The organism is Winogradskyella schleiferi, assembly GCF_013394655.1.
Classification (GTDB): domain Bacteria; phylum Bacteroidota; class Bacteroidia; order Flavobacteriales; family Flavobacteriaceae; genus Winogradskyella; species Winogradskyella schleiferi.
This window is the reverse complement of record NZ_CP053351.1, coordinates 3,084,287-3,141,957: the sequence shown is the minus strand read 5'-3', so window position 1 is coordinate 3,141,957 and position 57,671 is coordinate 3,084,287. Positions and strand designations below refer to the sequence as shown.

Annotated in this window: 48 protein-coding genes (2 of these 48 running past the window's edge); 31 read left to right on the top strand and 17 right to left on the bottom strand. The window is 33.7% G+C overall.

Annotated elements, in window-relative coordinates:
- The 9 genes from HM990_RS13605 to HM990_RS13565 all read right to left on the bottom strand — a co-directional run.
- Positions 1-777, bottom strand: the 5' end (the start) of a protein-coding gene (locus tag HM990_RS13605) for a DEAD/DEAH box helicase (protein ID WP_178989466.1). The gene continues 1,893 nt to the left of window position 1, outside the view; 777 of the gene's 2,670 nt are visible here — the first part of the coding sequence; it begins with the start codon at positions 775-777; the stop codon falls past the left edge of the window.
- A 2-nt stretch (positions 778-779) separates the two neighbouring features.
- Positions 780-1,073 carry a hypothetical protein gene (locus HM990_RS13600; protein ID WP_178989465.1) on the bottom strand — a complete coding sequence of 98 codons (294 nt, stop codon included), beginning with the start codon at positions 1,071-1,073 and terminating at the stop codon, positions 780-782.
- Positions 1,074-1,221: 148 nt separating this feature from the next.
- Positions 1,222-2,364 (bottom strand): Wadjet anti-phage system protein JetD domain-containing protein, encoded by a 1,143-nt coding sequence (locus HM990_RS13595; protein ID WP_178989464.1) that lies wholly within the window; start codon positions 2,362-2,364, stop codon positions 1,222-1,224.
- Positions 2,361-5,708, bottom strand: coding sequence for an ATP-binding protein (locus HM990_RS13590; RefSeq protein ID WP_178989463.1), 3,348 nt, complete (start codon positions 5,706-5,708; stop codon positions 2,361-2,363). Before HM990_RS13590 ends, HM990_RS13595 begins: the two co-directional genes overlap by 4 nt.
- A gap of 37 nt (positions 5,709-5,745) precedes the next feature.
- The gene (locus HM990_RS13585; protein ID WP_178989462.1) at positions 5,746-6,327 is read right to left on the bottom strand and encodes a DUF4194 domain-containing protein; all 582 of its coding nucleotides are present in this window, start codon (positions 6,325-6,327) and stop codon (positions 5,746-5,748) included.
- The gene (locus HM990_RS13580) at positions 6,324-7,787 is read right to left on the bottom strand and encodes a DUF3375 domain-containing protein (protein WP_178989461.1); all 1,464 of its coding nucleotides are present in this window, start codon (positions 7,785-7,787) and stop codon (positions 6,324-6,326) included. The genes HM990_RS13585 and HM990_RS13580 overlap by 4 nt, the downstream gene beginning before the upstream one ends.
- 4 nt (positions 7,788-7,791) lie before the next feature.
- On the bottom strand, positions 7,792-9,711 hold the full coding sequence (locus HM990_RS13575; RefSeq protein ID WP_229719271.1) for a DUF2779 domain-containing protein: 1,920 nt from the start codon (positions 9,709-9,711) through the stop codon (positions 7,792-7,794).
- Positions 9,712-9,742: 31 nt separating this feature from the next.
- Entirely contained in the window at positions 9,743-10,729 is a 987-nt protein-coding gene (locus tag HM990_RS13570) for a PD-(D/E)XK nuclease family protein (RefSeq protein ID WP_178989459.1), read from the bottom strand.
- A complete protein-coding gene (locus HM990_RS13565; protein ID WP_178989458.1) occupies positions 10,722-11,633 on the bottom strand; it encodes a helix-turn-helix transcriptional regulator in 912 nt (303 codons plus the stop codon). Before HM990_RS13565 ends, HM990_RS13570 begins: the two co-directional genes overlap by 8 nt.
- A 140-nt stretch (positions 11,634-11,773) precedes the next feature.
- On the opposite strand from HM990_RS13565, the gene HM990_RS13560 reads away from it, so the two are divergent.
- From HM990_RS13560 to HM990_RS13485, 16 genes are all read left to right on the top strand, one after another.
- Positions 11,774-12,070, top strand: a complete 297-nt coding sequence (locus tag HM990_RS13560) for a hypothetical protein (RefSeq protein ID WP_042269890.1) — start codon at positions 11,774-11,776, stop codon at positions 12,068-12,070.
- Positions 12,070-14,013 (top strand): KAP family P-loop NTPase fold protein, encoded by a 1,944-nt coding sequence (locus tag HM990_RS13555; RefSeq protein ID WP_178989457.1) that lies wholly within the window; start codon positions 12,070-12,072, stop codon positions 14,011-14,013. Before HM990_RS13560 ends, HM990_RS13555 begins: the two co-directional genes overlap by 1 nt.
- A 491-nt stretch (positions 14,014-14,504) precedes the next feature.
- Positions 14,505-15,464, top strand: a complete 960-nt coding sequence (locus tag HM990_RS13550; RefSeq protein WP_178989456.1) for an NADH-quinone oxidoreductase subunit B family protein — start codon at positions 14,505-14,507, stop codon at positions 15,462-15,464.
- 19 nt (positions 15,465-15,483) lie between these two features.
- Positions 15,484-17,076, top strand: coding sequence for a nickel-dependent hydrogenase large subunit (locus HM990_RS13545; RefSeq protein WP_178989455.1), 1,593 nt, complete (start codon positions 15,484-15,486; stop codon positions 17,074-17,076).
- Between the two features lie 83 nt (positions 17,077-17,159).
- The gene (locus HM990_RS13540; protein ID WP_178989454.1) at positions 17,160-17,636 is read left to right on the top strand and encodes a hydrogenase maturation protease; all 477 of its coding nucleotides are present in this window, start codon (positions 17,160-17,162) and stop codon (positions 17,634-17,636) included.
- Positions 17,636-17,956 (top strand): hypothetical protein, encoded by a 321-nt coding sequence (locus HM990_RS13535; protein WP_178989453.1) that lies wholly within the window; start codon positions 17,636-17,638, stop codon positions 17,954-17,956. The genes HM990_RS13540 and HM990_RS13535 overlap by 1 nt, the downstream gene beginning before the upstream one ends.
- A complete protein-coding gene (locus HM990_RS13530; protein WP_178989452.1) occupies positions 17,956-18,222 on the top strand; it encodes a hypothetical protein in 267 nt (88 codons plus the stop codon). Before HM990_RS13535 ends, HM990_RS13530 begins: the two co-directional genes overlap by 1 nt.
- A complete protein-coding gene (locus HM990_RS13525) occupies positions 18,197-19,684 on the top strand; it encodes a hypothetical protein (protein WP_178989451.1) in 1,488 nt (495 codons plus the stop codon). Before HM990_RS13530 ends, HM990_RS13525 begins: the two co-directional genes overlap by 26 nt.
- Before the next feature lie 2 nt (positions 19,685-19,686).
- Positions 19,687-20,034: a hydrogenase maturation nickel metallochaperone HypA/HybF gene (locus HM990_RS13520; RefSeq protein ID WP_178989450.1), complete on the top strand. Its 348-nt coding sequence runs from the start codon at positions 19,687-19,689 to the stop codon at positions 20,032-20,034.
- A 6-nt stretch (positions 20,035-20,040) separates the two neighbouring features.
- Positions 20,041-20,913, top strand: a complete 873-nt coding sequence (locus tag HM990_RS13515; RefSeq protein ID WP_178989449.1) for a hypothetical protein — start codon at positions 20,041-20,043, stop codon at positions 20,911-20,913.
- Positions 20,910-21,611, top strand: coding sequence for a hydrogenase nickel incorporation protein HypB (gene hypB / locus HM990_RS13510; RefSeq protein ID WP_178989448.1), 702 nt, complete (start codon positions 20,910-20,912; stop codon positions 21,609-21,611). The genes HM990_RS13515 and hypB overlap by 4 nt, the downstream gene beginning before the upstream one ends.
- A 3-nt stretch (positions 21,612-21,614) precedes the next feature.
- Entirely contained in the window at positions 21,615-23,867 is a 2,253-nt protein-coding gene (hypF, locus tag HM990_RS13505; RefSeq protein ID WP_178989447.1) for a carbamoyltransferase HypF, read from the top strand.
- 4 nt (positions 23,868-23,871) lie between these two features.
- Complete coding sequence (locus HM990_RS13500; RefSeq protein WP_178989446.1) at positions 23,872-24,186, top strand: HypC/HybG/HupF family hydrogenase formation chaperone; 315 nt, start codon at positions 23,872-23,874, stop codon at positions 24,184-24,186.
- Positions 24,187-24,214: 28 nt separating this feature from the next.
- A complete protein-coding gene (hypD, locus tag HM990_RS13495) occupies positions 24,215-25,309 on the top strand; it encodes a hydrogenase formation protein HypD (RefSeq protein WP_178989445.1) in 1,095 nt (364 codons plus the stop codon).
- A gap of 22 nt (positions 25,310-25,331) precedes the next feature.
- Positions 25,332-26,393, top strand: a complete 1,062-nt coding sequence (gene hypE / locus HM990_RS13490; RefSeq protein WP_229719270.1) for a hydrogenase expression/formation protein HypE — start codon at positions 25,332-25,334, stop codon at positions 26,391-26,393.
- Positions 26,394-26,396: 3 nt separating this feature from the next.
- On the top strand, positions 26,397-27,497 hold the full coding sequence (locus HM990_RS13485; protein WP_178989444.1) for an NHL repeat-containing protein: 1,101 nt from the start codon (positions 26,397-26,399) through the stop codon (positions 27,495-27,497).
- Here HM990_RS13485 and HM990_RS13480 read toward each other — a convergent pair.
- A complete protein-coding gene (locus tag HM990_RS13480; RefSeq protein ID WP_178989443.1) occupies positions 27,480-28,166 on the bottom strand; it encodes an urease accessory protein UreH domain-containing protein in 687 nt (228 codons plus the stop codon). The genes HM990_RS13485 and HM990_RS13480 overlap by 18 nt on opposite strands.
- A gap of 857 nt (positions 28,167-29,023) precedes the next feature.
- Between HM990_RS13480 and HM990_RS13475 the strand changes: the two genes are divergently transcribed.
- The 9 genes from HM990_RS13475 (at position 29,024) to HM990_RS13435 (ending at position 39,545) form a co-directional block, all read left to right on the top strand.
- A complete protein-coding gene (locus HM990_RS13475; RefSeq protein ID WP_178989442.1) occupies positions 29,024-29,422 on the top strand; it encodes a hypothetical protein in 399 nt (132 codons plus the stop codon).
- Positions 29,423-29,498: 76 nt separating this feature from the next.
- Complete coding sequence (locus HM990_RS13470; protein ID WP_178989441.1) at positions 29,499-33,833, top strand: CusA/CzcA family heavy metal efflux RND transporter; 4,335 nt, start codon at positions 29,499-29,501, stop codon at positions 33,831-33,833.
- 10 nt (positions 33,834-33,843) lie between these two features.
- Entirely contained in the window at positions 33,844-35,001 is a 1,158-nt protein-coding gene (locus HM990_RS13465; protein WP_178989440.1) for an efflux RND transporter periplasmic adaptor subunit, read from the top strand.
- A gap of 2 nt (positions 35,002-35,003) precedes the next feature.
- Entirely contained in the window at positions 35,004-35,696 is a 693-nt protein-coding gene (locus HM990_RS13460; protein WP_178989439.1) for a VIT1/CCC1 transporter family protein, read from the top strand.
- A gap of 22 nt (positions 35,697-35,718) precedes the next feature.
- Positions 35,719-36,417 (top strand): Crp/Fnr family transcriptional regulator, encoded by a 699-nt coding sequence (locus HM990_RS13455; RefSeq protein WP_178989438.1) that lies wholly within the window; start codon positions 35,719-35,721, stop codon positions 36,415-36,417.
- Positions 36,418-36,507: 90 nt separating this feature from the next.
- Positions 36,508-36,948 (top strand): thioredoxin family protein, encoded by a 441-nt coding sequence (locus HM990_RS13450; RefSeq protein WP_178989437.1) that lies wholly within the window; start codon positions 36,508-36,510, stop codon positions 36,946-36,948.
- Between the two features lies 1 nt (position 36,949).
- Positions 36,950-37,930, top strand: coding sequence for an FAD:protein FMN transferase (locus HM990_RS13445; protein ID WP_229719269.1), 981 nt, complete (start codon positions 36,950-36,952; stop codon positions 37,928-37,930).
- Positions 37,927-38,139, top strand: coding sequence for a DUF4266 domain-containing protein (locus HM990_RS13440; RefSeq protein WP_178989436.1), 213 nt, complete (start codon positions 37,927-37,929; stop codon positions 38,137-38,139). The genes HM990_RS13445 and HM990_RS13440 overlap by 4 nt, the downstream gene beginning before the upstream one ends.
- Before the next feature lie 14 nt (positions 38,140-38,153).
- A complete protein-coding gene (locus HM990_RS13435; protein WP_394351723.1) occupies positions 38,154-39,545 on the top strand; it encodes a DUF3570 domain-containing protein in 1,392 nt (463 codons plus the stop codon).
- Between the two features lie 268 nt (positions 39,546-39,813).
- On the opposite strand, the gene HM990_RS13430 is transcribed toward HM990_RS13435, so the two are convergent.
- The 7 genes from HM990_RS13430 to HM990_RS13400 form a co-directional block, all read right to left on the bottom strand.
- Entirely contained in the window at positions 39,814-40,548 is a 735-nt protein-coding gene (locus HM990_RS13430) for a 4'-phosphopantetheinyl transferase family protein (protein WP_178989435.1), read from the bottom strand.
- A gap of 33 nt (positions 40,549-40,581) precedes the next feature.
- Entirely contained in the window at positions 40,582-41,931 is a 1,350-nt protein-coding gene (locus tag HM990_RS13425) for a thioesterase domain-containing protein (RefSeq protein WP_178989434.1), read from the bottom strand.
- On the bottom strand, positions 41,928-42,728 hold the full coding sequence (locus HM990_RS13420; RefSeq protein ID WP_178989433.1) for a class I SAM-dependent methyltransferase: 801 nt from the start codon (positions 42,726-42,728) through the stop codon (positions 41,928-41,930). Before HM990_RS13420 ends, HM990_RS13425 begins: the two co-directional genes overlap by 4 nt.
- 11 nt (positions 42,729-42,739) lie before the next feature.
- A complete protein-coding gene (locus HM990_RS13415) occupies positions 42,740-45,664 on the bottom strand; it encodes a non-ribosomal peptide synthetase (protein WP_178989432.1) in 2,925 nt (974 codons plus the stop codon).
- Between the two features lie 21 nt (positions 45,665-45,685).
- Positions 45,686-46,942: a HupE/UreJ family protein gene (locus HM990_RS13410; protein WP_178989431.1), complete on the bottom strand. Its 1,257-nt coding sequence runs from the start codon at positions 46,940-46,942 to the stop codon at positions 45,686-45,688.
- Positions 46,943-46,995: 53 nt separating this feature from the next.
- Positions 46,996-48,057, bottom strand: coding sequence for an ornithine cyclodeaminase family protein (locus HM990_RS13405; protein ID WP_178989430.1), 1,062 nt, complete (start codon positions 48,055-48,057; stop codon positions 46,996-46,998).
- 171 nt (positions 48,058-48,228) lie between these two features.
- Complete coding sequence (locus tag HM990_RS13400; RefSeq protein ID WP_178989429.1) at positions 48,229-49,839, bottom strand: hypothetical protein; 1,611 nt, start codon at positions 49,837-49,839, stop codon at positions 48,229-48,231.
- A 479-nt stretch (positions 49,840-50,318) separates the two neighbouring features.
- Here HM990_RS13400 and HM990_RS13395 point away from each other — a divergent pair, with 479 nt between their 5' ends.
- The 6 genes from HM990_RS13395 to HM990_RS13370 form a co-directional block, all read left to right on the top strand.
- Positions 50,319-51,473 (top strand): acyl-CoA dehydrogenase family protein, encoded by a 1,155-nt coding sequence (locus tag HM990_RS13395; protein WP_178989428.1) that lies wholly within the window; start codon positions 50,319-50,321, stop codon positions 51,471-51,473.
- Positions 51,474-51,484: 11 nt separating this feature from the next.
- Positions 51,485-53,065, top strand: coding sequence for an amino acid adenylation domain-containing protein (locus HM990_RS13390; RefSeq protein WP_178989427.1), 1,581 nt, complete (start codon positions 51,485-51,487; stop codon positions 53,063-53,065).
- The gene (locus HM990_RS13385; protein ID WP_178989426.1) at positions 53,058-53,294 is read left to right on the top strand and encodes an acyl carrier protein; all 237 of its coding nucleotides are present in this window, start codon (positions 53,058-53,060) and stop codon (positions 53,292-53,294) included. Before HM990_RS13390 ends, HM990_RS13385 begins: the two co-directional genes overlap by 8 nt.
- Positions 53,295-53,318: 24 nt before the next feature.
- Complete coding sequence (locus HM990_RS13380; RefSeq protein ID WP_178989425.1) at positions 53,319-56,462, top strand: non-ribosomal peptide synthetase; 3,144 nt, start codon at positions 53,319-53,321, stop codon at positions 56,460-56,462.
- 3 nt (positions 56,463-56,465) lie between these two features.
- Positions 56,466-56,939: a hypothetical protein gene (locus HM990_RS13375; protein ID WP_178989424.1), complete on the top strand. Its 474-nt coding sequence runs from the start codon at positions 56,466-56,468 to the stop codon at positions 56,937-56,939.
- Between the two features lie 160 nt (positions 56,940-57,099).
- Positions 57,100-57,671, top strand: partial view of a TonB-dependent receptor gene (locus HM990_RS13370; protein ID WP_178989423.1) — the 5' portion only. Its footprint extends 1,663 nt past the window's final position; only the first 572 of its 2,235 coding nucleotides appear in the window; it begins with the start codon at positions 57,100-57,102; its stop codon lies off the right edge, out of view.

Genomic DNA, 57,671 nt, shown 5'->3' with positions numbered 1-57,671 from the left:
AACACATTGAATGATTAATTCTATAATAGCTGTGGTCTTGCCAGAACCTGGTGGTCCTTCTAAAAGTGCAAAGTCTCTAGATGCTAAAGCTTTTTTAACAAATTCTTGTTGTTCTGTTGCTCCATCAATATTGGTGTTATTAAGGATTTTAAAATCAATGTTCTCCGCTAAGTTTAAGTCGTAATTCTCTTCAAAATACCTGTTACTTTTAATGGGTAAATCAAATAATCTCAAAAGTGGTGTGTGATGACTTTCTGGCTTATTATTCAAAGTTCGCAATGCGTGCTCTTGCATACTGATTTGATAATCATTTGCTTTAAGATAGATGGTTTTATCAATACCAGGATCTTTATTAAAATCCAAGTATAATTCCTCTTCATTTCGATCACTTATTCTAGCTTCATTGTCTTTATCCTTCCAGAGCTTTCCAGTAGGCTTAACCGAATAAACTATTTCTTGTTCATTCTTAAAAAGATAATTAGTAATTACAGAAGATTTCTTCTCTCCTACGGTATCCATTGACTGAAGGTGATATCTCCAAAGAATAGTTTTGCCTTTTTTACCTTTTTCAATTTCCTCCTCAAAGGTTTCTAATTGAACTGGTATGGCTATTGCATTTTGATTTTGAATAACTTCTTTTGCGCTTCTTAAATAATCTTGAGAATCCCTAATACCGTGAAAAACTCCATCTAAAAGTTTATTAACTCGGTACTCGTCTTGATGTTCTCTGTTAAAAGCATTAAGTTGCCTAAGTGTTCTTTTTGGTTCAGATCTCATATTTAGTTGCTATAGTTCATTCCCGTATCTCCATAAGTAGCATACGTGGTAATAAGAATGTTCGTTTTTGCTACGACAACGATCTTCTTTATAGATAGGCATTCTGCTATACTCAAGTAGCCTTGACTAACTGCTTCCAATATGTAATTTTGATTCAAGCTATATTCTTTTTTGTTTTTACTAGTAGTTTTAATTTCTCCTTTTACAAGACATAGTGAAATTAAAAACTCTGGTATGTGTCTAATTCTCATTCGTTCTTCAAAGTGCGACGTTAATTGATAGTTTAGTATTTTCATTTTATGTTATTTAATAAGCTGATAAGCCAATTAAATGCCATAAAATAGAAGTGCTCAAAACCAGTCAATTGAAAATTTGAATTCAATTAAGGAATACAATATATTATAATTTTGGTAATATATTACAATATATATATGCTATTTGAAGCTATAAAATAAAGTGCTTGATAACATAGTCATTAGGAATCTTCTCCTGCTCAAGCCTATAATTATTCTCCAATAAGAATCTATGCAATTTACTTTCAGCTTCCGTGAGATTATCTAATTGAGACACTTTAGATCCAGCACCTTTGTCATTCTCAAAGAACTTATTAAAGGTGTTTTCATCCATTAGTACGCTTTTTGTTTGAGGATAATATCCTCTTACTTGAGATAGAATTTCAAAACCGTGAGCGTCGAAATCTCCCCAATAAAGCACCTCTTTAGTTTTGAGCCATTCTATGTTTTTAAGATTAGATACCCCAAATCCTTGACCAAAAACAGCTATGGTATTAGTCATATCTGGAAGAGTTAACGTCGTGTAAAGGGATGTCTTATTTTCAACAATAATTACTTTTGAAATATTAAGGTTGAGCTGATTAAAATGACTTAGTGGTAATGCTAAATCACTGACTCCCGAAAACGAAATATCTGCTATGTTTTGATCGAGTATTTTAAATCGAACTAGTGGTTCTGAATATTTTAGACCAAACTTTTTTTCAAATCTTTTTTCTGATGAAATATCTTCTGGATTTAAAATAGTTTCAAGAAGTGTAGTTAAAACGAATTGATTCTTTTCTACAAACTTGGTATGCACCTTAATTGGTAATTCTCTTATGTACAAATTAGGTTGAGGATTGTTTTTAAAATATGTACATACTTTTAATAGATCTCCCCACTTATCCAGGTTATTCAATAAAATAGCTGGCTTATTAAAAATCACTTCTTTCAGTTTTGGGAAAGTTTTGAAAGTGACTTCACAAGCATTATCAAATTGGATAACTTCCTTTTCTTTATGAAGGTATTGTAGATAATCGAGCTCATTGTCGAAAACAAATTGTGAGGGAAGACTTTGCAGACCTAAACCTTTTTTTCGTTTTTGCGTATAGACAATCTCATAACCATATCCCTTTTTCTCTTTTGAATCGAGATAGAGTCTTTTAATCTCTTCACTATAACCTGAAGTGTTTTTGCTAGGTATTTTATTTCCTGGTATAATCAATGGGAAAAATACATCTCTATTTTTTTTACTTTGTAAGTAAGAGATGTATTTTTTATTGGCTTTTTTATAAATTTCTTCTGGTGCAATCATACTTCTTCAGTAACATATTTTTCACGTTCTTCTTGAAATTGTTCTATAGTCATATCATATAACCAACTATTGCGATCATTTTTTCTTGATGCAAAATGCACGAATGAGATATGGTCTTCAACAATATCAATATTATCACTAGGAGTAACAACAAGTAGTTGAAGATGTAACTGTTTACAAAGGTTAATTAGATAATTTGCCTTCTTACTATCTTGTGCTTTGAATGCTTCATCAATAGCGATAAATCTAAAAGAATCGCTTTCCGTTCCTGTTTTTGTTAAGCCGAACTGGTATGCAATTGCAGATCCTAATACAGTATAAGTTAACTGCGCTTTTTCTCCTCCAGAGAGTTGTCCCATACCTTCATAGGTCTTCTTTTTTGAATCATCTTCCTTGTAGAACTCTTCTGCCTTGTATTCATACCAAGTACGTACATCCATTACTTTACTTCTCCATTCAAAATCACGAAGCTTTTTAATAAATGGTTCAATTGCATTTTCAAAATGAACACGTTTACCATCAACTGTACTGTGCATTTCTTTGAAATTTGGAATAGCTTGTAATAGGTATTCTTTGAATTCATTTATTAATTCATTCTTTTTAGATTTAGCAATTAACTGGATGTATGTCGTTTGTGGTACAGTCTCAAAATCAATTTTCTTTAAAGATTCATTTAAGGCTGATACGTTTTCCTTGATTTCTTCAGACCAAGAACCAAAGAACTCATTAAACTCTCCAACTTTATTTGTCAATGTCTCTTCCAGATAATTATCAAAGCGCTTTTTGTACTTAGGCAGATCGTCTTTGGTTAATGAAATGTATTTTTCTTGAAAAGCGGATGCTAAATCAACGTTTAAGCTCAAATTACTCACCTCTGATTCCCAAGAAGGGAATCGTTCTCTTATCTTTTCTGATGGGATTTTAAAAGCCCTCATTTTATCTCCTAATGACTTTTTGAGTCTATTCAGTGATTCTGCTAATTTTGAAATTTCAAGATTATTTTCTTTTTGAAAAGACTCTTTATTTGATGCGAAATTGGAATATGAAATATTTTCTAAATTACTATTAGTTATTCCGAAACTAGATATGTCTATCTGATGATTGGGTATTGACTCTAATAATATGGAATTTTCGTTATATATTTTGTTGGCATCATCAACATTAGCTTCAATTTTACCAATTTGAATTAATATTTTGTCACGTTCTTCTGTATTAGAGTTTAACTTACTATCAAGAATATCCTTTTCTTCTTCCAGCGCTTTTATTTTATCGTTGGAATCTTTTAAATTCTCAATTCGTTTTTTAAGAGCTTCAGATTTTTTAGCAGATGTACTCCAGTCTATTAAATCAAATGAAGGAAACAACTTTATTAAATCATTTAAGTTGTCTTTTTGGGTATCTAGTTCTTGTATATTAATCTCAATTACATTGTATTGAGATTCCAAGGATTCTTTGTTTTTTCTAAGTTCTTGGACTTGATTTTTCCAATAACTAATTTTAGAAGAATTATCCCATCCAAGCACATAACGTTCCTTAGAAAGCGAGAACTTTCTATCGTCTTTTTCGTGTCTACCTTTACCAAATTTTGTTAATCCTTTAGTTGTAACTGCTTTTTCTGCTTTCGCGAAAGCAGACATATCATCTGTACAAAGGAAATTAAATCGTGATGTAACATTTTGTTCTACCCATTCTTGGTATTGACTTGTGGTTTTAAAATCCAGTTTACTTACTAGGTAATTGTCATCGAAGACTTGTGGAGAAAGTGCCTTTATAGAAAAAGAAGATCTAATACGCTCATAAGATATTCTCCCATTCAATCGTGTTTTATTGACATATTCATTAACAGCATCATAGTACTCGTCAGGCACTAACAGTTTCAATCCAAAACTATGCAATGCTTTTTCAATAGCTAGTTCCCAAGCTGTTTCGGACTCTTTAATAGCAATTAATTCTCCAACAAAAGGGATGTCTTCTTTTGTCGCGCCAATCGCTTTAATCAATTCATCTCGTATCTCTGAAACTCTACCAGTAATGTTATTTCCGTTATTAATTAAACTTTTTACAGTTTCAACTCCTTCAATTATTTTTTTACCTTTTTCAGTAATTTCAGACTCTATGCTATAGAATCTCTGCCTTTCACTAGGGAGTTTTAAATCAATCGATTTAATTTCTTTGCCTGCTTTTTCAAAAGATTCTTGGAATATTTTTTTTGAAGGATCTTTAGCTAAACCTGTAGAAGAGGCAGTTACGTTGTATGTCTCTAATCTAGTTTTTCTATTTGTCGTGTCTGCATCAACTTGAGCTCTTTCTGTTTTTAAATCTTCAATTTGTTTCCCTACTTCATCATTCTCTATTTGAGTCTTTACTGTAGAGATTTTGTCTCTTAGACTGCCTTCATCTGTTTTTAAAACTTTAATTCTAGCATTGCTGGCCTCTATTATACCGTTTAATCGATTTTTCTCTAGACCAGAAAGTTCTTTACCTTTTTCAGCAAACCAATAAAGAGCAGTATCTCTATTGAATTCTAGTTTTTTTAAGTCTTCTTTCTCGGCATCTAATTGATCTGCTAACTTGTTAATTGGTTCTAATTGTTCAATTTGTTCTTTAGCCTTTTCAATATTGTTCTTTGCGTCCATTAAGGTAACGAAGCTCTCTTCTAAAGCCTTGTATTCATCTTCTGCGTCCTTAAACTCTAACATTTCATTTCTAATAAATGCATCAAGATCTCCTAATACTTTTATTCCTACTAGTTGATTGAAAAGGTTTAATGCTTTTACAGAGCGCATTCCAAATAATTTGGTGATACGCTCTGCGTATTTAGTTGGCCCTTCAAAAAACTCAATTTTACGTCTTGTACTATTTTGATTATATTTAGTTTCTAGCAATTTTTTCCAAACTCCACCACCATCAAATAATGTAAAATCTTTCTCAATTTCAAGAGGTTGGTAAGCCAGTCCAAAGGTTCGCTTCATCTCATTACCTGAAAACCATCTTACCTGAAATAATGTAATTGACTTTCCATCCGTATTTTCAAAATTAGCTAACAGTATTGAGTAACAACTTTTATCTCTTAAACTTTGAGTAGTAGTACTTAATTCTCCATCTTTCTGAATATCGCCGTAGTGACCTAAAACATAGCTAAGTTCTGTGCGATCGCCTTTTTTCTCTACACCGGAAGATTGATTATAAAAACGACTGTTTTTAAGAGGTACTATTAATGTTAGTAGCGCATCTATAAAGGTCGTTTTACCAGAACCATTTGCGCCAGTAAGCAAAGAATTGTTTCCTTTTGGATCTATTCTAAAAACATTCTCATCAAATGTTCCCCAGTTAAGAACTTCCATATATTGAAGCCTGAATCCTGCTTCACCTGACACTGTGCTAAATAGACTCGACATAGGCTTCTAATTGATTTTTGAAATCATTTAATATGTCAAGAGAAACCTTGTCTTTAATGATTTTATGAATAATGTATTTTGGTTCTTCGTCGTTCTCGCTTACCTCTTTTAAATAACGCAAATCTATAATTTTATTAATATGAGAATCTAGGTCTTTTAAAAACTGAACCGTGTTATATTTTTGAGGTAAGAAGCGTTCTATTTCAGCCTTAAGATCTTCCTTAAGAATGTATTTAATTGTCCCTTGAATTTCAATAGGATTGTTTTCAAATTCTTCGAGCATTTGTCGAAGTATGACCAACACAACTGAAACTTCAAAACCTATAGCTCGTCTGCTTACTAAGCCTAAAGTATTATCATCTTCATCTATTATGAACTGCTTGACAAATGCATAACCATCTTCTTCTTGAATGATTAATTCTAAACCTATTACACTAATATATTCAGCAATCTCTTTTTTATAAAGTAATGTATCTTCCCAGGTACTATCCTTTTTATTTACCGTGCCTTTCAGAAGTCTCACAACTGCTTTGGAATAAGGCTGTATTTTTTCTATTAAACTCATTTTATTATTATAATTTCTGGTATTTGTATTGATTTACTCTGCTTCTTATCAAAGAATACGGTATCTAACTGCTTATCATTAAACTCGTGGGTAAAATCTTGCAAAACTTCAAAGTAACCAAAGAGTTCTGGTAAGCCTTCAGAAATACCACCAGTTTCGTTAATTACTTCTATTAGTGTTGTTTGATTTTTATTAATCAAAATACTTTTAATATTAGACTTGAGCTTCTTTTTGTTTATTGTTTTTCGAGTGACAACATCTTTAAAGTCATCAGCTTGGGTAAAGTCATTATCTGCTCGCTCAGGTTTAACTTGATATACGTGATTTTCTTTCTTTTCGTAAGTTAGTCTTCGTTCAAATGGAACATTAAAATCTATTCCAGTTTCAAGTTGCATAGATAGGTCTGGACTAATTCTATCTTGACTTATTATGGATAAACTCTTCTTGATATCTTGAATAAGATTTTTGACTAATACTTTGTCAACTGCATTCCCTTCTCTTATTATTCTACTTAGCTTCTCAGCCATTTTATCATTGGCTTCATAAACCCTTTTGCCTGATTTAAAAAGATATCGTTTTATCCCTTTTAGAAAAGTATCATCATTCTTTATCCCTTTTTCATCTAGTTTACTGTAAAGTTCTTCTGTAAGTTCTTTCCATTGATCTTGAAGCGAACGATCCATTAAAAACTCCCAAAATGCATAGAAACTTTTTCCTTGATGACTTTCTTTTAGTTTATCAAGTGCATCAAAAGTAAAATCTAAGACATCGCTCTTTGATAAAGATTTATCGAGGTGTTTTTGATAAATTTCATTTGTGATTTTTTTGAAGTTATCTTCTACTTCTTTAAAATCTGAAAGTAACTCTCTTGCTGTTGTGTTGAGTCTTTCAAATCTTGGTATAATCTGGAAATCTTCAAGGATTTCTACTTCCTTACCCATTTTTAGATCCTGAATCTGCTCATCAAGTTCTGCTTTTTTTCGTTCTAGATTCTTAATTCTCTTATTTACGTCTTCATCTGTATGCTCAACTAGTTCTTGTAGTTGATTGAAGATGTCTTTAAATTTAGATTCGGCACCTATAAAATCTTTCTTCTTAAGCGTTTCTATCCAGTTTAGGGTTTTAATGGTGTAAGGAGATAATTGATACACTATATCTCCATTCTCGTTATAATAATTACTTAAAAACCCGCTATCAGTCCATTTTTTGATAGACCTCTTAGCCTTTACTTCATTAGTATCAAATGTTTGTTGTATGTCACTTTCTTCATCGAAATCAACTTCAAAATGATCTAAGTAATCTTCAAGCCTTCTATGAAAATCATCAGAAAGTATAGAACTTCTATCTTGACTAAATGCAGTATATAAAAACGCTACGACCACATCTAACTTTCTTAACTTAAGTAAGTTTATGCTCGGCGAATCTTTTAATATATTTTTAATGTCTTCTATTTCAAACATTCAATTATGATTCTATTAATTCTTTAAAATGCTCATATATCATTACCATCGCAAGCGTGTCTAGCTCGCAATATCTTAGTAGCGCACTTTCAAGTGCGTCACGTTCCTCTTGTGTTACTTCTTCAAACTGCAATTTTGCATAAGCTGTTAGAGCAGTTCCTCCATCTGCAATGTCTCCTATGTTTGCTAATGCATTATCTAATTGTTCTTGTGACCAATTTTCATAAACAGATGGTAATGCCTTATATGGACTAATCGCTTTTCCATCTTCAAACTGAAGAAATACATATTCTTGAGGGAAGTTTTTAGAGGTTAGGTTGATATCACTTATTGGTTTTACATATTTTCTCTTTATCACTTCACTAGTATTTAAGACTGCTGGAAGTACTGCTTTTATAGATAAGCTTCCGTTCATTTCTGGATGGAAATAATAATTTCTCACTACTTGGAAGAGGTCGATCATATCTCTTGGTCCAGACCAAGTAGTTGCAGAGCTTCCTGTATTATGACTAATAGATTCAATGAATGAAATAAGAACGTCTTTATCGTCCTCTGATGATTCTAGTAACTGTCCATAGATTTTATTAAGTATCGTGTTTTCGTGATTGTGATATCTAAATATTGAACCTTCGTTTTTAGTTAAAGAATCTCTCAAGGCTCTCACAAAATCGAAATTTGGAAAATGACCGATTTTTGTATCAAGGTGTTCTGAATAATGCTCAATGGTACCATCTTCAAAAACAATGTGATGGCTATATTGAAATGCTAATTGCTCGTATGGTTTTCTGCCTGCAGTAAATGGTATGGCCACCGCAGTCGTTTCAAAATCAATAAAATTTAGTGGAAACTTCCAATTACTCATTTCCTTACGAAGCCCATCAATTTCGATCTGCGGTGCATTGTCGCTTTGTTTAGTTTTCTCTATTTGTAACCAGCGTCTTTCGGAATTACTTATGGCATCTGCTTCTAATTGAATATTGATATGCTCCAGTTCTATTTGATCCATAAACACAATTCCTTGTTCAAATAAACTTCCGCTACCTCTAAAATTCCAAACATCATAACTTTTAGGCTCAGATATACGCTTTCGCGAAAGCGATAACTGATTTGTCCAACATTCGTGATATCCACTTTTAACGTCTGAATCAGTATCATCAACTCTGTATTCACAGCCTTTACAATGCTTGCCAATAGGCGTGTCCAAGCGGATGTCATTTTTATAGCTATCTCTAAAAAACAAAACACAATCTTCAAATGATTGAGTTTCAAAAAGTGGATTCTCATTGTGAATTAAATTCACTTCGGCATCCACATTAATGTTACAAAGAATTGAATCTCCTATGTGCTGTTTAGTAAGACCAGGTGTTGTTATTATTCCGGTTCTTAAATCACTGTTTTGAGCTATTTTGAAATGTTGATTTAAGCCATTAACAGTAGTCTTTTTAGATTTATCTACAAGATTAAGATAGGTTGTAATATTCCATTCAGGATGACAGCTTTGCGTTACATATTTCTGAAATGCGACATCATATAAATAATCAGACCAACCTAAACCACCTCTTGAGTTTATAAAACTATCGTGATGAGCGCTATCTATAGATTTAGCTTTTACCTCAATTAATTTGATGTTATTGCCGTGCTTTACAAGTATATCTGTTCTAATGAATAGCCCTTCAAATAAGAATGCTGCTTCAAAGATTACGACATTCTTATTGAGTAATAATTCACTTGTTTTGTCTGCAAGTTTTTGATAATTCCAATCCTCGCCAAGAATGGCAACGCCATCTGGGTATTCCATACGAGCCAATTCTTCCACTTGGAAACCTCCTTGAGCAAGTGCTTCTAAGAAAGTGTCAGTTTCGCTAGAATCTTCATATTCTTTCTTTCTAGTATAGAACAGTTTAGTTGGACAATCAAGTGCCAACTTAAATCTGGATTTAGTTAGGTAGCGTGGCTTAGTCAAATTTTAAGTCGTTCATTAAATTATTAATTCTTTTAAGATTCTCTATCGTTGCTTTCATATCAATAACATCGCTATTGTCCTTTATTCTATACTCATTAGATAAAGCAGCTACTGTCATCCATTTTCCTATTCGACCATTTTGATGAATATCAATTTTATGCTCTTCAGCTAATGGGTATAGCTTTTGTCTAAATTTATTTCTTACGTGATACTTATTCTCCTTAGTTCCTTCTACATATATTTTTATACAAAGTTTAGTATGCTCAAGTTGTAGATAATACTCGAAAGAAACATCATCAATCTTTCCAGAGTTCCAATGCCACCAGTAACCTAAAAAACCACCATTTCTTTGTGGTACATAGTCCCAAGTCCCATCATTAAAACCTTTTTGGATATTTTGATAAAAACCTTTCCAAGAATCCCAATGCCAATCTTCAAAAGGAAGCGTCAAGTAACTTTGAACAGAACTTCTTCTCCTTTTTAAAAAGTTTGTGAAGTCTACATAAATACTATTATCAATGCCCGATTGAATACCTTCCTCTAAAACATCCAATAAGTCTTTTCGTCTTATAATTTTATATCCATTGTCGTTTGCACTTTTGTATCTACTTTGATCTCCAGTCTTAAGATATATAGGGTAAATTGTTTTATCTGCATATTCATTCTCTAAGAGTTTCTTATATCTGGATAACTGATTACCGTGTTCTTTACTATGAACTTTATCTTCAATGAGTATAACGTGCTCGTCGTTAATTACAATTACAATATCAATACTCTTGAATTGGCGTTTTATAGTCAAACTATCTATTGATTTGATTTCGCCATTAGTCATTAGGTTGATAAAGTTTGTCGCGGAATCAGTCAGAAGAGTGTTAACTCCTTTATAGGCCGGATGTGTCCAATCTATAAACCAACATAAAAAAGCATCTTGAGACAATTCAGAAGTTGCCCATTGAAATAAGTTAGGAGTTTTATTCATAGTTATGCATCATTTGTTTTATGTGGTTTTTCATTTTTTCTCTCAGCCTTATAGGTTCTTTAATAGCTACCATTCCAGCCATTTTCAAGACTTGCGTTTCAAATTCATAGTTGGACTTAATATGAAAAATTGCCTCTCCCCATTTACCATCTAATCCGTCTATACAAACTTGTGATTTATGAAGCGGTAAACTCCTTAAATACTTTAACTGTTTATTATCAGCACTTAAAATTACCTTTTCAACTTTCTTGGATTCGTTGTAATTAAGACCAACAATATCTTCATACAGCTTAATTTGAGCTTCAAAGTCTTGAGATAAATCGCTTGGAGTATCTGTCAATTTTAAATCTGATATTCTATCAATACCAAAGTTTCGGATCTCGTTCTCTCCTTCAGGAACTGCAATTAAGTACCACCTGTTTAAATATTCTTTTAAACGCAATGGAGTAACCGTATATGTCTTTCTAGTTTCTTTGTAATAATTCTCTTTGGTAAAAGTTAGCTTTCGCGAAAGCGTAATTCCCTTAACTATCCTAGCCATATTATGCAACCCTGTGAAATCTGAACTATCATCTGGAATGATGTATTTATTAAAAGATTTATAATCTTTAATTCCTTCTTCATACATTTCTGCTAAGGAAGAAAACTCAGCAAACTTCAAAAAACTACTTATCTGACGCTCGTCTTCTTCTAAGACGTAACCACGTATGGATCTGCTGTAATTAATCTCAATACCAAAATCATCTTTCAAATTTTTCAAGTCCCTTTCTAGTGTACGAGGTGTTGTGTCAATATCAAAATCTGCGAACAATCTGTCGATCATTTCAGTTTTTGAAATACCACTTTTACTCGTTACAAGATGCATTATGCAGGACAGTCGTTTCAATAGTTTATAATTTGCCATTTTATTTAATATTCAAATTTACAAATGCACCTCGCCAAAGTATGTCGATATAAATTTAAAAATAAAACGACACAAAATGGCGATATAAATTTCTTATTTTGTGAACGTATTAAAACTGATAACCATTTAATTAAAAATATATGATTGCACGTGTTGGCATAAAAGGGAATTACATTGAAACCTTAGATGAAAAAGGAAAGCGCATAAAAAGAGCAGTCTTTCAAGGCGAATTTTTAGGTAATTCAAGTGAGATAGTAATTTTACAGAAGGGAAATTACACAGAAGTACTGGATGAAAACCTAAAGCGCTTATCAAGATTTGTAAATGATTTTGACCGTTTTTTAGGAGCATCTGGTGAAACTTTTTCGGTACAAGATGGAAATTATGCCGAGACCTATGATAAAAAAGGAAAACGTATAAGCCGTAAAGTAGCCTAATGATTACTTCAAGCATCATAGATGTTCCTAAAAAAGCAGGATTGCCAGATCAGCTTGGGATAGATGCCTATAAAAATGGCTTAACTAATTTTATAAATACAGCACAAACCCCTTTAACTATTGCTATTCAAGGCGAATGGGGAAGTGGAAAGACATCCTTGATGAACTCTGTTAAGCACGACTTGTGTGATAGTTCAGATAACTTTCAGGCTATATGGGTTAATACTTGGGAGTATTCACTATTAAGTGATGAATACACCACGATGACTAATATTATTCAAGGAGTTATAGGTTCTGTTATTTCGATTTTAGAAAAAGATAAAAATCAAAATGTACAAGCATTAAAAAAGAAAGCTTCTCGATTCTTAATGTCAGCCACAAAAAGTCTTATAAAGACTGGTACAAATATGGCGACAGCAGGAATTGCTGGAGACGCAGTAGATGCCCTTTGGGAAGAAAGTGCTGGACAATCTTCATTAAGAGATTTGCACGCTGAGTTACAAGAACAAATAAATACGTGTGTAAATAAAGATGAAAAGACAAAAGGCTTCTTGTTTTTTATAGATGACTTGGACAGAATAAACCCACCCGTAGCTGTACAAATATTAGAATTGCTTAAAAATATCTTTGACCTAGAGAATTGCATTTTCATTCTGGCCATAGATTATGATGTTGTTGTAAAAGGATTAGAACCAAAGTTTGGAAAAAAGACTTCTCAAAATGAAAGAGAGTTTAGATCTTTCTTCGAAAAGATAATCCAGTTACCCTTTACAATGCCAGTTGGTCAATATAAAATTGACAAGTTGATTTTAGAAGGTCTTCAAAAGATAAATTATTTTGAATCTAAAGACATTGATGAATCTACAGGCAAATCCATTGTAGAAATAAGCCACCAAACAGTAGGCTCAAACCCTAGAGCGATAAAACGATTATTGAATAGTTTATCTCTAGTAAAGAATGTAATGTTTGCGGTTGAACAGGAAAACAAACCATCCGATTTTCAGCAACTCATAAACATAGGTGTTTTTAGTATACAGATATCTTATCCTTTTATATATCGTGCTTTAGAACGTTATCCTGATTTTGAAAATTGGGATGAGCAGTTACTAGATACTTTTAAGATTGATAAGTTAAATGAAGAGTTAAAAGAACAGCTTAGTAAGAATGAATATTTTGATGAAGAATGGGAGCAGGTTCTATATCAACTTTGTCAAAGAGAAAGTTATTTGAGCACTAGAGCTATGCAAATCTCACGTTTGCTTAATACACTTAAATCTCTGATAGAAGATAATGCAAAAGAAGCGCTTGGAAGTTCAGAAGATTCTTCCGTTGGAGATATAATGAGTAATGCCATAGATGTAGCCTCGGTCACTAGCTATGATGACACGATTGAAGAAGTAAAACCTAAAGAAATTCACAAGTCACATTTTTTAAAAGGTTTAAATAATCGAGTTTCAAAATCTTTAATAGTATTAGCTAAAGAGTCTGGGATTGAACTTCAATACAATCAAAAGAGAGTTCAGTCTAATTTGACTTACATCATACAAAAGCCAAAGCACAGATATAGACTAGATTTTTCCATTCATCCAGGAGCAAAAGATTACCGTATTGAAACTAGATATGAATGTTGGTATTTTATAAAAGCTCCACATAAAAGTTTTGATTCTAACTTAAATGAACCTGATGCATTAGCGATAAAAGCAAGAGAGCGCTTCAATTCAACTTTAGCAAATTTGGAACAATTAGATAAAGAACTTCCTGAATACTATGATTTCAATCACGGAATAGCAAAGAATGACCATCACAATACAGTTGTTATGAGAATGAATACTCGTCTGCCTAATGCTTGGACATTTATCAACGAAGAAGAAAATCAAAAAGAATTTGCTAATGCTGTAGTGAAATTTCTAAAGGCAGTTGATGGAATTGAAATAGTGAATTAAAACCTAAATTCTCAAATGGTTTGATTTAGAGATTATTAACCCAATATCCTCCTTCAAAAAGTTTGAACTCTGTCCCTTCGAGGTCACCATTTTATTTAAAACGCTTTAAACTAAATGTTTAAAGCGTTTTTTAATTTAGCATCAAGTTGTGTATTTAATTGATTAAAATCGGTTTAAGGTTTGAACTTTTGTGAATTTTAAATGATACTCTTGCTTAATTTATATGATTACTTAGCTAAACATCTCTTCGTTTTTGTGATATTAAAAAAAAATAGTCTAACACTATCCTCTTAACAAATGTTAATTACACCGTACAATAATTAATTTATAATAAATCTAAACAAAACTAAGAATTCAATAATATTAACACACAAGAGTAGTAATAATATAGATTTTTAACAAAAAAATTACTAATCTGATTTTTAGATGTTTGCTCAATCAATTATTTTATTTTAAATTGCTTTTTTAATTAAGTTAACATTTTACACTTTATGGCAAACGTTCTATGGTTACAAGGAGGAGCGTGTAGTGGTAACACTATGTCTTTCCTTAATGCAGAAGAACCAACTGTGGTTGAATTAATCACAGATTTCGGTCTTAATATACTCTGGCATCCAACTACTGGATTGCAAATAGGAGATCAAGTTCAAGATTTATTAAAAGATATTCTTGCAGGAAAAGTTCAAATGGACATTCTTGTATATGAAGGCTCTTTAATTCAAGGTCCAGATAATACTGGTACGATGAATTATTTTGCTGATCGACCAATGATGGATTGGATTAAAGAATTATCTGAAGTAGCAGGTTACGTTGTTGCTATTGGGGATTGTGCAACTTGGGGAGGAATTCCTGCAGTAGCACCAAATCCTAGCGAATCTACTGGATTACAATTTCATAAAAAGAAAAAAGGAGGCTTCTTAGGTCACGATTATGTGTCTAAAGGTGGCTTGCCTGTTATAAATATTCCTGGTTGTCCAGCACATCCAGATTGGATTACTCAAATTCTTGTAGCAATTTCGGTTGGAAGAATTGGAGACGTATTAATTGATGATTACCACAGACCAAAAACATTCTTTACAGATTTTGTACAAGACGGTTGTACTAATGTGACCAATTTTGCTCAAAAAGTAGATGGCGGATTTGGTACACGTGGTGGATGTCTATTCTACGAAGTAGGATGTCGTGGACCAATGACTAGAGCAAGTTGTAATAATATCCTTTGGAATCGTCAGTCAAGTAAAACACGTTCTAACCATCCTTGTTTAGGATGTACAGAACCTGGATTTCCTCACAACGATTTAATGAAAGGTAGCGTCTTTAAGACAATGAAGCATTTAGGTGTATTCCCTAAGGAAGTGCCTGAAGGTCGAAGTAAATTAGCATACTATATGGAAGCAGGTTTCCAAAAAGTAATGCCAACTAATAAAAGAATAACAGAAACTTCTAAATAAGAATTAAAACTACTACAAAATGTCAGTAAAAGAATTAAATATATCACCAGTAGGACGTGTTGAAGGCGATTTAGATGTGAAAGTTTATATCGATAACGGAAAAGTAACACGTGCTCACACTCAAGCAGCAATGTTTAGAGGGTTTGAGAAAATAATGGAAGGCAAAGATCCGCAATCGGGTCTTATCGTAACACCTCGTATATGTGGAATTTGTGGAGGATCACATTTATATTGTGCATCATCTGCATTAGATACTGCTTGGGGAACTAAGTTAAGTCCAAATGCACTTCTTTTAAGAGCTATTGGTCAAGCTACAGAAACTATTCAAAGTATTCCGAGATGGTTTTATGCAATATTCGCGACCGATTTAGCAAATAAAAAGTATGCTGATCAACCTTTATATAAAGAAGTAGTAGAACGTTGGTCTGCATATGTAGGTACAACATTCCAAAAAGGACTAACAGCAAGTGGACTACCAGTTCAAGTATATGCATTGTTTGGCGGTCAATGGCCTCACTCAAGTTATATGGTTCCTGGCGGTGTAATGTGCGCACCTACGCTAAAAGATATTACTAGGGCACACTCAATTATGACGCAATTTAAGAACGACTGGTTAGAGACGATATGGTTAGGTTGTTCTATTGAACGTTATTTAGAGATTAAGTCATGGGATGATATGCTTGCTTGGGTAGAAGAAAATGATTCACATAAAAACAGTGATTTAGGTCTTCTTATAAGAGCAGGAATTGAGTTTGGCTTAGATAAATTCGGTCAAGGTGTTGGTAAATTCTTAGCAACAGGAACATACTTACACAAAGACAGATATAATAATCCAACTATTGAAGGTAGAAATGATGCCTTAATTAGTTCTAGCGGATTCTTTGATGGAGAAAACTATCACGAATTTGATCATATGAAAGTTAGCGAGCATGTAAAACATTCTTGGTACGATAATCAAGAAGATGGTTTACATCCTTGGGATGAACCTTTGCCAACACCTGCAAAGTCCCAACCGTTGCATCATACAGATTTTGATGGTCAATACAGTTGGTCTAAAGCACCAAGATATGATGGTCACGCTGCAGAAGCTGGACCTCTTGCTCGATGTATAATGAATGCAAATCCAAATAACAAAGATCATCAAATTCAAGATCCTTTATTTGGAGATATAATGAAGAAAATGGGGCCAAGTGTATTTACTCGTGTTTTAGCGAGGGTACATGAAGCACCACGTTTATATAAATTTATAGATCAATGGTTGTCTGAAATTGACCTTGACGGATCTTTCTATACAAAACCTGTTGAAAAGGACGGAAAAGGATTTGGGGCAACAGAAGCTGCTCGTGGAGCATTAGCGCATTGGATTGAAATTAAAGATGGTGTAATTAAAAACTATCAAGTAATGGCGCCTACAACGTGGAATGTTGGACCAAATGATGCCGAAGGTAACCCAGGACCTATTGAAGCGGCACTTGAAGGTATTGACATTGAAGATCCTAGTGATCCAGTAGAAGTTGGTATCGTTGCACGATCATTCGATTCTTGTTTGGTTTGTACCGTTCACGCACACGATCAAAAATCTGGAGTAGAATTATCTAGGTTTAAGTTATAAATAGATATAAATCAATTATTTATATAAACTTTCCTGAAGATGTTCTTCGGGAAAGTTTTTTAGTTTAATAGAAAAATATAAATATGAAAACAGCAGTAATGGGTTTTGGAAATCCTGTAAGAAGTGATGATGGTATTGGAATGTACGTCATTGAAGAATTACAAAAAATAATAGGAGATAATGATGCTGTAAATATTTTTGATATGGGCACTGCTGCTTTTGAAGTGCTTTTTGGTCTTAAAGGACACGATAAAATTTTGATGGTAGATGCTGTTATAAATACAGATGAACCAATTGGAACATTATTTAAAGTACCTGCAGAAGAAGTATTAAGAGCGCCACAAGACGATCCTATGGTATTCTTACATGGTATGAAGTGGGATCAAGCATTGTCGTACTCTAAAAAAATATTGGGAGATGATTATCCTGAAGACATACAAGTCTATTTAATTGCTGTGGAAAATACGAAGTTAGACACAGTATTAAGCGAAGAGGTAAAACAAGCTGGTGATAAAGTAGTAAATCATATTTTAGAAGACTTAAACCTTGCAAAAGTATAGTGGAAGAAGATAAAGTCATACTCAAATCGTCACACGTTTATTTAAGCGCAGAACTTGTTGAGAGATTATTTCAAAATATTCATTATGCTTATGTCACTTATGTTGTCGAACAAAAAAAAATGTTGATTACACCAGTTAGTAGTCAATGGTTTGTTAAAATGCATAAGCCTACACAGTTTTTATTGAAATCTAGAAACTTAAAAGGAGATAGAACACTAGCGATTAGAGAGATTTTAATAGATAATGATTTAGATACTGCCGACAGAATACTACAATATGAAATTGTAGAAAAAACAAATCTCATTAAAATAGCAATGTGATGGCAAAACGAAACGACCCTAAAAGTGCTTGGTTATTAGATGCAGAAGTGCGTACTAAAATTGAAGAAATAAAAGGACGTTGGGAAGTGTCGTTAGTCTTTGTAAACACAAAAGACCCAAATCAATTATTGGTTCGAAAAATAGGAGATTACAGATCAAAAAGATTAGCTGAAATTTATGCACTTAATATGCAAAAGACAGCTGCTAAAGATATTAGAGGAACACAAAAAGTAGATAAAAGTGCTTACAATTTTAACAAAAACTAATACAAAAAACACTATTGAGAATAGCATTAATTCTATCGATAGATTGAATGAGCTTGTTGCTGTAGTTACTGAAGAAAGTCAATTAAATGATGCTCACAAAATACTTGTAGTGTCAGAAAATGGTATGAGTGCGTCTTTAGATTGGGATGATACAGAACCACCTTATTTATTTCCAGAAATAGAATTTTCTCAAGAGCACCTTTTAGCTATGGTTTTTTATAAATTAGGAAACCATCAAAAGGCTTTCGAGTTTATTTCAGAAGAAAGCCCATTTTATAATCATTTATTAATTGCAACACATTTGCAGTTTGGCTATGCGATTAATGAAGATATGCAAGCTTTCGCAAAAGAAACTTCGCAACATAACAACTGCATCATTGAGCAATATGGAAATTTAGTATTGCGATGCGATTCAAATCAATTAAAAGCATTATATACTGAAACATTAGCAAATGCATCAAATGACGAGCTTCGATTATTTACAATCAAACATTTTGTTAATTTCTTATTGGATGCTAACGCGTATCAAGAAGCTGAGAAAATATTGCGACTATCCTTGCCAAAAGCCATTTCCGAAGCCTCAAAAAATGCAATTAATAGTTTGCTTGCAAATACATTAATGGCACAATTAAAAATGCCATATGATACTAGTAAACTTGTTGAGATTCAAGGATTACAACAAGCAAGTCTAGCCTTTTACGAAGACAAAAAATTAAAAGTGAATGCTGGTTTAATTCTTATTGAAGCTTCAGAGATTGCAAATTTTCAAGAAGATTTTATAAATTCTAAAAACTATATTAATAAAGCTATTTTATATTTTAAAGAAGCAGATATTCCTGAATTTTTAGGAGAAGCTGGGTTACGTAAAGCAACACTTTTATATACATGGTCTAAAAACGGAAGTCCTCAATACTATAAGCCAGCAATTAATGCTTTTCAAGACACATTAAAAATCTTTAAGCGCGACACACACCCTCAAAAATTCACAGAGATCCATCATAATTTAGCGCTTATTTATTCTGAAATACCAGTATCTTCAGAAGAAAAACCAATTTGGACAGCCTTTTGTGCGTCTTCTTTTAAAGAGGTTTTAGGGTTTTATACAAAAGAACAATACCCTTATGAATTTGCTATGGCAAGTCATAATTATGCTACAGCACTTATGAATTTTCCTGAGGCTAAATTACACAACAACTTAGATAAAGCTTTTGGGTTATTTGAAGATGCTTTAGCAGTTCGTACTACAAACGACTATCCTTTTGAGAGGGCTTTAACATTATTAAATCAATTAGAATTGTATTGGTTAATGCATAATGAAGACGAAAGTGCAGAGACACAAAAATATAATCAGATGGTTGAAAAAGCGACCTCTATTTCTACAATGGTAGATGATAAAAATCTAATAGAACAAGCAAATCAACATTTAGAACAACTTAAAAAATTAAAAACAATTTTAAACTAACAATGCACGAAACGTCTATAATAAATGGTATATACAGAACTCTTAAGCAAGAGTTTGAAGCAGAGAAACTTAATAAAATGACAGGTATTTACGTAAGAGTAGGCATATTGTCAAATATAGAGCCTCGACTTTTAATGAATGCATACGAAGCATCTCATATGACTAATCCAAGTTTTCAAAATGTAAAGCTCAACATAGAAATGTTAGCGCTTAAAATACAATGCGAAAGATGTAATCATATTACCGATGTAAAGCAGTATCGCTTTTTATGTGATAAGTGCCAGATACCCAGTAAAAATGTTATTCAAGGTGAGGAAATGTTAATACACAAAGTAGAATTTGATGATTAAGTAGCGATGTTAAAAAGAACATTAACATATACAGAACGAATTTTCGATACTTGCAAACAGTTTTATGAAAGTAAAAAAAGTTTGTATGCAACAAGTGTTGTTTTAGTTATAGCATTCGTTCTTTGTTCTCTATTAAGTGTACTAGTTATATCAGAATATATTAATCTTGGGTATTATCAAAGTAAGTTTGAAAATCCATTTTTTTCTATAGAAATTGTATTTACATTACTTTTAATTATTGAGTTATTTGGACTCATTTTTGTGCTACCACAGTCAGTTGCTAAATCTGTAGGGAAACAATTTGAATTATTATCGTTAATATTTTTAAGAGATGGTTTTAAAGAGTTTAGCCATATAGGAACAGATTTTAGTTGGGAACATATGCAAGATTCAATTATTCCTATGGTGGTTTATGGTTTTGGTGCGATTGTTATTTTCTCTCTAATAAGTATTACTGGAACATTGCAAAAACGCTTTAAATTAACATCAACAGAGGATGACCAAATTCAGTTTATAAGATTAAAAAAGTTGCTTGCTTTATTATTACTTCTTGCCTTTGCTGTAGTAGGATTTAACGATTTAAAAACGTTAATAATAACTGGCAGTTACTTACATTCTTTTCAAACTTTTTATACAGTGCTTATTTTTAGCGATATTATTATTGTGTTAATAGCATTACGCTATACACTTAATTATTATCGTATATTTAGATATTCAGCATTTGTACTGGCTACTATACTAATTCGTATTTCACTTTCAGCAGAAACATATTACAATGTTGCTATTGGTGTCACGGCTTGTTTATTTGTATTAGTACTTACAGCATCTTATAATTACTTTTTAAAAGACATTTCAAAAAATCAAATCATAAAACAATGAGTATAGAAAAATCTACTAAAGCCGCTCGTGGTACAGTACAATGTGAGAATACGAATCTAAACTTGCTAAAAGCAAACGACTATGTTGCAGATATTATTAAAGCAGAAATGTCTAAAAACAAAACGCTTTTAATAAATATTACCTCTTCCGCAGGAAGTGGAAAAACCACATTAATGCAACAAACGGCAGAACGATTAAAAGACAAATTAACTATGGCTGTAATGGTTGGTGATTTGGAAACAGAACGAGATGCTATTCGTATTCGTGAAACTGGTATCCAAGCATTACAAATTGTAACTGGAGGTATTTGCCACCTCGAAGCACAAATGATTCATCAGGTTTTACCAGAATATAAATTGGAAGATATTGATTTGCTCTTTATTGAAAACGTTGGAAACCTTGTGTGTCCTGCATCTTTCGATTTAGGTGAAGATTTTAGAGTAACGCTTATGGCAACAACTGAAGGTGATGATAAACCAAAAAAATATCCAAGAATGTTTTTAACAAGCGATATGATGTTGGTTTCAAAATCAGACTTATTGCCTTATGTTCCTTTCTCAGTGGAAGCAGTAACAAAAGATGCACGTGAAGTCAATCACGAACTTGAAGTGATACAAATATCTTCTATTAATGGAGAAGGAATGGATGCTTGGTGCGACTGGTTATTAGATAAAGTAAAAGCTAAAAAAGAAGACTGAAGATTGCATATAAAGACATTTAAAATACAAATAAAAGGACGTGTTCAAGGTGTTGGATTCCGTCCTTTTATATTTAATTTGGCAAACCAATACCAATTAAAAGGAACGGTTTCAAACAACGAAAATGGTGTCATTATTTATTGTAATGCTTCTAAAGAAAAGGCTGAAGCATTTTTAGTAAATATACTTCAGGATAAACCTGAAGTTGCAATAATAACCTCACATACAATTATTGAAGCTTCTAATGTTGAATATGTCGATTTTACAATTATTCCTTCTGAATCAAATGCGCAAATCAACATACCATTAACACCAGACTTTGCAGTTTGTCAATCCTGTAAAACGGATATTTCAAATTTAGAAAATAGACGATTTAATTACGCCTTTACAACCTGTGTGCATTGCGGACCACGTTATGCAATTACCACAAAATTTCCTTTTGAAAGAGCACATACTTCAATAGCTGATTTTAAAATGTGTAGTGATTGTGGTGAAGAATATGCTAATCCAAATGACAGGCGATTTCATTCTCAAACCAATTCTTGTTCAACTTGTGGTATCCAATTACGCTTAACAAACAATTTAGGAAGAGCTACTAAAAGCGATAGTATTAGTAAGGTGTCTCAATTGCTTTCCGAAGGAAAAATTATAGCTATTAAAAATACCAACGGTTATGTTTTATGTTGTGATGCTTCAAATCCTCAAACTATTAAAGAATTAAGAAAACGAAAAAAAAGACCCAATAAACCATTTGCAGTATTATATCCTTCAATTGAATTAATTAAAAAAGAATTTGAATTATCGTCTTACGAGCAGGTAGCTTTACAGTCTAGAGTTGCACCAATTGTAATTCTTCAAAACACTAAAAACATAAGTGTTTCTGTAAATGCTATAGCACCAAATTTAAACCAAACTGGTGTGATGCTTCCGTCGTCAAGTCTTTTACAGTTGATTATAAAAACCTTAAACAAACCAATAGTTTGCACAAGTGGTAATAGTCACGGTTCGCCAATTATTTCAATAGAGAAAGAAGCAAATAAAAACTTAAAGGACATTGCTGATTATTTTTTACATCACAATCTCGATATTCAGTTTCCGCAAGATGATTCTGTGGTTAGATTTGCCAGCGAACAACAAATTATATTAAGACGCTCTAGAGGTTTAGCACCAAATTATATTGATATAAAAATCAAGTCTAAAGCACCTGTTTTGGCTATGGGAGCGCATTTAAAAAGTACTTTTACATTTGTGCCTAATGAACAAACGTATGTGAGTCAATACTTTGGAAACTTAGATAGTTACGAGGTTTTAGAACGTTACAAGGCAACTATTAATCAGTATGTACATTTGTTTGAAACAAAACCAAAAACTATTCTTATTGATAAGCATTTGCAATACCAAAGCAGTAGTCTTGGAAATGAATTTGCTTTAGGATGGAACACTAGTATTCAGGAAATTCAACATCATAAAGCACATTTTACAAGTGTATTAGGTGAACATAATCTATTTACTTCTAAAGAGAAAATATTAGGTGTCGTTTGGGATGGAACTGGTTTAGGTGAAGATAATGCTATTTGGGGAGGTGAGTTTTTTGCTTATCAAAATAATGAAATAGAACGATTATCTCACTTTGAATATTACGATTGGTTAGCTAATGATAAAATGGCGAAAGAGCCACGATTAGCATTATTTAGTCTTTTAGATGATTATAATAAAGAAATTATTAAGCATAAATTTTCTGAAACTGAATGGAGCATCTATTCAAAAACAATTAAATCAAATAGTTTAAAAACATCATCTGTTGGAAGACTATTTGATGCGGTAGCTTCCGCATTAGATATTTTAGATATAAATACATTTGAAGCTGAAGCACCTATGCTACTTGAAAATTGCGCAAATACTTATTCTAAAAGTTATTATATCGATTTTTTGCATAAAAAAGAATACGATGAAGTACCTTCAAAACTGATTATTAACGCCATATTAAAAGCACATAGAGAAGGCTTTTGCAAAGAGCGATTAGTCTATAGTTTTATTTACACTTTAGCTAAATCAATAATTAAAATGGCTAAAAAATACGAGTTTAAAATTATAGCTTGTAGTGGTGGTGTATTTCAGAATGCTTTATTGGTTTCAATATTAAGTCAAATAGCGAAAAAAGAAGATATTAATTTAAAATTTAATTGTAAATTGTCTAGCAATGACGAGAATATATCATTTGGACAATTGATGTATCAACAACATATAAAAAATTAAAGACATGTGTTTAGCAATCCCTGGAAAAATAAAAAGTATTGAACTGCAATATGGTGGTGCATTACGAATGGCAACAGTTAATTTTGGAGGTATTACCAAAGAAGCTAGTTTAGAGATGTTGCCATCTGCAGATATTGGAGATTATGTGTTGGTTCACGTAGGTGTTGCCATAAGTAAAGTAGATGAAGAAGAAGCTAAAAAAACCTTTAAATACCTTAAAGAAATTGGGGAATTGGGAGATTTGGTTGATGTAGATAATTACATACCTGAAGACACAGTTTCTGGAGAAATTTCATTAGATGAAGTAACAAAAAACTAGGAATGCTAATTTGTAAAAAGGTGCTATTATGAAGTATATGAAAGAATACCGAGATCCTGAATTAGCAAAGGAGTATCTCGAAGAAATAAAGAAAACCGTTACACAACCTTGGTCTATTATGGAAGTTTGTGGCGGACAAACACATAGCTTAGTAAAAAACGGAATTATAGATATGTTACCAAAAGAGGTTACTATGATTCACGGTCCAGGTTGTCCTGTTTGCGTAACATCTTTAAGTTTAATAGACAAAGCCATTCATTTAGCACTAAATGAAAATGTTATTTTATGCTCCTTTGGAGATATGTTGCGTGTTCCTGGTTCAAAAATTAATTTATTAGAAGCAAAAGCAAAAGGTGCAGATATTCGTATTTTATATTCACCTTTAGAAGCTGTAAGAATTGCTGAAGATAATCCTGATAGAGAAGTTGTATTTTTTGCTGTAGGTTTTGAAACTACTGCACCAGCAAATGCATTATCAGTAATTCATGCGCACAGAAGAAAAGTAAGCAATTATTCTATTTTAGCTTCTCACGTATTAGTGCCACCTGCAATAAAGGCGGTTATTGATGATGAAGAAAGCAAAATTGATGGTTTCCTAGCTGCAGGTCATGTGTGTACTATTATGGGAAATTCAGAATACTATCCTATATCACAAGAACATAAAGTACCAATAGTCGTTACAGGTTTTGAACCTTTAGATGTCCTTCAAGGTATCTTGATGGTGCTTCGTCAATTAGAAGCAGATAAAGCTGAAGTTGAAAATCAATATTCAAGAATAGTAAGAGAAGAAGGTAATATTGAAGCACAAAAAATCATTTCGGATGTTTTTGAAATTAAAAACCAAGTTTGGAGAGGTATTGGTGAGATTCCTGAAAGCGGTTACGCTGTAAGAGAAAAATACGCCAATTTCGATGCCAATAAAAAGTTTTCTATCACTATTGAAGAAGCGCCAGAACATCCAGATTGTATTTCTGGTCAAATAATGAAAGGTATTAAAAAACCTTTTGAGTGTGCTCAGTTTGGTAAAAAATGTAAACCTTCATTTCCTCTTGGAGCACCAATGGTAAGTAGTGAAGGTGCTTGCGCAGCTTACTATCATTTCTCTGGCTTAATTGAAGCTTAATCCTTAAATCAAACAACCTTAAATGTCGGATTCAAAAAAATTACGAATGCAATTGCAATGCCCAATGCCAAAGTTAGACTTTGATGTTATAACACTTGGTCATGGTAGTGGAGGCACATTAACAAATAAACTACTCGATTCTGGAGTTTTCGATTTATTAAGTAATGATATTCTTGATGAAAGACATGATGGTGCTTTCCTAGAAATGAATGGAAAAATGGCATTCTCTACAGATAGTTTTTTAGTCTCACCTATTTTTTTTCCTGGCGGAAATATTGGAGAATTAGCGGTTAACGGAACAGTTAACGATTTGGCTATGTGTGGTGCTATTCCTAAATATTTATCCTTAAGTTTTATTATTGAAGAAGGACTTAAAATGACTGAATTTTGGGAGATTTTAGTAGCTATTAAATATGCTTGTGAAAAAGCAGGTGTTAAAGTTGTTACTGGAGATACTAAAGTTGTAGAAAAAGGAAAAGGAGATAAAATATTCGTTAATACTTCAGGTGTTGGTAGTATCCATCCTAAAGCAAATATTAGTGAAAAGAATATAAAGGTTGGTGATAAAATTATTGTAAGTGGTAATATAGCGACACACGGAATGGCAATTATGTCTGTACGTGAAGGACTAGAGTTTGATTCTACAATTGAAAGTGATACCATGAATTTAAACCACACAATTATAAATTTAATCGAACAGTTTGGTGAAGATATTCATCTACTTACAGATCCAACTCGTGGTGGTGTTGCAACTGTTTTAAAAGAAATTGCATTGTCTTCCAATATTGGTATTGATATAGCGCAACGCGATTTACCAATAAACGATCAAGTGGCAAGTGCATGTGAGCTATTAGGTTTAGATCCATTATATGTTGCTAATGAAGGCTTATTTTTAAGTTTTGTAGACGCTTCTATTGCTGATGCGTTTATAGAAACACTACAAAAAGATGAAAACGGTACACACGCAAAAATTATAGGAACTGTTGTTGAAGAACATCCTAAACAAGTTATCATGGAAAGCGCTATTGGCGGAAAACGTGTGGTAAGTATGCTTCCTGGAGAACAATTACCAAGAATCTGTTAATCTATGGATTTTAAAACACTGGGAGACCAAGTTACTAATGGACGTTTGTTTAGAGGTTCAAAACAAAACCCTTTTTTAGCACCGAGAGGTGTTTTTGTAGCAAAGAACAAACTTTTTGTATCAGACACTGGACAAAATCGTGTTTTTATTTGGAATACAATCCCTACTTCAGAATTTCAAGAACCAGACATTATTTTAGGGCAATTAGACGTTTCAGATAGTGGAAGAAACGCTGGAGGCAATGTTTCGTCTACCACATTGCAATATCCTTCTGGAATATGGAGTGATGGCGAAAAATTAATTGTTGCAGATGCCTGGAATCACAGAGTGCTTATTTGGAATGCGATTCCTACAGAAAATGCACAACCTGCTGATGTGGTTTTAGGTCAACCAAATTTTGACGCCAATTTACCCAATGTAAAAGGGATAGGGAACGACCCAAGTGCAAAGTCGTTTAACTGGCCTTACGGACTGTTTTCTGACGGTAAAAGCCTTTGGATTGCTGACACTGGAAATAGACGCATCTTATTTTATAATACTATTCCGACCGAAAATTACACCGAAGCCGATGAAGTAATTGGTAAACAATCATTTACAACACGAGACTACAATAATGACGAGCCTATTTGGCCTTATTCCATTAAAATAAATAGCAAAGGTCAAATGGCGGTTGCAGACACGCAATTCTATCGTGTACTCATCTGGGATAAAAAAGAAGATGCACTTTCAAAACCTGCTGATGTTATTATTGGTCAAGATGATTTTGATGCTTGTGGGCAGAATCAATTTAGACTAGCGCCAGAAGCAAACACGCTCAATTGGACTTATGATGCTTGTTTTTATAAAGAGGGTATTTTAGTAAATGATACTGGCAATAGCCGAATTTTAAAGTTTAACAAAATTCCAAATGAAAATAACGTTTCCGCGGAAACAGTAATTGGACGTGAAGATTTTAAAACAAGTAGTGAGTTTAAAGGGAATATGCACGGAACGAAAAGCGCTATTTATTGGCCGTTTTCCATTACAACCGAAGGTGATACTTTATTCATTGCAGATACCGGAAACCACAGGCTTGTTATCTGTGAATTAAAAAGTGAGAAATAACCAATATATTCCTATAACCACAGCAAATAAGCCTCCTGCAAACCGAATACCTTTAAAAAATAAAGGATGATTTGCATCTTTTGAATAACGTGCAATATTACCTAATATCAATGCGTACACAGTCATAGCGAGTACAGTACCAATTGCAAATCCTACGATATATTGAATACCCTCAACTTTTGTTTCAAAAGCTAGTACAGGAAGCAATAGAATAAAGTGTGCTACACCAGCCAAACCGTGAATAAAACCGATACTAAGAGATGATACTATATTCTGCTTGAGTTGTTTTTTATGAGTATGTTCATCACTTTTTGTTGAATAGGTGTGAATATGTGTATGACCATCGCTGTGCGTATGTGGATGCGTATGCTTTTTCTTTTCATTAAAAATGCGATAGAATGCCCATAGACCAACAGCAATTAGCACTAATGCGACCAGTTGCTCACTATAACCAGAAATAGTTTCGATAGGAATAACTTCTTTAAATAGTAAGAATAATACTCCTATTAGTAACATTCCAATTAAATGTCCAAAACCCCAAACTAGTCCTATTTTCCATCCTTTTCTTTGTGAGGAAATTGCAAGAGGTGTGACAGCAGCAAGATGGTCAGGACCAGAAATAACGTGAAGAATTGAGGCTAGTATGGCTGAAAATAATGTTGTAATCAAAACGGTCTAAATATTTTTATAAAAATTGAAGTTAATTATTTCTAATTTAACACCAAATTTTAATTGACTGAAATTTTCTCGTAGCTAAATTAGAATGTTATTACATGTTTGATTTTGAGATAATTATTCTTATATCTTCATTCAAAAAGTTTGAACTCTGTCTTCTCGAGGTCACGAATAAATAAGAAAAGGTTAAGAGAAATTGAGTTGACTCAAAATTTCTCTTAACCTTTTCTTATTTTCAAAGCGGAGCTTTGCTGGATGCGTGGAGCGAATCCTGTTTGTGATTATTAATAATTAATAAAATATCTAAACGCAAAAATTTTGAACTCTTTCCTGTCGAGGTCACTAGATTAGATTTAATTAAATTCATTACCCCACGTTTCCGAGGAAACATGGGGTTTTTGCATTCAGTTGATTTCGGTAAAACATTTAGAGATTATTTGATCACGCTGTAAGGCCTTTGGTTGCTAGTTGGTTGATGTGATTGTAGTGGTTGTCATTTTTTTGTTCCACAATTTTTTAAACAATATCTGTAACTTTGACAAAAACTTGCACACCCTGTTTTAAGTAGAATTAATATAGATGATAAAATATTAATACTTGTTGCGGTCAATCAGTTTGAATAGTCTGTCAGCTTAGGATAAAGTTCTTTAACCAAAACTTTAGGGAGCTGCTACTATGACCGACATGTAAAATAAATCCTTAAATATTTGATAATAATAAGTTGAAGGTTTTCAACATTTGTCATAAATTACGCCTAACTTCTTGAAGTTAATGGTTTTCCAAATAGTATCAAATATGAAAAACTATACATTAATCTAATTTGATAGTGTCAATTTATTATCTTTACAACATTGACTAAACTATTTTCCATATCGTTTTCTATAATTATCCTAATGCAGAGCTTTGGGATCAATCTCAATGATTTATCGCAAATCGATGAATTGATTGAGCACGCTCAGTTCCATAATGAACAGTATGGTGATAATGTCATTGTCTTTATTTCTAAGCACTATGGAGAGCTTAAGGCAGATCACAATAGAGAACATCAAGAAGAAAAAGAAGACCATGAGCAGCTACCTTTTCAACATGTTTCGCATACATCTACCATAACGGCTTTTGTTTTAAATATAAATAAAGACGATTCTAAAACATTTGAATTTTCAGAATTTAAAGAACATACCTTCTTTTATCAGATACCTTCATCGTCAATACATTCCGAAGGAATACTCCAGCCACCAAGGCATTCATAATTTAATTTCCATTTATTTTTTGTTTCCTATTCTTCCAATGAATTAGGGACTGTAAACAATTATTATTTATGAAAAGATGCTTTCACATATTATCAATTTCAGCTTAAAGAATAAGTTTATTATTCTTTTGATGACCACATTTATCATTGGGTTTGGGTTGTATTCATTAACTCAAATTTCCATAGGTGCCGTACCTGATGTGACTAACAATCAGGTGCAGGTCATTACCACATCTCGCAACCTATCCACACAGGATATGGAGCAATTTATAACCTATCCCGTAGAACTGGAAATGGCAAACTTGCCAGGTGTTCAGGAAATTCGTTCGGTATCAAAATTTGGACTCTCCGTAGTGACCATTGTTTTTGATGACGATATGGGTACTTTTTTACCACGTCAGTTAATTGCCGAAAAAATTAAATCGGCAACAGAAAAAATTCCTGAAGGTTTTGGAACGCCCGAAATGGGGCCTATTACCACTGGACTTGGCGAAATTTATCAATATATTCTCGATGTAGAGCCAGAATTTAAAGACCGTTACACCGCACAAGATCTGCGAACAATTCAAGATTGGATTGTAAAACGCCAACTTTCAGGAATTCCTGGTGTGGTAGAAGTAAACACTTGGGGCGGATTTTTAAAACAGTATGAAGTTGGGATAGACACAGACAAGCTCAATGCAATGAATATTACAGCGCAAGAAGTTTTTACCGCACTGGAAATGAATAATAGCGTTTCTGGTGGAGGCTACATTGAAAAGGTTAATCAGGCTTATTTTATACGTGGCGAAGGACTGATTTCCTCTTTGGACGATATCAAAAATATCGTGATTAAGAATGAAGATAATTTTCCAATTTATATAAAAAATGTAGCAAACGTTGGTTTTGGTAGTGCGACTCGTTTCGGAGCCATTACAGGAAATGGTGAAGGCGAGAAAGTGCTCGGTCAAGTAATGATGCTCAAGGATGCTAATTCCAAAAAAGTCATCGAAGCGGTTAAAGAGCGTGTTGCTGAAATCTCTAAATCGTTGCCAGAAGGGGTTTATATCAACGCTTTTTTAGATAGAAGTGAATTGATAGGTAAGACTACATTTACGGTTTCAGAAAACCTGATCTTGGGATGCTTGATTGTGATTTTTGTAGTTGTTTTAATGTTGGGAAATTTCCGTTCTGGACTCGTAGTGGCTTCGGTTATTCCACTATGTTTGTTGTTTGCCCTGTCGTTGATGTACATTTTTGGCGTCGATGCAAATTTGATGTCGCTAGGTGCTATTGATTTTGGAATCATTATCGATGGCGCGGTGATAATAGTCGAGTTTATCGCTTTTAGGATTACTCTAAAAGCAGATGAGATTAATGCTTATTCAAAAGCTGAACGTCAAGGATTAAAGGATAAAATCACATTTAAAGGTGCCTCAAAAATGATGAACTCTGCCATCTTTGGACAATTAATTATTTTGATTGTCTTCATCCCAATTCTTTCCTTATCTGGCGTAGAAGGAAAAATGTTTAAACCAATGGCGTTGACCTTTAGCTTTGCATTAATCGGTGCGATGTTGTTATGCTTTACCTACGTACCTGTGGCTGCTTCACTGTTTTTAAAACCGTCTAAAGTAAGTGATAAGAATATTTCAGTACGCCTTATGAGATGGCTCAACAAATTATATGAGCCTAGCATCCATTGGGCATTACATAGCAAGCGTTTGGTTTTGGCAATGGCCAGTGTTTTACTTGCGGTTTCTATCTATTTATATACCACAATGGGTGGTGAATTTGTGCCAACTCTAGATGAGGGCGATTTTGTAATTCAACCTGTATTAAAAACTGGAACGTCTTTGAGCAATACGGTGAAAATCACTACCGAAATCGAAAAGATATTACTCAGTGAATTCCCAGAGGTTAAGCAAGTAGTCACCAGAATTGGCGCTGCCGAAGTCCCAACAGACCCGATGTCCATGGAGGAAAGTGATGTGATCATCGTTTTGAAACCTAAAAGCGAATGGGTTTCTGCCACAAGTAAAGACGAACTCGCCGATAAGTTTAAAGAGGCACTCGCTATTATACCAGGAATGGAAGTGGAATTTACACAACCTATCGAGATGCGCTTTAACGAATTAATCACTGGTGTGAGAGCCGATATTGCCGTCAAGATTTTTGGAGAGGACTTGAACATTCTTGCTAAAAAAGGAAACGAAATAGGCGAATTAATAGCTGATGTGCCTGGTGCTGCGGATATATCGGTGGAAAAAATCGCTGGTTTGCCAGAGATGAATGTAAAATTCAATAGAGCTAAAATTGCGCGTTACGGACTTAATATTCAGGACGTAAATGATATGGTGTCCATGGGTTTTGCTGGTCGTAGCGCTGGTAGCGTTTTTGAAGGCGAAAAGCGGTTTGATTTAGTGGTACGGTTAAATAAAGCAAAACGTCAAGACCTTAATAACCTTAATAATCTATACATCGATTTACCTAACGGCAGTAAAATTCCGCTACGCGAACTCGCGGATATTACCTATCAAAAAGGCGCAGCAAAAATATCCAGAGATGATACACGACGAAGAATTGTAGTAGGAATTAATGTTCGTAATCGCGATTTGCAATCGGTTGTTGATGATGTTCAAAAACTGATAGATGAAAATGTGAAACTTCCTGTTGGTTACAGTATAACCTATGGCGGCCAATTTGAAAACCTTGAAAGTGCTAAATCCCGCTTGCTTATTGCCGTTCCTATTGCGCTTGTCTTGATTTTTGTATTGCTTTATTTCGCTTTCAAATCGGTTAAGGAAGCTTTGATGATTTTTTCGGCAATTCCATTGGCTGCTGTTGGTGGCGTCTGGTTGTTATGGCTACGTGACTTGCCGTTTAGTATTTCGGCAGGCGTTGGATTTATTGCCTTATTCGGTATTGCAGTACTTAACGGAATTGTACTCATAGAACATTTTAAAGAACTTAAAAAAGAAGAACGATTTACAAATATTAACGATTTGATAAAGCAAGGAACCAAAGACAGATTGCGAGCCGTTTTGCTCACAGCAATGGCAGCTGCATTAGGATTTTTACCGATGGCGATTTCCACAAATGCTGGTGCCGAAGTACAACGACCACTTGCAACAGTAGTGATAGGTGGGTTGATAACAGCTACTTTATTAACTCTTGTGGTATTACCTGTACTATATTCTTATTTCAGCAGTACTAAGACAATAAAAAAAGTATCAACTGGAAAAAAGGTTGCTGGTATAACAATTATTTTACTGTTATTTTCATTGCAATTGAAAGCACAGCAAAAGCCGTTGACCTTGGAAGAACTTGTTCCTCTGGCCATTGCAAATAATGCGGCACTCAACGCTGCTCAGTTGGAAATAGATAAATCTGAATCGCTTATAAATAGTGCGTTCAGTTTTGATAAAACGCAAGTTTATTATGAGTTTGATGAAAACAATCTTGCTGTAAATAATGAACCTATCCAAGTGTTTGGAATTCAGCAGGATTTTAAATTTCCGACGGTTTATTTCTCTGAAAAGAAACGCAACCAAAGAAGTTACGATGTTTCCAATAGCAGGTATGCCATTCAGAAAAAAGGAATTACACGCAAGGTGACAGCCGCTTTTTATAGCTATCAGGTCGCCAAAGAAAAACAGCGTGTTCTTAAAACTTTGGACAGTTTATACTCAGATTTTGCAAGAATAGCCAAAAGACGCTTTGAATTAGGAGCAACCAATTATCTGGAAAAAATTTCAGCTGCGTCTAAACAAAAACAGATTAACATCAATTATCTGGAAACACAGCGAGATGTTGCTTTGGCTTACAACCATTTGGTAAAAGTGGTTCAATCCAAAGACACACTGAGAGTTGTAGATAGCACTATATTGAAAGCATCTTTACAGATGATAGATATTTCAAATAGCGAGGAACTCCAGTTTTATAAAAATCGAGTTGCCTTACTTGAAGCACAGCGGAGTTTTGAAAAACAACAATTGTTGCCAGACATAAGTTTCAACTATTTTCAAGGAACTAATTCAGGACTAAATGATAATTTATACGGCTATCAAGTTGGTTTAAAAATTCCGCTGCTATTCGGTGGACAATCAGCGCGAATAAAAGCCGCAGGAATCTCCAAGAAAATTGTAACCCAAGAATCTAATGAGTATAACATACAGCTCAACGCAAAGTTCAAACAGCTTACTGAGCAACTAAATCAGTTAAAAATGGCTCTTGCTTATTATGAAGATGAAGGCAGTAATCTGTCTGAGGAAATTCTGAAAACCGCCAACGGAAGTTTTCGAAATGGTGAGATTGATTTTTATCAATACATCCAAAGTATCGAAAGCGCCTATGAGGTCAAATTGGCCTATCTCAGCACCTTAAATGAATACAATAACATTGTGATTAACCTTAATTACCTAACCTTATAAATAAAGCATTATGCGAGAAATACTATATAAAATGATCTTATTATCAATGGTACTGACACTCTTGAGTTGTGGAAATAATAAGACCAATTCAGAAAACGCTATTTCAACTTCTGAAATTGATGATAGGATATTTGTGTCAAAAGCACAATTTGAAAGTAATAAAATGACGCTCGGCAACATTACGGTTATGCAATTTCCAGTAAGCGTTCAAACTACGGGAATGATAGACGTTCCGCCAGAAAACCGTGCTGTAGTCAATGCCACAATGGGTGGTTATATTAAAACCACACCCTTATTAATAGGCGATAAAGTAAGGAAAGGACAAGCACTGGTTACTATTGAAAATCCTGAATTTGTGACCATTCAGCAAGAATATATGGAAGTTAATGAACAACTTGCTTATTTACAATCCGAGTACGAAAGACAGCAAAAAATGAAAGCAGAAAATATTACCTCACAAAAAAGTTACCTTCAGGCAGAAAGTGCCTTTAAAACGGCTAAAGCAAGGCATAACGGTTTAAAAAAACAGCTTCAAATGCTCAACATTTCACCAGCAAATGTAGAGTCTGGAAATATTCGTTCTGTAGTGACTATTTATGCACCCATTTCTGGTAGTATTACTAAGGTCAATGTTACCAAAGGTACTTACGTTTCTCCAGCAACGGCTATTTTAGAAATTGTGAATAACGACCACATTCATTTGGAGTTATCAGTTTTTGAAAAGGATATAATGAAGCTCAAAAAAGGACAGAAAATCAATTTTAAAATCCCAGAATCTTCTTCAGAAACCTATGAAGCCGAAGTACACTTAATAGGAACAGCTATTGAAGATAATAGAACCATAAAGGTTCACGGGCACATTAAGAACGAGAAAGAAATCAATTTTTTACCTGGTATGTTTGTAGACGCAGGGATTGTTATTGAGTCGGCTATCGCGAAAGCGTTACCAGAAACAGCCATTGCCACAATTGAAGATGATAGCTACTTGTTAGTACTCCATGAAGAAACAGCAGAAGGTTACTATTTTGAGCAAGTCGAAGTTAAAATAGGTGACACAATGAATCAATTTGTAAGTATTATAGCATCAGATGCGTTTCAAAAAGAAGCTACATTTTTAACTAATGGCACCTTTAGTCTCGTAGGAGAATCAGGTGGACACGACCATTAATTATGGAAAATCAAGAAAAGCATTATACCAATCGAAGCGGCTGGTTACGGGCTGGCGTTCTCGGTGCAAACGATGGTATTTTGTCAACGGCAAGTATCATCATAGGTGTAGCAGCAGCTAGCAGTACTCGTGAACCTATTATTATTGCTGGAGTAGCTGGATTGGTAGCAGGAGCTCTGTCAATGGCCGCTGGAGAATATGTTTCAGTAAGTTCTCAAACTGATATTGAAAAATCAGATTTGAAACGAGAGAAACAAGAACTCATAGACATGCCTGGGGAAGAACTTATAGAGCTAGCCAAAATCTATGAAAACAGAGGATTAATACCAGAAACTGCCCTGGAAGTAGCTACCCAACTCACGGCACACAACGCACTTGAAGCACACGCGAGAGACGAGTTGGGTATAACGGAACTTACAGAAGCAAAACCATTACAGGCGGCACTTTCCTCGGGAATTGCATTTACCATAGGCGGATTTCTGCCTGTTGTGGTGGCATATGTTGCCCCGTTAGATACAATGGAATATATACAGTATGTATTTGCTATTTTATTTCTAATTGTTTTAGGAATTGTTTCTGCAAGAACAGGTGGTTCCAAAGTTTTAAAACCTATTCTGCGCATTACTTTTTGGGGTACGCTAGCGATGGGAATAACTGCAATAATCGGCCATTTGTTCAATGTCAATGTGGTTTAAAGTGTGGAAAATGTAAGTTGCAATGACAATTAAAGAACAGCTCAATAATCAATTTGGTTTTAAGAATGATAACCTCTTAAAAGGGTTGTCTTCGGAAGTGTATCAACTGTTAACGGCCAACTTGGAAACCTATTCATTCAAAGCAGGAAACTTTATTTTTAAGGAAGGCGAAAAGCCCAAAGGAATATATCGCATCAAAACAGGAAAAGTAAAGAAGTTTACCCATACAAATTTCGGCGCACAACATATATTTTATGTCTGTAAAGAACAAGAATATTTGGGCTATCACGCTATTCTGAGTGAAGAATATTATCAGGATTCAGCTGCTGCTCTTACAGATGGGGAAATCGACTTCATACCAAAAGCAGACTTTGAAAAAGCGGTAAATACGTGTCATTTATTGTCGCAGCGATTATTGAAGAATTTAAGTCACGAGTTCGGTGTGTTTATCAAGACCACTAAGTTGCTTGCCAAGCATACCGTTAGAGAAAGGGCCGCTTTAACTCTTTTGATTCTAGAGGGTAAATATGCAAATGGATCGACCCACGCGACCGAAATAATCATTCAGCGCGAAGACTTGGCAAGTATGGTAGGTACCGCAAAGGAATCCGTAGTGCGAATGCTGAAAGATTTTAAAGATGAACAACTTATAACAACAAAAAGAAGTAGCATTTTTATAAGAGATTATGAGGGTCTTGTGAAAGTAGCCAATTTATTCTGAAGACTATCGCGACACAAGTTGATAAATATCAATGTAAGTAATGAGCATAAAAACCGTTTAGTATAGTATAATTGTGAATTAATCATTTCTATGAATAAATTTTTTTTAATAGCCATAGCGCTAATAGTTAACATTGTTAATGTAGAGGCACAAGAGTGGCAAACAGATTTCGCAAAAGCAAAAGAAATAGCTGCAAAAGAAAGTAAACCCATAATTCTTGTTTTTCAAGGTTCAGACTGGTGCGCACCTTGCATAAAACTAGATAGAGAGGTGTGGAGTACAGAAACATTTAAAACATATGCCGCAGCGCATTATGTAATGCTTCAAGCGGATTTTCCCCGAAAAAAGAAAAATGCATTACCCGATCTGCAATCAAAAGCTAATGCCAAATTATTTGAAACGTATAATAAAAATGGCTTTTTTCCCTTTGTAGTTGTTTTGAATGCCAAAGGAGAAGTTTTAGGTGAAACAAGCTATAAAAAGACAACACCAGAAAAGTATATAACAACACTAAACTCATTCATAAAATAAGTTGAAAGCACTAATTACTTCATTCATTATATTATTTTCAATAGTCGTTCATACACAAGAGCCATATAAACGAACGCTAAAATTAATGGGCAGTCGTTTTGATATTACGGTGATTGCAAATGATTCAGTGGATGCTAATAAGTATATTGATACCGCTGTTACCGAAATTACCAGAATTGAAAAACTTATCTCCTCTTGGGATGTCCATTCTCAAACTTCGGCAATAAATAAAAATGCTGGTATTAAACCTATCAAAGTTGATACGGAATTATTTCAATTAATAGAACGTGCTATTAGCATTTCTAAACTTACCGATGGTGCTTTTGATATCAGTTATGCCTCCATGGATAGGATTTGGAATTTTGACGGTAGTATGACAGAGATGCCTTCGGAAGACGAAATTAATGCATCAGTATCTAAAGTGGGTTTTCAGAATATTATCCTCAACAAAGAAAATAACACCGTTTTTCTGAAGCTCGAAGGAATGAAAATAGGTTTTGGTGCCATAGGGAAAGGCTACGCAGCAGATAAAGCTAAAGCATTGTTGATGGCGAAAGGTGTGTCTTCAGGAATTATAAATGCATCTGGCGATATGAATACTTGGGGAAAACAACCCAATGGTAGTGAATGGAAAGTTGCTATCACAAATCCAATGGCTAAAAACAAGGTCTTTGCATTATTGCCTATTACTGATGGTGCCGTAGTAACCTCTGGAAATTATGAAAAATATGTCAACCTTAATGGTAAACGATATACACACATCATTGACCCAAGAACAGGATATCCATCTAGTGGAATTATAAGTGTCACTGTTTTTGCGCCCAAAGCAGAATTGGCCGACGCTCTGGCGACATCTGTATTTGTGATGGGGAAGGAAACAGGATTGGATCGTATCAATCAACTACCAAAAGTAGAATGTATCATCATAGATGATAAAGGAAATATTACGAAGTCAAAAAATATTGAAATTGATAAACTATGATAAAAAAAACAATAATGCTCGCTATGGTATCTTGCTTTTTCAGTAGTTGCGTAGTGGTAAAAGACTATGAAAAGGTAAATATCAACGATCCAGATATGGCATTGACAGAAAAGAAATGTGACCGTAATGTGACTACGGCACATTCCTACCGAGAAGCAGCAGTGGGTGCCAATGGAGGAAAAACAGGAGGCGGCTGCGGTTGTAATTAACCATTACTAATTTTATGACCCAAAAAGGCATAAAAATGTTGGTCGAAGTTAGAACGCTGTATAAGCAGCATTTATTAAAGAACAAGAATCAATTGAAGAGCATAATTTTAATTTTTTGTGTTGTCGCTTTAGCAAAGACGTACTCGCAAGCAGGACAAGACTCAACAAAAGTCTATAAAAAAAGGGTTTTAGAAACTACAGAGGTAGATTTCTTAACCAGTTATTATACCCAAGATGGCGATAATGCAGCTGTAAGTGGTGGTATTGGTACTGAAGAGTTAACTGATGTTACCGGTACATTTGTAATCTCTATTCCATTAAATGATGACGATGTGCTGACCATTGATGCAGGTGTTTCCGCATATACTTCTGCATCATCCAGTAATGTTGGACCATTTGATGATGGTTCAGCAGACCCTTTTCAGGCTTCGTCGGGAGCTTCTAGTAGTGATTTATGGGCAAATATTACGGGGAGTTATAGTCACAGCTCTGATGACCGTAACGATATGTGGTCCGCAAAGGTTTCGCTATCCACCGAATATGATTATTTTTCTGTAGGCGTAGGCGGTAGTTACACTAAACTTTTTAATGAAAAGAATACGGAATTGAGTGTAAGTGGTAATGTCTATATCGATACTTGGAAAGCTATTTATCCTACAGAGTTAAGACCATTTACAGCTGAAGGAAGTGGATTGAATGACCGCTTGTTTACCCAAAATACCTTAACCGGAAATATAAATTATAATCCGAGATTTGAGCCCTTTGATAGTGAAGGACGTAATTCATATTCTTTAGGCTTAGGGTTTTCGCAGATATTGCATAGGAATGTTCAAGGATCATTGGCGTTGGATTTTGTGCAACAACAAGGGTTATTATCTACACCGTTTCAGCGTGTATATTTCGGAGATGTAGCCGATTCGTTTATTGATGATTTCCAACTCGCAGATGCCATTGAGCTTTTACCCGATTCAAGATTTAAAGTTGCCATTGGAGGTCGATTAAACTGGTTCCTCAATGAGGTGCTAACGGTACGCACCTTTTACCGCTATTATTTTGATGATTGGGGTATCAATTCACACACCGCAAGTGTTGAAGTGCCAGTGAAGATTACAGATAGATTTACTCTCTATCCATCATATAGGTTTTATAATCAGACCGCAGCAGATTACTTTAGACCTTATGAAGGTGCTTTGTCCACAGATGAATTTTATACTTCAGATTATGACCTTTCAGAGTATTCAGCAAATCAATTTGGATTTGGACTATCGTACACGGACATTTTTGCAAAAGCACATCTCTGGAAATTTGGCCTTAAAAGTATAGATCTAAAATTCTATAAATATGATAGGGACACCACTTTTGGTTCCAGCATAATTACGGCTGGATTTAAGTTTGTGATGGATTAAGAAATCATTTAAATTAATCGAAAGTTTATGCCATAGATTCTCAACATTAGACCTTTCAATTTTAAGAATGCTTCGTAAATGTATTAATGGCATTTTGAATTCGAATTTTTAAGAGATATCATCCTCTTAAAAAAAATATGGCCCTTTATTTATTTACGATTGGAAGCTTTGCTGACACATTAGCCTGGAAATATTATTTTCTTTAAAAAAAAGCATATTCATTGGTCACTTTAAACTAATACTAGACCAACATTCAATTTTGGATTTTCTAATTATAATCAGAATGATCCCATGTAAAATAGTCTAAACGCTCCGTCTGATTAGCTACTATAAGTGCAGCGATATAATTTGTATCAGGAATAAAAGAAGTCAATTGCCATTGGTTTTTTTCTGAAAGATTCCATTGGGTTTCTATTAATTCTGCTTTCAAATCTGAATCTAATGTTACTGAAAATGTATCTAAAGGGAATGAAAGACCATTTCCTTTAGCCTTTATAAAAGCTTCTTTTCGTGTCCAACAACGATAAAAGGCTAAATGCTGTTGAAGTTTGGGGGTTTTTTGAAGGGCTTCGATTTCTTTTTTAGAGAAGAAATTGGTAGCAATTTCGAAGGTATTAAAATCATCTTTTATTTTTTCAATATCTACACCAATGCTATGATCATATACAAATCCAATAATAGCGATATCTCCAGAATGTGATACATTAAAGTTTAAGTTTGTTATTTGCTTAAATTTTGGTTTTCCGTATTGTTCATAATCAAACTCAATATCAATTGCTTCTGTCTTTAAATAAGTACTTGAAAGTAATCTTAAAACACCTCTTGCAACCACATAGCATCTTTTGTCCTTATAAAATTTAAACCTGTCTGCGCGCTCTTTTTCATATTCAGACAATAAGGTGTAGTATTTATGGTATGTATCATCCTTGACCTCGACGTTAATGGTCCATAGGTGTACCATATTCGGTTTTAAATGTACAGAAGCCCTGGTTTGGTTCTTCATAGGGTTTAGTGGACCTTTATGATAGCGTTAATTTCAATCTACAATGGATTCTTCAATTTTTTTTGACACAAATTGAATATCTGGTTCTGTAAAAAGCGTTCTGTGATTACCTTGGGTATAAAAAAGTCTAAAGTCACCATTGGTGATCTCTTTCCAGGAATCTATAATAACTTTTTGCAAGGAAGGGTGTGGTTTTTCGGTTAGTATCAATGATATGTCTCCATTGTGAGGCTTAAATTCGTAGGCTAAACAGATGCGTCTTAAATTTTCTTGTAAATGTTCTAAATCTCTAGTATCATCGTTTCCAAAGTATTTAACGAGAACAGGTTTAATGCGCCATAATCTATCTTCGAAATAATGCTTAACACTATTTAAAGGGTTTTTGGAAAAACGAATTACAAATGACTTTAGACGAGCTTTTAACCTTAAAGGCGAATTTAGGTGCCATGGAGATGCCATAGTGTCTATAACAATAATATTAGCCTTAAAGCCTAATTTAGTAAATTCGATAGCCATTTCATTGCCAACCGTGACACTAAAGCAATAGACCAAAATATTATATGGACCTTCCAATTGTATAGAACGGATTGCTTTCATATAATCTGCAGTCATATCTCTCACATTGTTGTGCATAGACCCTTCTCCATAAAGTCCTGTCGGCTCCAAGGCATAGATAGGTCTATCTGATGTCATATATTTGGCTAAAAGATTGTAAAAAACAACGTGGCCTCCACCAGAATGGATGCAGAATAAAGGTTTTTTGCTTCCACCTTCTCGTAACGGTACTAAGAAATCATAGGTTTCATTATCTGCTTTAGTTTCTTTTGCTGCTAATTTTTTTCCAAGATCAGAAATCGTAGGGTTTTCAAATAGTTGATTAGCAGTTAATTGAAGTCCTAACTTACGTGCTTTCGCTATAATTTGAATACTCAATAGAGAATCTCCTCCGATTTCAAAGAAGTTATCATTAGGGAGTACTGGATAAAAATTTAATACGTCTTCCCATATTTTGGTTAATTGGGTCTCAACTTGAGAAAGTGAGTTCTCATCTTTTGAAGATGTTGACTTATTAAGAGTTTCAGTTTTTTCTACTGGTTTTAACTGTTGTCGATCTACTTTTCCATTAGGAAGTAATGGAATTTGAGGTATGACATGAATACTTGAAGGTACCATGTAATCAGGTAAACGTTTTTTTAAGAAAGCATCAATTTTAGACGAATCAAGAGAATTTTCTGCTTCTACATAGGCTACCAAGCGTTTTGGCTTTTCAGAACTATCCGTATCTGAGGTTTGAGCAATTAATTCTTTTAGTTTTAAAAGTATTAATTGATGATCCTCCTTGGATAACTGATGTAATCTATTTTCTAAAATATCCTGTTTCATTTTATAGCCTTAATTACTACCATGGAGTCTGCCCACCAGGTATCCTTTACATTTTTTGGCATGTCTAATGGAATAACATGAGCAGTAAAGGAAGAAAAATGTTTGAGGAGCATATGTTGATGTTCTCTACTTAATGATTCTATTTCGTTAGAGAAGTATGTAAAGCTTCCGCCTGGTTTTAAATGATTTGATGCATGATGAAAGAAATGTTCTGCAAATGTTATACTAGCATTGACATACTGCATATACTCATCTTCGTTGAGCGGATAGGTATGAAAAAAGATACCGTCAAAAAAACCCAAATCGTCTATACTATCTTGCCAAAGACTATGTACTAATGAAATGTTTTTTGTGGCATATTTAGCTTCCCAAGGTTTAAAATGTTGTTCTACAACAAGATCATTACACTCAATTATAGTATGAGAATCAATGGGATATTTTTGTATCATATCTGCAGAGACACCTCTGCCAAAACCAACTTCTAAAATATCTCCTCCATCTTCTGCTATGGTTTTTGCCATAGCTTCCATAAGCGGAATTTGCCAATCTTCCATGATCTCTTGTTCACTTAATTGTGCCTGACCTCTTTCCGTAAGACCAATGTTATCATCTGCGGCAGTTGAGCCAGGTACAAATCTTTTTGTTTGCTCATTAAGTGCGTTTAGTTCAGTGGAAAACTCTTTAAGCGCTCGATTTACAACAGCATTTCGCTGTGCTGTTTTTGGTGGATTTATAAAATCGTCGTCTTTAATTACAAGGGTTACTTCAAACGCTTCTGTTCTTTTAATTCTTTTCATGGTACAATAACTTATATCATTTGTTTCAATAAGTATTCTTTTTCATTCGTATCTAATAATTCTATAGAGTTGAGTAGATCGTCGATGTCTTTGGTGTTTAAATGCTGACTTAATAACTTGGCAAGTTCCGATGGTCCTATGTCTAAATTTGAATCCATAGTGCTTATTTTTTTATCTCCGGTCTCAACAACAACCACACCTTTTTCAACTAAGTCATATTCGTTAAGTATGTTCTCAATTTCATCGAGTTCTACGCGAAAACCTCTAATTTTAATTTGTTGATCTATTCTTCCTAGAAACGCAATATCTCCTTGTGAATTATACTTTGCTAAATCTCCAGTTTTGTATAATTTTAAATCATCAGCATTTTTTACATAAGCTTTCTCGGTTAAATCAGGTCTGTTAATGTAATAACCTGATAAATTAGGACCACCTATATAGAGCTCGCCAACAGCTCCAAATGGTACAGGTCTTAATTTCGAATCTAAAATATGTACTTCTGCATCAGCAACACTTTGACCAATAGGAACAATGTTTTGTTCAATATCATTTTTTGTAATTTTATGAGCGAGACACCAAACGGTAGCTTCTGTCGGGCCATATTCATTGTATAAATCTACTTTTGGAAGTATTGAAAAATGCTTTTTTGCTAATGACACAGGGCAAGCCTCTCCTGCAACCATTACGGTCGTCAAACTACTGAGTTTATTAGTTTCAGAATGCTCTAATATTAAGCTATATAAAGAAGGAAGCATTAAGGTATGGCTTATTTTATGGGTATCTATGATTGTAGCCATTTGATCGATATCTTGTTCAAGTCGCTTTTCTGAAATCACAAGTTTACCACCAGTGCATAGCGTCCAGAATATTCCTGTTTTAGAACTATCAAACGAAATTGATGACATGAGTAGAAATACTGCTGGATTATTCTCGTAGAAATCTAAACGTCCTGAAGTAGAGTTTATAATGTTTTTATGTGAAATTGGAACTCCTTTGGGTTTGCCTGTGCTTCCTGACGTATAAATGATATAAGCTAAATCTGAACCTGAAACTTTTGGTAGCTCGTTTTTAACTTCATCCGTACTTTCTAGATTATCTAAAGTGATTAATTGCGATTCAAAACTTTTAAAAATGGGTAGTAACTTTTCTTGCGTTACAATGCAATTGACTCCTGCATCTTTTAGAATAAAATCAATGCGTTGTGATGGATACTCCGGATCTAAAGGTAGATACGCAAATCCCGCTTTTAGAATGGCTAATAAGCCGACAATCATATGTGTTGAGCGTTCTACAGATAATCCAATAACCTGATCTTCCGTATTAACTTTGGAAGTTATCAATTGTGCTAGCGTTGTTGCCTGTTCATTTAACTTTTTATAAGTTAATGATTCTGAGCCAAAAGTTACAGCAATATCGTCAGGGTTATTTTTTGCAACGTCTTCAATAATGTGATGTATTCCTGTATAATTTTCAAATGAATTAGACGTAAGGGATTGATTATTGTAAAATAAATCTTTCTCTTGTGGCGTTAACATCGGTAATTCAGAAATTGAAACCTCTGAATCAGCAATTACAGCTTTAACCAAAAGATTGAAATGAGCGGAAAAACGTTCAATTGTGGATCTGTTAAATAAATCGGTTAAAAATTCAAAAGTAGTGGATAGCTTACCATCCTTTTCGTTTACAAATAAAGTTAAATCGAATTTTGAAGACTTCAAATGAATATTCTCTTCTTTTTTAAATTCAATTTCAGGTCCAAAGTTAACAGTTTCTTCATCGTTATTGTAGACAAACATTACCTGAAAAAAAGGATTCATGGCTAGTGACCGGTTGGGTAATAATTCTTTAACCAGATAATCGAAAGGAATCTCTTTATTAGAAAATGCTTCTAAAGTATTTTCTCGAACGCGAGCTATCAATTTTGAAAATGAACTGTTGTCATCAAGCTGAGTTCGCAAAACAACAGTATCTACAAAGAAACCTAATACATCTTGTAAGGATTTATGGTGACGATTTGTTATGGGCAAGCCAATTAAAATATCGGACTGATTTGTATACCTATAGAGTAAGGTGTAAAAGAGGGAAAGGCAAACCACAAAAGGAGTTGTTTCCATTTGTTTTGAAAGGGACAACAAATTTTCTGAATCTTCTTTGGATAAATTAGTGGTAAAGTGCTCTCCTTTAAATGAAGGCTGTAATGGTCTTTTGTAATCCGTTTGTAATTCTAGTACAGGAATTGAACCAGATAATTTCTTTTTCCAATAGTCAATTTGCTCTCTAGGCAGTTTTGTATTCTGATTCCAATAGGCAAAATCTTGATATTGAATTGGTAATTCATTGGGTTCTAATACATCACCCTTGGTTAGTTTTGTATAATACTCAGCTAATAACTTACTGAGTTTGCGCATAGACCATTCATCAATAATGATGTGGTGAATGTTGATAGAAAGGACATGGTGCTTATCGGCAAGTTTTAAAAGTGAAACACGAAGAAGTGGAGATTTGCTAAGATTAAAAGGTGTTGCAATTTCTTCAGTAATGAAATCACGTGCTTTTTGTTTGGCAATATCTATTTTAAAGTCACTAAAATCCAGTTTATTGATGTTAAATTTAAAATCATTATCAATTTTAATGGCTGTTTGCCCTTCTTCAACAGGAAAATAGGATTTTAATATGTTGTGCTCTTCAATTATTAAAGCTAAAGTTTTGGACAGAATTTCAACATTTAAATCACCTTTAATTGTATAAGATTCCGCATGATTATAAAACGAATTATTTGGATATAACTGCTGAAGAAACCAAAGCCGTTGCTGACCTCTAGACAGGGGAATGGTTTTACCAACAGGAGCTTTGGTAATTGCAGATACTGCTAGGGTTTTAGCTTTCTGTGTTTTCCATTGGCTAAGTAGAGACGATTTTTCTATTTCCTTTTTCATTTGGTTAACTGCTTATAAAGCTTAAGACCACAATCCTATAGAGACCAGTATATCTCTTATAAACTTTGTTATCTGTTTTTCTATGCCAAGATCTATATCAAAAATACGCTCTACACCCCAATATAAGGATATTATAATGAGTAATATTGAACCAAAAAGTAAAATATATCTATAGATTTTTGTTTTCCTTAATAGGAATAGAATAGGGAACATCATTGCTATAATTAATAATTGTCCAATTTCTACACCAACATTGAAACCAAATAACGAGATGCCTAAGTTTTCATTGGATAAGCCCAAATCAGCTAATACGCTTGCGAATCCAAAACCATGAAAAAGTCCGAATATAAATGCAATAATCCAATCTTTACCTTTAAATATAGGTCTAATGTTATGATAAGCCGCTAGACCAATAGACAAAGCTATAATAGATTCCACTAATCGAGACGGTAAACTCACAATCTGAAGTGAAGCTAAACTCAGGGTTATAGTATGTGCTATAGTAAAAAAGGTGATTATCTTAATAACATATAAAAATGCATCCTTAAAGTTCTTTGCAGGAACCCAAGATGTTGATTGTATTTTAAATGATTTTCCTGATAAAGCTATACCTTTATTATCACGAATACGTCTAACAACGGATGGCAATATTAGGGCTAAGAGAAATAGTATATGATCGATACCAATCCAAATGTGCCACATACCTTGCTTTATCATGGCGACAAAACCTTTCCATTTTGAAGTATCCGTAAGGTCTAAAGTAGCTTTCGGTTCATCTGGAGTAAAGAATAAAGAAATATTCCTTTCCTCATTGATGACTCCAGCTGCCCAACTGTATTCCGTAATTAAAAAGCCTCTATGTGTATCATCCTTTTCATATACAACATCGTACTTAACATCTAAGAACTGTGGTAACTGATCCATGTTGCCAAGTTCAAAATAGACCTGTATCATTTTGCCTTGAGCAAAATCGAATAAGTCAACATTCTTCAAAATAATTTCATGATCTCCATATTTAGATGAAAATGAAGCATGTTTTAAAATGTAAGCTTTTAGCTGCTCTTCGTAAGGTTTTAAATCCTCTCTAGTAAGGTTGTCCCTTAGGTTCAAGTCAAAAACTTTATTTATCTCTCGTACATTAATTTCAAATCTGCCTTCTATTCCATTGGTCTCATAAACGCTGATAAAAATATAACTTTGGTTTGGGAAATGCGCAGCACAGAACATTGGTGCCAAGAATAATATAATAAAGAGCGATTTTAGTAGTAGTTTTTTCATTCAGGGTTAGATTAATGGTAAGTGATACTTATGTGGTTTGAAAAAAAGTTAAGTTATACAGAAACAGTTTTCAGCATAAAGTTGTATGGGTTTTTAGCATCATTAGAAATGTTTTCGATGGCAATTTCTCGTCCTATCTTAAATTCTTGAGCTAAATCTAAGAACAAATCCATTACAATTTGATCTTCAAGAGCCCATCCGGTAGAATCAAAAACAGTTCTTTGGTTTTTGCCAAACTCATATTTTTTATTGTGCTTTACTAGTTCCGAAAAATCGGGACCGATTTCTGAATCTTGAAGCTGTTGGCATTCACCTTCAATTTTAGCCTGCTCTAAAAAATCTGGACAAACCAAACTTTGTTTTAAAAAATCCAAAGGAAGCTCTACTTTTCCAGGAAAATCGGATCCTATGGCATTAATATGAAGATGGTCATTTGTTTCAAGATTACGAAATAATGGACCTGTGCCAACATCAATTGAAGTTTCTGTACAAACTATATCACAAGTTTTTAAGATGTTTTCTGTGTTTGATAATATAATTTCAGTATCGAGGTCTAACATAGCTATACGGTCAGGGAATGATTTTAAGGCCGTATGATCAACATCAAAAAGTAAAACTTTTTTGATATCAAAGACTCGAGATAATGCGTGTAGTTGTGTAACTGCCTGTGCACCACAGCCTATCAATCCTAATACCGAACTATCTTCTTTAGCTAATAAACGTGATGCCACGGCCGATGCGGCTCCTGTTCTCAAAGCAGTAAGAAGCACACCATCAACTAAGCCTTTAAGATGACCAGTTGTAGTATCGTAAGAGCTAATAGTTGATAAAATGGTTGGCAAATCAAATTTTTGAGGATTTCTAGGATGATAGCCAACGACTTTGATTACGACCTCATCTCCTTTTTTGTGAACAGGCATCCATTCAACAAGCCCTGGGTCATTTATGTCATAATTAAAACCAGAACGAATAGGGATTTCTGTTTTATCAATATCGTAGGCTTCAATGCTCTCCGTTGTTCTTTTAATCAACGTATCCATTAGTTTGTTTAAGCCATAAGCTTCAACAATTGAATTAACATCATCACCAGATAGTATCAATGTTTTCTCTTTCATGCTTTATACAAAATTTTCAATTCTTTTTGTTTCAAAATAGAGGTTTATTTAATTTTTAGCACTATTTATGAACATACATTCGTTAAAGTGAGTAATCTAATGGTTATAACAACTATGTAGCACACCTACTTATTAAGAATAAGACCTAACATCAGTTAAATATCATTTTTCTTATAAGTCAATTTTTAAGTTGAGCATTTCTTTCGTTCTTATTTCTCTATAGCCTTCAATTTTTGTGTAGTAAGTTGTAATTTCATTAATAGTCAGTGCTGTTATTTTCTTATTAACTTTAAAAGCTGAATTGTAAGGGAATGTCCAATATAAAGCAGGTGCTTTTATATATTTATGAAAATCGTTTTCTACTGCTAAATTTTGGTTTCTGTTACTAATAAATGTGGTTATAAAATCAATAAATTCTTTTTTAGATGCATCTTTTTGATACACTTTTCCCCATTCCTTCTCATAATTAAAAATTTCTTTTTTAGATCTCTCAGTATTTAAATAATTACTTGTAAAATTATCGGTAGCGCCCCATTGAATAGGTAATCTTTTTTCTTCGTTCAAATATTTAAAATCAGAAACCACAAATTGGAATTGATAAGAAGAGAAAAAATTAGGAGGTAATTTTACAATTTCACCGTCTTCTGTTTTCGCTTCGATGATATAGCTGTATGATAAAGGCGAATCATGCCAATTTAGCCCACCCGATGAAGCCCAAAATTTACCAAGCCCAATCAATAAAAAACCTGTAATGAAATAATATCTATTAAAAATATTATTAATTGGTAGATCTTTTTTCAACAAAAACGTAAGAATAGTTAGAAGTAAAATGATCCACATCCAGAAAAAAATCCCTGAATACAAAAAAATTCCTAAATGCATAAATATTGCGGAGATGAGTATAGATCGAATATATTTTAAATGCAGAAAAAAAAATAAAACACCGCATTCTATTGTTAGTGTCAAGGCGCGCAAGGGCACATTAAAATGATCTAAAAATCCTATAAATTTAGATATTGATAATGCGTCAAAAAAAGAAAGCCAACCATTTGCATATGTTGCAGCTAATAAATAGTTGATGTGATCATTGAAAATCCATTCTGAATTTAATTTACCAAAGGCTGGTGTAAAATAATGCGTTCCTATTAAGCAGCATAAAAGAAATAAGAAAATGGATAACTCAAATCTTTTAAAGATTAACTTATAAATATAAAAAGCTAAAAATAGAATTAGAACTCTCGTTAATAAAAAAGGTGATGCAGCAGTCGGATAACCTAAGAAAGATTCAAATTGCCATATTATTGAAAAAAGTAATGTTATAAAAGGAAGAATAAATAATGGTCTCCAATAGATAGCACAAGCAAGAATTACCAATGCAACCCGATCAAAAACATGAGATTGATTGAAGTAAAAATTGTAATTATATGTAGAATAATACCAGGCTAAAATTGCAGCAGTTATGAATACGACCAATTTAACTGTATTGCCTTTCTCAAAACTTGTCCATGGAATAAAAAGTTTTTTCCTAAAAAAAGCCACTGTAGCTACAAAAAATACAAGCAAATATGGATTTTGAAATACTCTTTTTAGAAGCTCAAAGCTTATATTATCATTATAATAAGAATCAAATGGTATTGTACTTATCCAGCAAAGACCTTTGTATAGTGTAAAATGAATACATACAATTGGTAAAACATAGGTTATAATAGAGTTTATCTTTTTACTTTGATCTGGATCTTTATGTAGCCAGAAATCAATTAGATATGATTTAATTGCCTTCAATATATGATATAAAACTATTGTTCACATTAAATCTAAGCATTGAAAAAGCTACAGTAAAAATTATCGGATTAAATTAGTTGAATGTTAAAAAATAAGTCATGAATGGTAATTCTAAAGACAAAAAACCACTCTTTATAATGAGTTATTCATTTAATTCACAATTTATTGACGTTAGAATGACTTTCTCAATCAAAAACTCATAAAATAATCTTTCAATACCTTCAAATCCAATTACCATAGATTTACGTAAACATTTTAGCGTTTTTAATGGGTCATAACTATAACAGTCGATAATATCGATTATTTCTATAATAAGAGACCAAATTTGAGGCTTAATCGGATTTTAAAACCTTTATATCCTATATATTTTCAGCAATGAAATCTTTTAGCTTTATTTTAGAAAAAAAGAAGTATCCGACTTTAGTTACGTCGAAATTGCTATAGTGCCAAATCATATTTATAAATAACTATATACCAAAGTGAACTTTTCTTGGACATCAGAACAAAAGGATTTTAGAGACAAAATTGTTGCATTTGCCAAAACGCATCTCAACACAGATACTGTCGAACGAGATCAAGGTTTAAGTTTCTCGAGGGAACTTTGGGAAAAATGTGCTGATTTTGGAATTCAAGGTTTGTCCGTTCCTAAAAAATACGGAGGAAAATTCGAAGATATTGATTTACTGACTGCAACGCTTGCCATGGAAGGTTTAGGTTATGGTTGCAATGATAATGGTCTGGCTTTTGCTTTAAACGCACAAATGTGGACGGTTCAATTACCGCTTTACGAATTTGGTACTGAAGACCAACGTGAAAAATTTTTAAGACCAATGGTAAATGGTACTAAAATTGGAGCTCACGGTTTAACAGAACCTAATGCTGGCTCTGATGTATTTAGTATGAACACACACGCTAAAAAAGTGGAAGGTGGTTATATTTTAAATGGTCAAAAACGTTTAATAACTTTTGGACCCGAAGCAGATTTAGCTTTGGTTTTCGCTAATATAAATCCTAAGATAGGAAAATGGGGTGTAACAGGGTTTATTGTTGAAAAAGGAACTAAGGGTTTTACTCAAGGTCCCAATAAATCTAAGATGGGTTTGAGAACCGTGCCTATTGGAGACTTGTTTTTTGAAGATTGTTTTGTTCCAGAGGAAAATAGATTAGGAAAAGAAGGAGCCGGATGGGCTATTACGTCCTATTCTTTAGAATATGATCGCTGTAGCATTTTGGCAAGTCAGTTAGGCGCTATGGAACGTCAGCTTGAAACGAGTATAGACTTTGTAAAAGAAAGACAACAATTTGGGAAACCTATTAGTACATTTCAGTCGGTTTCTAATAGAATTGCAGATATGAAACTACGTTTAGAAACATCGCGATTATTATTGTATAAAGTGGCGTGGCTTAAAAATGAAGGCGATTCAGCAATGCTCGATGCAGCACTTTTAAAATTGCAATTAAGTGAGAGTTTTATAACCTCTAGTTTAGATACCATCAGAAATCATGGCGGAAGTGGTTTTTTAACAGAACATGGCGTGGAAAGAGACTTAAGGGATGCTATTGGTGGTGTACTTTACGCTGGTACCTCAGACATTCAAAGAAATATCATATCACAACTGTTGTTTTCTAAATAGTCGAACACAAAATGATTTATACAATCCCCAAAATACTAGAAAATGCTGCGAAAAAGCATCCTGAAAAGGAAGCACTTAAGTATATGTCTCAATCTCTGAGTTATATAGAATTTTACAGTAATTCGAAGAAATTAGCGACGTTATTAATTCATCTCAATATAAAAAAAGGAGATCGCGTAGGTATTTATATGAACCGTTGCATAGAGTCTTTTATTGCAGTTTATGGAATTACAATGGCTGGTGGCGTATTTGTGCCATTGGATCCCACAGCACCTAAAGACCGTACTCGGTTTTTGATCAATGATTGTGATATTAATCATTTAATAACCGTAAAAACACAAAATAGAGCAATAACAGCATTAACTCAAGAATCCACAACATTAAAAACAATTATTGGTTTAGACACAGATTTAGAACTTAAAACCATATCATGGGCTCAAGTTTTTAACACCAATATAGCAGAAGTTGAATTTCCAAGAATCTTAGGAAAAGATTTAGCTTATGTGATGTACACCTCTGGGTCAACAGGTTTGCCCAAAGGTATAATGCATACGCACAATAGTTGTTTAGCCTATGCTAAGGGTTCACAAGAGCTTTATGATGTAAATGTTTCCGATGTTTTTGCAAGTCATGCGCCATTGCATTTCGATATTTCCACCTTTGCCTATTTTACAGTGCCATTAGGATGTGCTACAAACGTCATTTTATCCGATGCGCATACTAAAATGCCTGTGAGTTTAGCACAATTAATTGAGAAAGAAAATATTAGTATATGGTATTCTGCACCTCAAGCATTAATACAATTGTTGTTAAATGGGCTTATTGAAGAGAAAAATATGTCATCCTTACGCTGGGTTTTATTTGGTGGTGAAGTCTTTCCGAATAAATATATAAAACAGTTAATCAGTTTATGGCCCAATGCCAAGTTTAGCAATGTTTATGGTCCTGCCGAAGTTAATCAGTGCACTTATTTTAATATTGATAAAAGTTTTAAATTCGAAAATGATTTACCGCTCGGATTGGTTTGGGAAAATACCGATTACCGCATTCTGGACGAAAATGATAAACCAGTGGAACATGGAAAATCCGGAATCTTGGCCATAAGGAGCGAAACCATGATGCTTGGTTATTGGAATAATCAAAAACTTACAGAGAAATCATTATACAAAGAGGCTATTTTACCTGATTATGACCATGTCTTTTTTAAAACAGGCGATGTTGTAAAAAAAGACGACAATAGCGATTTAGTGTTTATTGGTCGTAATGATAGACAAGTGAAAATAAGGGGCTATCGTGTTGAATTGAATGAAATTGAAGCAACACTTCTTAAACACAGTAATGTTAAAGAAGCTATTGCATATATGGGAAAAAATGAAAGTAATTCAGGAGATAGCATAACTGCAGTTGTTATATTAAATATAAATGATAAAAACGATGTAGTTAAGGAATTGGAAATACATTGTGCTGAAAGTTTACCCAAATATGCGGTTCCAGAACAGATTTATATTATGAATGAATTTCCTAGAACAACTTCAGATAAAATAGATAGAAATAAGATTAAAACAAAAATTGCACATAGTTATAATGAATGAAACTTTAATCAATTATATAAAAAATCAGCTTATTGTGAGTAATGAAGCGATTGACATCAATGAAGAAGATGATTTGCTGGGTAGCGGATTAGTAGATTCATTGGGAATGATGAAACTTATAAGTTTTATAGAAAAAGAATATGAATTAAAAATACCAGCGCAAGATATGGTCATCGAAAATTTTATGACGGTATCCTGTATTTCGGATTATCTAAAAAGTAGAGCATAGCATAGTGAGTGTAATAAACATGTAATGAAACCTGAAACCAACTATATAGAAACCAATATACCGTTAACGCAGAGCCAGTTGTTATTATGGATGGGACAAAAAATGAATCCAAAAAGTCCCATGTATAATATGGCGCATGCTTTCGAAATATCTGGTGCTATAAATGAAGAAATTTTTAGGCAATCATTTCAAGATTTAATTGATTCTGCTGATGTTTTTAGGATTACGTTTGCCGAAAACAAGGGAATTCCGTTTCAGAATATCTTGAAAGAGGTGCAATACCAGTTGAAAATTGAAGATTTTTCAAGTAAAAATCAGGCAAATTTAGAAGAAACATTACACCAACGTACGGAGGAACTTTTCGATTTAGATCAACTGCTTTTTGATTCAGTCTTATATAAGCTTAGCGATGCTAAATACGTTTGGTTTTTAAATTTACATCATTTAGTTACGGACGCCACCTCATCTACGATTCTATTTGAAAATTTCAGCAAAATATATACAAAGCATTTAGAACAATCGAATAATGATTCTGTAGAAATTCCACAATATAAAGACTACCTAAACTTTGAGAGGATTGCAGCGAACGACAAAGAAAAAGATGCTGTTAGACTATACTGGAAAGAAACAGCTAAAGAAGTATCTGCACCACCTGTTTTATATGGGCAAACTCAGAAAGAAAATTCCACGTTATCATATCGAACAAAAGTAAAACTTGGGGCTGAGCGTATCGCGAAGCTGGAATCACTTTCAAGTCAACCTGAGATTCGCTGTTGGACAAAAGACCTGACTTATTTCAATATTTTTTTAACGGCATTGTTTGTTTATATAAAAAGAATAAGTAATGAGGATAAGCTGGCCATTGGTGCTCTATCCCATAGCAGAGTGACAAATGCGTTTAAGAAAACGGCAGGTATGTTTGTGGAATTGTTTCCTTTGGTTACAGAGTTTTCCACAGACGATACATTTATGTCAGTTTATAATAAAGTACGAAACGAAACCAATGATTATTTGAGAAATGCACAACCTGGAATGGCAAATGCAGAGGCCAGTAGAGGTTTTAATGTGGTACTTAATTATATTAAAGCAAATTTTTCAGAATTTAATGGTATACCTACAAAATCGACATGGATTCATCCTAACCATTGCGATCCGTCCCATCATATGAGGTGTACGGTTTATGATATGGATGGTACTGGAGATATTGAACTGTATTTTGACTTGAATGCTGAGGTTTTCAATACAAACTTACAACAACAGGTGCCAATGCACTTACTCACTATTTTAGATGCTTTCTTAGATGATGCTTCTCAGGTAATCGACAAACCTTCATTGGTTAGCAATGACATAATTAGAGAAGGACTAAGTACGTTTAAATTTAACGATTCTTACAAGCCCTTTCTTCTAAAGATTGCAGATGTTATAGCGAACAATGGCGATGCGGTTGCCATACGGAATGGTAAAGAAACATATACCTATCTGGAGTTAGATCATTTGTCTAACGCCATGTACCATAAGCTGAAAAATAAGGGAGCTTCTTCTGGTGATCGTATAGGTGTCCATCTATATCGATCTTCAGAATATATTATTGCGCTAATTGCTATTTTGAAGTTAGATGCCGTGTTTGTACCTATTGCAGCAGACCAACCCGAAGATCGTATAAATTATATCATAGAAAATTCGGATTGCTCAATAATAATTACAACGTCTGTTTTAGTTGATAAATTTTCAGAAAACGGAATTCCTATTCTAGATCTTGACAAAGAGGATTGGCGAGAAAACAATCTTCATAATGAAATAGTTTTTCCAGAGAGTCAACCAGATCAATTGGCTTATATACTCTATACATCAGGTTCAACAGGTCGACCAAAAGGGGTTATGGTTACCCATAATAATTTATCAAATTATCTTTTTTGGTGTAATGATTTCTGGGGAACCCAGACAAAATTTGCCTTTTGTACCTCCATTAGTTTCGATATCACCTACACCGCGATTTTCCTACCGCTGTATCATGGAGGAGAAGTTATCGTTTATAAAGAAGATACTGAAGGACCTGATGCCTCAGTGTTTCGAATGTTAGAGGATAACAGGGCAGATTCCATAATTTTAACGCCTTCGCACTTACTATTGTTTATAGGTAAAGGGAATTCTGAATCAAAGCTTAGAAATATGATTGTTATTGGTGAAGATTTTAAAACCGACTTGGCGACTAAAATTCAAAATGAATATCATAAAGATTTATCTATTTATAATTTTTACGGTCCTACTGAAGTTACCATTGGCAGTACCATTACAAAATATAACCCTCAAATTCATACTAATGTTTCGGTTCCCATAGGAGTTCCTATTTATAATACCATTGTTTTGTTGCTAGATGATCATTTAAATGCTGTGCCAGATGGTGTTGTTGGTAATTTATATTTAGGAGGTTATGGTGTGGCGAAAGGCTATGTGAAACGACCAGATTTATCTGCAGAGCGCTTTATAAAAAACCCATTTTTAAGTACTGATGTCATATACAATACTGGTGATTTAGTGAGGCTCAATAGCAATGGGGAATATGAATTCTTTGGGCGAAAAGATAATCAGGTTAAACTCAATGGCCATCGCATAGAACTGCGCGAGATTGAGCATGTGCTAGAGCAGCTAGAAGGCATAAAAGAAGCTGTAGCATTGGTTATACATAGTGATGATGATTCCTTGAAAAAAATGAGTCAATTAATAGCATTTTACAGAGGAAATTCTGAAATAGATTCTTTGACGCTAAAAACGCATTTAGAATTAAAATTACCGAAATATATGGTTCCGCTTCAATATCGATACTTAAGGGAATTTCCCTTAACACCAAATGCAAAAGTAGATCGAAAAGCTTTAGGCGAAATGGATGATGTTCAATTAAAATCTGACCTGCCTTATGTCGCTCCAAGAAATGAAATTGAAGAGATAATTGCGAACATTTGGACTGAACTATTAGAAGTGGAAAAAATTAGTGTCCACGATAATTTCATTGCCTTAGGTGGTCATTCTTTATTGGCGATGCGAATTACCAGCCAGTTAAATGAAATTCTGGAAATGGAAAACCCACTAGACAAAATTTTCGTATATCCTACTGTAGCCTCTTATGGAAAGTATGTTGAGGAAACCATTATAAAGCTATTAGCCGATTAAACTATGCCAACCACTAAAAAAAATAGTATTAAGAATGTTGTATTCAGAGCCTTGGCTGTGACGATAACGGTATGCTATATTTTAGGGCCTGCTCAACTTCCGTTGCGCACGATGTTTCACTCGGTTTCGCATTATTTGGAGGCACCAAATCATATCATAGAACATAATAATGATAATCATCATGGTTTTGAAAAACAGCGAATTGCAAAAAATAGCAATGGTAATTCCACATTTAACCATGAGCATAAAGTTTTGGATTTTTTAGAGGTTATTTTTGAAAAACATTCAAGTGAAGAGCAAAACCACAATGGCGAATCAACAAGTACTGATTTCAAAATAAATAAACACATTACATCCAACACATATCATATAGCTATTATTGATTGTTATAACTTTGATAGATCACAATTTTTGGAAACGTCTTTGATTTCAATAAAAGGTTATCTCGATCAATTATATCGACCTCCCAAAGTTTAGTGTATTAAAAAAAAGATTGAAATATTCTACACTTTCATTCTTTTAAAATTTCGATTATAATTTTTTTAAAAGAGATCTTTAATAAAAGATCCCTTCAGCTTTGATCCTAATAAGATTCAAAAGGAATTATAGTAATACATTAAATATTAAATAAAAAAACATGAAGAATATCTTACTATGCCTAGCGTTTATAGCGCTAAGCGGTACTGTTGTCGCCCATGAAATTAGCGGTACAGTTACAGCAGAAAACAATAAACCCATCGAAGGTGTAAATATTTACAATCAAAATACTGGTGGTTACGCTTATACAAATGTATCAGGTTATTATGAATTAGACGATATATCAGTAGGTGACGTCATTGTCATTAGCGGTTTGGGTTATGAAAAACAACAATTTATCATTGCAGAAAATCAATTGGATGCCACCATTGATATTGTGCTTCAAGAATCCGCAGTATCCTTAGATCAAGTGGTATTAGTGTCTAAACTAAATGTCTTAAGTCAATTTGCCAACGTGGATATTAAAACGAACCCAATAAAATCTTCCCAAGAGATTTTGAGGAAAGTACCTGGATTAATTATAGGGCAGCATGCTGGAGGTGGAAAAGCTGAGCAAATTTTCTTAAGAGGGTTTGATATTGATCATGGTACAGATATAACTATAAGTACAGACGGTTTACCTGTTAATTTGGTTTCCCATGCACATGGACAAGGCTATTCTGATCTGCATTT

Bases quoted from the DNA above. Each gene is read 5' to 3' on its own strand.
- HM990_RS13600 (WP_178989465.1), bottom strand. From the start codon at position 1,073: ATGAAAATACTAAACTATCAATTAACGTCGCACTTTGAAGAACGAATG.
- HM990_RS13595 (WP_178989464.1), bottom strand. From the start codon at position 2,364: ATGATTGCACCAGAAGAAATTTATAAAAAAGCCAATAAAAAATACATC.
- HM990_RS13590 (WP_178989463.1), bottom strand. From the start codon at position 5,708: ATGGAAGTTCTTAACTGGGGAACATTTGATGAGAATGTTTTTAGAATA.
- HM990_RS13585 (WP_178989462.1), bottom strand. From the start codon at position 6,327: ATGAGTTTAATAGAAAAAATACAGCCTTATTCCAAAGCAGTTGTGAGA.
- HM990_RS13580 (WP_178989461.1), bottom strand. From the start codon at position 7,787: ATGTTTGAAATAGAAGACATTAAAAATATATTAAAAGATTCGCCGAGC.
- HM990_RS13570 (WP_178989459.1), bottom strand. From the start codon at position 10,729: ATGAATAAAACTCCTAACTTATTTCAATGGGCAACTTCTGAATTGTCT.
- HM990_RS13565 (WP_178989458.1), bottom strand. From the start codon at position 11,633: ATGGCAAATTATAAACTATTGAAACGACTGTCCTGCATAATGCATCTT.
- HM990_RS13560 (WP_042269890.1), top strand. From the start codon at position 11,774: ATGATTGCACGTGTTGGCATAAAAGGGAATTACATTGAAACCTTAGAT.
- HM990_RS13555 (WP_178989457.1), top strand. From the start codon at position 12,070: ATGATTACTTCAAGCATCATAGATGTTCCTAAAAAAGCAGGATTGCCA.
- HM990_RS13550 (WP_178989456.1), top strand. From the start codon at position 14,505: ATGGCAAACGTTCTATGGTTACAAGGAGGAGCGTGTAGTGGTAACACT.
- HM990_RS13545 (WP_178989455.1), top strand. From the start codon at position 15,484: ATGTCAGTAAAAGAATTAAATATATCACCAGTAGGACGTGTTGAAGGC.
- HM990_RS13540 (WP_178989454.1), top strand. From the start codon at position 17,160: ATGAAAACAGCAGTAATGGGTTTTGGAAATCCTGTAAGAAGTGATGAT.
- HM990_RS13530 (WP_178989452.1), top strand. From the start codon at position 17,956: ATGGCAAAACGAAACGACCCTAAAAGTGCTTGGTTATTAGATGCAGAA.
- HM990_RS13520 (WP_178989450.1), top strand. From the start codon at position 19,687: ATGCACGAAACGTCTATAATAAATGGTATATACAGAACTCTTAAGCAA.
- HM990_RS13515 (WP_178989449.1), top strand. From the start codon at position 20,041: ATGTTAAAAAGAACATTAACATATACAGAACGAATTTTCGATACTTGC.
- hypB (WP_178989448.1), top strand. From the start codon at position 20,910: ATGAGTATAGAAAAATCTACTAAAGCCGCTCGTGGTACAGTACAATGT.
- HM990_RS13500 (WP_178989446.1), top strand. From the start codon at position 23,872: ATGTGTTTAGCAATCCCTGGAAAAATAAAAAGTATTGAACTGCAATAT.
- hypD (WP_178989445.1), top strand. From the start codon at position 24,215: ATGAAGTATATGAAAGAATACCGAGATCCTGAATTAGCAAAGGAGTAT.
- hypE (WP_229719270.1), top strand. From the start codon at position 25,332: ATGTCGGATTCAAAAAAATTACGAATGCAATTGCAATGCCCAATGCCA.
- HM990_RS13485 (WP_178989444.1), top strand. From the start codon at position 26,397: ATGGATTTTAAAACACTGGGAGACCAAGTTACTAATGGACGTTTGTTT.
- HM990_RS13470 (WP_178989441.1), top strand. From the start codon at position 29,499: ATGCTTTCACATATTATCAATTTCAGCTTAAAGAATAAGTTTATTATT.
- HM990_RS13465 (WP_178989440.1), top strand. From the start codon at position 33,844: ATGCGAGAAATACTATATAAAATGATCTTATTATCAATGGTACTGACA.
- HM990_RS13460 (WP_178989439.1), top strand. From the start codon at position 35,004: ATGGAAAATCAAGAAAAGCATTATACCAATCGAAGCGGCTGGTTACGG.
- HM990_RS13455 (WP_178989438.1), top strand. From the start codon at position 35,719: ATGACAATTAAAGAACAGCTCAATAATCAATTTGGTTTTAAGAATGAT.
- HM990_RS13450 (WP_178989437.1), top strand. From the start codon at position 36,508: ATGAATAAATTTTTTTTAATAGCCATAGCGCTAATAGTTAACATTGTT.
- HM990_RS13440 (WP_178989436.1), top strand. From the start codon at position 37,927: ATGATAAAAAAAACAATAATGCTCGCTATGGTATCTTGCTTTTTCAGT.
- HM990_RS13435 (WP_394351723.1), top strand. From the start codon at position 38,154: ATGACCCAAAAAGGCATAAAAATGTTGGTCGAAGTTAGAACGCTGTAT.
- HM990_RS13430 (WP_178989435.1), bottom strand. From the start codon at position 40,548: ATGAAGAACCAAACCAGGGCTTCTGTACATTTAAAACCGAATATGGTA.
- HM990_RS13425 (WP_178989434.1), bottom strand. From the start codon at position 41,931: ATGAAACAGGATATTTTAGAAAATAGATTACATCAGTTATCCAAGGAG.
- HM990_RS13420 (WP_178989433.1), bottom strand. From the start codon at position 42,728: ATGAAAAGAATTAAAAGAACAGAAGCGTTTGAAGTAACCCTTGTAATT.
- HM990_RS13415 (WP_178989432.1), bottom strand. From the start codon at position 45,664: ATGAAAAAGGAAATAGAAAAATCGTCTCTACTTAGCCAATGGAAAACA.
- HM990_RS13410 (WP_178989431.1), bottom strand. From the start codon at position 46,942: ATGAAAAAACTACTACTAAAATCGCTCTTTATTATATTATTCTTGGCA.
- HM990_RS13405 (WP_178989430.1), bottom strand. From the start codon at position 48,057: ATGAAAGAGAAAACATTGATACTATCTGGTGATGATGTTAATTCAATT.
- HM990_RS13390 (WP_178989427.1), top strand. From the start codon at position 51,485: ATGATTTATACAATCCCCAAAATACTAGAAAATGCTGCGAAAAAGCAT.
- HM990_RS13385 (WP_178989426.1), top strand. From the start codon at position 53,058: ATGAATGAAACTTTAATCAATTATATAAAAAATCAGCTTATTGTGAGT.
- HM990_RS13380 (WP_178989425.1), top strand. From the start codon at position 53,319: ATGAAACCTGAAACCAACTATATAGAAACCAATATACCGTTAACGCAG.
- HM990_RS13375 (WP_178989424.1), top strand. From the start codon at position 56,466: ATGCCAACCACTAAAAAAAATAGTATTAAGAATGTTGTATTCAGAGCC.